Raw genomic sequence first — 57,286 nt, forward strand, 5'->3', positions numbered from 1 at the left:
CTCTCCCTGCGGACGCAGACGTATGACGATTCCTCCCGACGACCGCTCGTTCCGGCGGGAGATGGCCACCGCCTACCGCTCGGGCTGGCACTTCATCGACCTGGCGACCGCCATTCCGCACAGCGGTGATTCGCTGATGGTGACCGTCTTCGGTGAGCCGGTCGTCGTGACGCGGGACGAGGACGAGGACGTGCGGGCCTACCGGCTTCTGCGGCGGCCCCGGGGGGCGCCGCAGCCCGTGCGGTGCGCCATACGGTACGGAATGATCTTTGTGAATCTCGACCAGCGTGACCACCGGCTGTCCGAACCGGACAGTCCGGAAGTTCGGACCATTGCCACCCCCCGCAGTGCCTGACGCGATTCCCCCGTCGTAACAGATCGCTCAGGTACTTCCCCCCGCAGCGGCGTCACCGTGACCTGAACACGGTGACGCCGCTGCAGTTTGTGGGGATGCCTCCGGATATCGCTCGGAACAGACAGTGGCTGAAATCAGCCGCGCCCCAGCGCCCGGGTGAGGGCGATCTCGATCACCACCCGTGACGGGTTGGGTGACGGGACCCGCCCGTAGCGCTCCGCGTAGCGCCGCTCCGCCTCCGCGATCCGCTCCGGATCCGTCGACACCCGTGCGAGGCCCTCCAGCGTTGCCCAGCGCCGCCCGTCCACCTGGCAGACCGCGACCCGCGCCCCGTCCGGGCCCGCGGCCGACACATGCGCCACCTTCGCCCCCGACTTGTTCGTGATCACCCGGGCCAGGCGCGCCTCGGGGTCGTATGTCACTCCGACCGGGACGACGTGGGGGCTGCCGTCCGGGCGGAGGGTGGTCAGCGTGCACAGGTGCCGCTCCCGCCAGAACCTGAGGTACGGGGCGTCGGGCGCGCCCGGGTCTACGGAATACGTGGCCATGGTTCCGGAACTTAGCCGCTGTCTCTCCCGTCCGACGCCTTGAGTGGAATAGACTCAACTTTGTGCACGTTGCTCGAGTCAGAGTGCAAGGGCAATGTCTGAGCGCGGCCGACGCAAGGAGGAGAAGGCGAACGTGGACGCCGAGCTGACCAACAGGAGCCGGGACGCGATCAACGCGGCCAGCAGCAAGGCCGTGTCGGAGGGCCACCCGGACCTCACCCCCGCCCACCTGCTCCTCGCGTTGCTCGAGGGGCAGGACAACGAGAACGTCATCGACCTGCTCGCCGCCGTGGACGCCGACCAGGCCTCGATGCGGTCCGGTGCCGAGCGCGTACTCGCCGGTCTGCCGAGCGTGACCGGGTCGACCGTCGCACCGCCCCAGCCCAACCGGGAGCTGCTCGCGGTGATCGCCGATGCGACGCAGCGCGCCAAGGACCTCGGGGACGACTACCTTTCGACCGAGCATCTGCTCATCGGCATCGCCGCCAAGGGCGGTGCCGCCGGCGAGGTGCTCTCCCGCCAGGGGGCGGATGCCAAGAAGCTGCTGGACGCGTTCCAGAAGACCAGGGGAGGACGCCGGGTGACGACCCCGGATCCCGAGGGCCAGTACAAGGCGCTCGAGAAGTTCGGCACCGACTTCACCGCCGCCGCGCGCGACGGCAAGCTCGACCCGGTCATCGGCCGGGACCAGGAGATCCGCCGCGTGGTGCAGGTGCTGTCCCGCCGTACCAAGAACAATCCGGTGCTCATCGGTGAGCCCGGTGTCGGCAAGACCGCCGTCGTGGAGGGGCTCGCCCAGCGGATCGTGAAGGGCGACGTGCCCGAGTCCCTCAAGGACAAGCGGCTCGTCGCGCTCGACCTCGGTGCCATGGTCGCGGGCGCGAAGTACCGCGGTGAGTTCGAGGAGCGCCTGAAGACCGTCCTGGCGGAGATCAAGGACTCCGACGGGCAGATCATCACCTTCATCGACGAGCTGCACACCGTCGTGGGCGCGGGCGCCGGCGGCGACTCCGCCATGGACGCCGGCAACATGCTCAAGCCGATGCTGGCCCGCGGCGAGCTGCGCATGGTGGGCGCCACCACGCTCGACGAGTACCGCGAGCGGATCGAGAAGGACCCGGCGCTGGAGCGGCGCTTCCAGCAGGTGCTGGTCGCCGAGCCGACCGTCGAGGACACGATCGCGATCCTGCGCGGCCTCAAGGGCCGTTACGAGGCCCACCACAAGGTGCAGATCGCGGACAGTGCGCTGGTTGCCGCGGCCACCCTCTCCGACCGGTACATCACCTCCCGCTTCCTGCCCGACAAGGCCATCGACCTGGTCGACGAGTCGGCCTCGCGGCTGCGCATGGAGATCGACTCCTCTCCGGTCGAGATCGACGAGCTCCAGCGCGCCGTGGACCGGCTGCGCATGGAGGAACTGGCGCTGAGCAAGGAGACCGACCAGGCCTCCAAGGAGCGACTGGAGAAGCTGCGCCGCGACCTGGCCGACAAGGAGGAGGAGCTGCGGGGCCTGACCGCCCGATGGGAGAAGGAGAAGCAGTCCCTCAACCGTGTCGGCGAGCTGAAGGAGAAGCTCGACGAACTGCGCGGCCTGGCCGAACGCGCCCAGCGCGACGGCGACTTCGACACCGCGTCGAAGCTGCTGTACGGCGAGATCCCGGCCGTCGAGAAGGAGCTGGAGGCCGCCTCCGAGGCCGAGGAGGAGGCCGCCAGGGGCACGATGGTCAAGGACGAGGTCGGCCCTGACGACATCGCGGACGTCGTCGCCTCCTGGACCGGCATCCCCGCCGGCCGCCTCCTGGAGGGCGAGACGCAGAAGCTGCTGCGCATGGAGGACGAGATCGGCAGGCGGCTCATCGGCCAGGGCGAGGCCGTGCGGGCGGTGTCGGACGCCGTGCGCCGCAGCCGCGCCGGCATCGCCGACCCGGACCGCCCGACCGGCTCGTTCCTCTTCCTCGGCCCCACCGGCGTCGGCAAGACCGAACTGGCCAAGGCACTCGCCGACTTCCTCTTCGACGACGAGCGGGCGATGGTCCGCATCGACATGTCGGAGTACAGCGAGAAGCACAGCGTCGCCCGGCTGGTCGGTGCCCCGCCCGGATACGTCGGCTACGAGGAGGGCGGTCAGCTGACCGAGGCGGTCCGCCGCCGCCCGTACAGCGTCGTGCTGCTCGACGAGGTGGAGAAGGCCCATCCCGAGGTGTTCGACATCCTTCTGCAGGTGCTGGACGACGGCCGCCTCACGGACGGACAGGGCCGCACGGTCGACTTCCGTAACACGATCCTCGTGCTGACCTCGAACCTGGGCAGCCAGTTCCTGGTCGACCCGATGACGAGTGAGGCGGAGAAGCGGGAGCAGGTGCTGGAGGTGGTCCGCGCCTCGTTCAAGCCCGAGTTCCTCAACCGGCTCGACGACCTGGTGGTCTTCTCGGCGCTGACGAAGGACGAGCTGAGCCGCATCGCCCAGCTCCAGATCGATCGCCTGGCCAAGCGGCTGGCCGAGCGGCGCCTGACCCTTCAGATCACATCCGAAGCCCTGGCCTGGCTGGCGGACGAGGGCAACGACCCGGCCTACGGCGCCCGTCCGCTGCGCCGCCTGGTCCAGACCGCCATCGGCGACCGCCTGGCCAAGGAGATCCTGGCCGGGGACGTCAAGGACGGCGACACGGTCAGGGTGGACCGCTTCGCCGAGGGACTGATCGTGGGCCCGGCGTCCGGCAAGACGCTCTGATCCGGCGTCAGGTCGAGTAGGCCCGGAGGTGTACGAGGGCGGTGTCCCCGTCCTCGTACACCACGGTCAGCTCGACCTCGTCGACGCCGGACGGAAGATCGGTGCCGACGTCCAGGCACACGTCGTCCCCGCCGCCGCACCGCGTGGTCGGCGTCTCGTGCGGGTACGACTCTTTGAGCCATGGGGCGACCTCGGCCCGCGGCATCCGCCAGGTGCCGTCGTACGACTGGTCCAGCCAGCTGTACGACGTGCACTGCTCGTCGCTCGTGCGGGCCGGCGGTGCGGCGCCCGCGTAGTCGACGGCCTCGTGGCAGTCGACCTCGGTGATGGTGTTGAACGGGTCGTCGTCCGTCATGAACGAGAACACGCCCCACCCGATCCACACCAGGAACATCGCGCCACATGCGGCGCTCAGCCACCACAAGCCCCACATGATCTTGTGCATGCCCGCCCCCTTCCGGCCGCCGGTCTGCGGAGACCGGCCGAATCATGTCAGCCACTGGCGGACACACCCCGCCCGGGGTTGCCACCCCCCTCCCTGCATGGGGGAGGATGGCGGAATCCGTACGAAGGGAAGAACACGGTGAGCATCGACCCGTCCTCGATTCCGAACTTCGGGGGCCAGCCCGAGCCGCAGCCGCCGGCGGGCCCCGTGGTTCCGGATCAGGACCTCGTGAAGCAGCTCCTGGACCAGATGGAGCTCAAGCACCTCGTCGACGAAGAGGGAGACCTCGTCGCGCCGTGGGAGCAGTTCCGTACGTACTTCATGTTCCGCGGCGAGGGCGACCAGGAGGTCTTCTCGGTGCGGACGTTCTACGACCGGCCGCACAAGATCGACGAGAAGCCGCAGCTGCTGGAGTCCATCGACGACTGGAACCGGCGCACGCTGTGGCCCAAGGTGTACAGCCACACGCACGACGACGGCACCGTCCGCCTCATCGGTGAGGCGCAGATGCTGATCGGCACGGGCGTCAGCCTGGAGCACTTCGTCTCGTCGACCGTCAGCTGGGTGCGGGCCGCCATCGAGTTCGACCGGTGGCTCGTCGAGCAGCTCGGCCTCGCGGAGGACGTCGACGACGCTGAGAAGCCCGAGGAAAACGGAGAGTAGGCCCGGCTAGAGGGGCGACCGGGCCAGTACCAGGAGATACGCCCCATAGACGAACGAGAACCCGGCCAGGGCGCTCACCACCACGGAGCGTGCCAGGGCCGGGCTCTCGCGGTTCGCACCGGCGCCCGTGCCGCCACGATCAGCAGGGGAAACGCCGGCAGCAGGAAGCGTGGCTCGGACTCGAAGAAACCGCCGCCGGGGGGCGGTGACGAAGAGCCCCAGGGCGGCGCGGGCCGAGGTCCGCAGCCGCCGTCCGCCTCCGGCCGGACGGACACGGTCGCGGTCTCCCGGCTCCCCTTCGCAGGCGGCCGGGATGGTACTGGCGTGGGTCACACCCGCACCATGCTGCGACTACGACCGATCAGCGAACCTTGCGCGGCCGGGCGGGCGGGAACTCCCACGCCCAGGCGTGCCGCCGCCGGACGGCCCGGGGCCGCCGCGGGCGTCCGCCGGCCGCCTCAGCCCGCCAGTGCCTTCAGCCGCTGAACGGCCTCCTCCAGGACCTCCGCACGCTGGCAGAAGGCGAAGCGGACGAACGGTGCACCGGCCTCGCGGTGGTCGTAGAAGACCGCGTTCGGGATGGCGACGACACCCGCGCGCTCCGGCAGGGCACGGCAGAAGGCGAAGCCGTCGGCCTCGCCGAGCGGGCGGATGTCGGTGGTGATGAAGTACGTGCCGGCCGGCCGGAACACCTCGAAGCCCGCCTGCGCGAGCCCGGTGGCGAGCAGGTCCCGCTTGGCCCGCATGTCCGCGCGGAACGCCTCGAAGTAGGTGTCCGGCAGCGCGAGTGCCTCGGCGACGGCGTACTGGAACGGCCCGGACGCCACGTAGGTCAGGAACTGCTTGGCCGAGCGCACCGCCGTGACGAGACCGGGCGGCGCCGTCACCCAGCCGACCTTCCATCCCGTGAACGAGAACGTCTTTCCTGCGGAGCCGATGGTGACGGTGCGCTCCCGCATGCCCGGGAAGGTGGCCAAAGGCAGGTGTTCGGCGTCGTCGAAGACCAGGTGCTCGTACACCTCGTCCGTGACGACGAGCAGGTCGCGCTCGACGGCGAGGTCGGCGATCGCCCGCAGCTCCTCGCGGGTGAGCACGGTGCCGGTGGGGTTGTGCGGGGTGTTGATGAGCAGCAGCCGGGTGCGGTCGGTGACGGCGTCGCGCAACTCGTCGAGGTCCAGCCGGAAGCCGGCGGCGTCCTCGTGGTGTGGCCGCAGCGTGACGGGCACACGCCTGCCACCGGCCATGGCGATGCAGGCGGCGTAGGAGTCGTAGTACGGCTCGAAGGCGATCACCTCGTCGCCGGGTTCGAGGAGCGCCAGCAGGCTCGCGGCGATCGCCTCGGTGGCGCCGGCGGTGACCAGCACCTCGGTGTCGGGGTCGTAGGACAGGCCGTACCGCCGCTGCTGGTGCGCGGCGACCGCGGTGCGCAGCTCGGGGATGCCGGGGCCCGGTGGGTACTGGTTGCCGTGGCCCTCGCGCAACGCCCGCACCGCGGCCTCGCGGATCTCCTCGGGTCCGTCGGTGTCCGGAAAGCCCTGCCCGAGGTTGATGGACCCCGTACTCACCGCGAGGGCCGACATCTCGGCGAAGATCGTCGTCCCGAACTCGGCGAGCCGGCGGTTGAGGAGAGGACGTGCGCTGGAGGTCATGGCCGCCATCCTGCGCCCAAGCTCTGGACTTCCTCAACTCTGCTTTGGCGGGCGGAGCACGAGGGCATCCCCTGTGCACCCGGGAACACGGAGGGGCCCACGGGGGGCCGGTCCCGGGGGACGGAAAGGGGGACGACGCCATGCTCTTCGGCATCATCCTGGCAATCATCTGTGTCGGCTTCGTGGTGCGCCTCGTCGTGGGCGGCCGCAGGCGCGACAAGGTCCGCAGGCTGCGGACACGAGCCGGCGGGGGCGCCGGCAGCTGGTGGGTCGGCGGGGGCGAAGGCGGTTCGTCGTCGGGCGGGCACCACTCCGGCGGGCACCACTCGTGCGGCGGGGGCCACTCCTCCTGCGGCGGCCACTCGTCCTGCGGTGGGGGCGGGTGCGGCGGTGGCGGATGCGGCGGGGGCAACTGACGGGGGTCGGCCGAGTTCGCGGGGGGGGAGGTGTGTCCGGTGCGCCGATCGTCCTCCGGAGGTATTCCGGTGGGCGATCGGCAGGACACTCGAGTGGGGGGCGCGAGGGCGCACGTCATCGGCGCATTGCGTCGATCGTGCGCACACGGCTTCGCCGCCGGTGCGCGTCCGACCTGCGCATCAACGCTCCTGACGTACGCGGTGGTTGAACAATTGAGCTGCGGAGCCCCCGGTGGGATGGAAACCCTACGAACTTGGGTAAAAACGCTGTGGCGCCGCCGCAGTTCATGATTCGCTCTCAACACCGACGCAGCCCTCGGGCCCCCGTCCTGCAGGCGTTTCGCCCGGCCGGCCGACCCGGACGGCGTGCCTGACCGGCCGAGCCGGCCGAACCCCCGGTGCCGATCGGGAAGCGCCGGGACCCCTCCCCATTTGTGTGCTAGCGGAGCCGATCCATGCTCACGACCCTGAACACCTCCTACACCGACACGCGCGCGGCCGACCTCGCCTGGACGCTGGGCCGCGAACCGCTGCCCGCACTGGCCACGCTCGATCTGGAACTCGCCGGTTCACGGCTCCAGTTGAGACTGCTCGGCGCGTCCCACCAGGTGCTCCTGGAGGAGGAGCGGGGCACATGTTCGGAGACGGTGGCGTGCATCGCGGACTCCAGCACCCCTCTGCCGCTGGGTGTCGCCAAGCGGGTGGACGACTGGGAGTACGAGTTCGCGGCCCGTGTCGAGGTCCTGTCACCGGGTTCCTTCGCGGGGCGGGCCCAGGAATTGCTGGCCCTGGTGTCCGACCACCCCAACGGTCTGGCCGGTGTCTTCCCCGGCAGCCCGCACGCCTTCACGGCGATGCTGGCCCAGCGCCACGAGGGCCAGGTCCACTGGCGCACCTGGCACGCGTACCCGCAGGACGGCCAGTTGGTGGCGACGCGGACACGGGTGGGAGTGAAGGTGCCGGCGGTGGGAGCGTGAGGGCGGGGCCGTTCGGCACGGAGCGAGGGATCAGGAGTGGCAGCTCTTCGGTGCGGGGCACCACGACTTCCGGGCGCCGCCGAACCGGGCAGTTCCACACGTGTGGGTGACAGGGCCCAGCGCAAGCGTGACGTAGCGTTCCGACCGTGATCGAACCGCACGCGCCCGCGCCACCCGGCGCACCACGCTCCTGGGGCGGCGAGGGCGGCCAGAGCCAGGCGCACCTGCCCGTGCGTCCCGGCACGGGCCGGTTCCTCGTCCTCGCCGGGGTGTTCGTTTGCGCGGCCTGCGGTCTTGTGTACGAACTCGAACTCGTCGCCCTGGCCTCGTACTTGATCGGCGACTCCGTCACCCAGGCCTCGGTCGTGCTGTCGATGATGGTCTTCGCGATGGGCATCGGCTCGCTCGCCGCGAAACGGCTCCGCTGCCGCGCCGCCGCCGGATTCGGCGCGGTGGAGGCGGTACTCGCCCTCGTCGGCGGCTGCAGCGCGATGGCCCTGTACGCGGTCTTCGCCTGGACCGGCGGCTGGGGCGGTGTGTGGTCCGGTGGCCCGCGCTGCCTGCTGGTGGCCTTCTCCCTCGTGATCGGCCTGCTCATCGGCGCCGAGGTCCCGCTGCTGATGGAGCTCATCCAGCGCATCCGCCGCCAGGACGCGGGCGGCGCCGTCGCCGACCTGTTCGCGGCGGACTATGTGGGCGCGCTCGTCGGGGGGCTCGCCTTCCCGTTCCTCCTGCTCCCGCAGCTCGGGCAGCTGACGGGCGCCCTGCTCACCGGCGCGATCAACGCGGTGGCGGGCGGTGCCCTCGTCTTCGGCCTGTTCCGGCGGGACCTCTCCCGCCGGGGCCGCCGGCTGCTCGTGACCGCCAACGTCGTCGTGCTGGGCGTGCTCGCCGCCGCGGCCTTCCTGGCCGACGACTTCGAGCGGGCGGCCCGTCAGGCGCTGTACGGGGAACACGTCCGGGTCGCGCTGCACAGCGGCGCCCAGGAGGTGGTGCTGACCGGCGGAACCCACGGCCGTCCCCTCGCCCTGTTCCTCGACGGACGGCTGCGGGTGAGCGGCCGCGACGAGCGCCTCTACCACGAGGCGCTCGTGCATCCCGCGATGAGCGGCGGCCCGCATGCGCGCGTGCTCGTCCTCGGCGGCGGCGACGGCCTCGCGGCGCGCGAGGTGCTGCGGCATCCCGGCGTCGAGCGGGTCGACGTCATCGACCCCGACCCCGCGGTGGTCCGGCTCGCCCGCCGCGACCCGGTCCTGTCCGCGCTGAACGGCCACGCCTTCGCCGATCCGCGCGTGCACGTGTGCACGGCGGACGCGTTCCGTCGGCTCAGGGACACGCGGCGCACGTACGACGTGGTGATCGCGGACCTCCCCGACCCCGGGATCACGGAGAGCACGAAGCTGTACTCACAGGAGTTCTACGGCCTGGCCCGCGGGGTTCTGGCGGCGGACGGCCGGGTGGTGGTGCACGCGGGCCCGGTGATCACGCGCCCGCGGGTCTTCTGGACCGTCGAGGCGACGATACGGGCGGCCGGCCTGAGGACCGCCCCGTACCGCGTCGGTGAGCGAGCCCCCGGTTCGGCGGCAGGCCCGGACCGCCCCGCGGGCACGACCGGCGCGCCACGCGACTGGGGATTCGTGCTCGCCGCCCGCACCCGCCCCGCCCTGACCCTGGACCCGGACGCGCCGCGCCCGACCACGCTGACCAGGGCGTCGCTGCGAGCGGACGCGCGGGCGGCGGCGCGCACCCGGGTGCCCGGACTGCCACCGTCGACACTGGTGCAGCCGAGGTATGCGGACTGAGCCGCCCAGCTCTCCGGAGCTGCGAATACCGTGATGCAGGGGTGCGGTTCGGGCGCTGCTGGGTAGGCTCGGCTGGTATGGAGCATGAGGTGTTCGTTCCGGTACCCGCCGAGCGGCTGGGGGAGGCGCTGGCCGATCCCGTCCGGGTCGCCCGCGCCATCCCCGGGCTCCAGCAGGACGTGGAGACGGAGCCCGTGGCCGGCCGGCTGAAGGTGCGCGTCGCCGGCCACACGATCACCTACCGCGGCGCTCTGCGGGTCGCCGGGCAGGACGACGGCTCGTACGCGGCGGAGGGCGAGGCGACGGAGGCCCGCGGTACCGGCACGGTGAAGCTGTCCCTGTCCGTACGCCTGCTCCCGGCCGACGGTGGTACGACCGTCACCTTCACGGGAACAGCCACGGGCGACGGCCGGATCGCGGAACTGCCCGCGGACGCGGTGGCGTCGGCGGGGGTCCGGCTGCTCGGACGGTTCGCGGAAGGCCTCGGGGCGGGCGAGACGGGGGAGGCCGGAGCGGCGTCCGGGGAGGCCGCCGGTGACCATCCCTGTGAAACCCCGTCAGAAGAGGGCCGGCCCGGGGAGCCGGAGGCCACGGCGGAGCAGACGCCGACCGGGCCCACGCAGGAATCCTCCGAGGCGTCGTCCGCGGAAGCCCCCGCGACACCCTCGATCCACGACACCGACGTGCCGCCGCCGTCCCTCGACCCCCTCGCCGACGAGGACGGGTTCGACGGCGAGGAGGAGCCCGGGGACGACTTCGACGGCGAGGGGGAACTGCCGCCCGCCGAGGCGGCACACGCCCGGCGCACGATGATCGGCCGGAGCGCCGAGGAGGTCGACCACGCGCCCCCGCGCGGCCGCTACGCCCCCGTACCCGCGCCCGAGACCGTGACGGCCACCGCGACCCTGCGCTGGGCGGCCTCGGCGGCCGCTCTGATCCTGGCCTCCGCGATCGTGGCGGGCCGGTTGCTGCGCCGCCGCCACTGACCCCGTCGGACCACGGCACACTGGCGCCCTCGCCCGCCCTCTTGATCGGCCAAGTAGGGTCGGCCCCGTGAGTAACGACGAGATCACGTTGACCGCGGGAGACGCGGAGGTCGTGCTGGCGCCGGGGAACGGCGGACGCGTGCGGAGTCTGCGCGTCGGCGGGACGGAGCTGCTGCGGCAGGGCGAGCGGTTCGGGTGCTTCCCCATGGCCCCGTGGTGCGGCCGCATCAGGGACGGCATGTTCCGCGACGGGGGCATGGTCCACCGGATGCCCCTGAACTCCCCGCCGCACGCCATTCACGGCACCGCGCGGGACGGTGCCTGGCGGGTGGCCCGCGCGGACCGCGCCGAGGCGGTCCTCACCTTCGACCTGGTCGACCCCTGGCCCTATGCCGGCCGCGTCACCCATCTCGCCACGCTCACCGAGGACTCCCTGACGCTCACCATGTCCGTGGAGACATACGAATCCTCGTTCCCGGCCCAGATCGGCTGGCACCCCTGGTTCAACCGCACGCTCGACGGCGTGGACGCGCTGATCGACTTCAGCCCCGCCTGGCAGGAGGAGCGCGGCGACGACCACCTGCCCACGGGGAACCGCATCGAACCGAGGCCCGGCCCCTGGGACGACTGCTTCGGCATGCCCGACGGCGTCGACGTCACCGTCACCTGGCCGGGCCGGCTCGAGCTGAAGGTCAGCAGCCGGGAGGAGTGGGTGGTGGTGTACGACGAGCAGCGGGAGGCCGTGTGCGTGGAGCCGCAGACGGGTCCGCCCAACGGCCTCAACACCCTTCCACGCCTGGTCACGCCGATCGAGCCGCTGGAGGCCACGACGACGTGGAGCTGGCGCCGCCTGTGAGCGCCCCCCTTAAGCTGACTTGTATGAGTGACGTACGCGGCGATCTGCTGCAGCAGATCAAGGACAAGGCCGTGGTGCACGGCAAGGTGACCCTGTCGTCCGGTCTGGAGGCCGACTACTACATCGACCTGCGCCGCATCACGCTTGACGGTGAGGCCGCCCCGCTGGTCGGTCAGGTGCTGCTGGACCTGACCGCCGACCTGGACTTCGACGCGGTCGGCGGTCTGACCATGGGCGCGGACCCGGTCGCGGGCGCCATGCTGCACGCCGCCGCCGCGCGCGGGAAGAAGCTGGACGCCTTCGTCGTCCGCAAGGCCGCGAAGGCGCACGGCCTGCAGCGGCGCGTGGAGGGCCCGGAGATCAGGGGCCGCCGGGTCCTGGTCGTCGAGGACACCTCCACCACCGGCGGCTCGCCGCTCACCGCGGTGGAGGCGGTGCGCGAGGCCGGTGCCGAGGTCGTCGCGGTCGCGACGATCGTCGACCGGGCCACCGGTGCGGCCGAGAAGATCGAGGAGGGTGCCGGGGTCCCGTACCGCTTCGCGTACTCCAAGGACGAGCTGGGACTGGACTGACCGGAATCGTCATCCGAAGGCTGGACAGGGTGTCCGAAGCATCCGGTCAAGTCTGGAAAGATGGGGCCGACGATGACGTCGCACCCTAGGTCAGGGCCGTACGTACGCAGAACGCACCCGCACATACAAGGAGCGGACAGATGCCCATCGCAACCCCCGAGGTCTACAACGAGATGCTCGACCGGGCGAAGGCAGGCAAGTTCGCCTACCCGGCCATCAACGTGACCTCGTCCCAGACCCTGCACGCTGCCCTGCGCGGCTTCGCGGAGGCCGAGAGCGACGGCATCGTCCAGATCTCGACGGGCGGCGCCGAGTTCCTGGGCGGCCAGTACAACAAGGACATGGTCACCGGCGCCGCGGCCCTGGCCGAGTTCGCGCACATCGTCGCGAAGAAGTACCCGGTCAACGTCGCGCTGCACACGGACCACTGCCCGAAGGACAAACTCGACGGGTACGTGCGCCCGCTGCTCGCGATCTCAGAGGAGCGTGTGGCCCGCGGCGAGAACCCGCTCTTCCAGTCCCACATGTGGGACGGCTCGGCGGAGACCCTCTCCGACAACCTGAAGATCGCGCAGGAGCTGCTGGAGCGCACCCGCGCCGCCAAGATCATCCTCGAGGTGGAGATCACCCCTACCGGCGGTGAGGAGGACGGCGTCTCCCACGAGATCAACGACTCCCTCTACACCACCGCCGACGACGCGATCCGTACGGCCGAGGCGCTGGGCCTGGGCGACAAGGGCCGCTACCTGCTGGCCGCGTCGTTCGGCAACGTGCACGGCGTGTACAAGCCGGGCAACGTCGTTCTGCGCCCGGACCTGCTGAAGGATCTGAGCGAGGGCGTGGCCGCCAAGTTCGGCCTTCCGGCCGGCAGCAAGCCCTTCAACTTCGTCTTCCACGGCGGCTCCGGCTCCACCGAGCAGGAGATCCTGACGGCGCTGGAGAACGGCGTGGTCAAGATGAACATCGACACCGACACCCAGTACGCCTTCACGCGTCCGGTCGCCGACCACATGCTCAAGAACTACGACGGCGTCCTCAAGGTCGACGGCGAGGTCGGCTCCAAGAAGACCTACGACCCGCGCACCTGGGGCAAGCTGGCGGAGGCGTCGATGTCCAAGCGCGTCATCGAGGCCTGCGGCAACCTCCGGTCCACCGGGACGAGGATGAAGTAACACGGGTCGGCGGGGTGCCGTGCAGCGGCGGCACCCCGCCACCGCCGGGTGGCACGGCCACTCGGCGACAGGACCGGCACGGACCCGGTCTGGCCCGGCGCCGACAGACGCGGGATGATCCGAACATGGTTGTCACCGCACAGCAGGGACCTGTCATCAGGATCGGCTCCGCGCAGGGGAAGTGGATCCTCCTGACGACCGTGCTCGGCTCCAGCATGGCGCTGCTGGACTCCACCGTCGTCAACGTCGCCCTGCCCCGCATGGGTGAGGACCTCGACGCGAACCTCGCCGCCCTGCAGTGGACCGTCAACGCCTACCTGATCACGCTCGCCGGTCTGATCCTCCTCGGCGGCTCTCTCGGCGACCACTTCGGCCGCCGCAAGGTCTTCGTCATCGGCGTCATCTGGTTCGCGAGTGCCTCCCTGCTCTGCGGACTGGCCCCCAGCTCGGGCATCCTCATCGCCGCCCGCGCCTTGCAGGGCATCGGCGGCGCCCTGCTGACCCCCGGTTCGCTCGCGCTCATCCAGGCGTCGTTCCACCCGGACGACCGCTCACGGGCGGTCGGTCTGTGGTCCGGCTTCGGCGGCATCGGTGCCGCGATCGGCCCGTTCCTCGGCGGCTGGCTGGTGGACGGCCCCGGCTGGCGCTGGGTCTTCTTCCTCAACGTCCCGCTCGCCGTGCTCTGCGTGCCCATCGCCGTCAGACACGTACCGGAATCGATCGGGGGTCCCCTCCCTTCACGGGAGTCACCCGGCTCGAGCGAAGCCGGGGGCGCGGGGGGAGCCGAGAGCGGGGAAGGCCGCTTCCACGGACATTTCGACGTCCTCGGCGCCGCCCTCGGTGCCGTGGCACTCGCCCTCGTCACCTACGCCCTCATCGAGGCCGGCAGCGGTTCCTCGATCGTGGCCGTCACTGCGGTCGCGGGCCTGGCTGCGGGTGTCGCCTTCGTGTACGTCGAAAAGCGCAGCCCCGACCCGATGATGCCGCTCGACATCTTCGCCTCCCGCCAGTTCACCTCGGTCAACCTGGTGACCTTCTGCGTCTACGCGGCCTTCGGCGGGTTTTTTTTCCTCACCGCGCTCCAGCTCCAGGTCGTGGCGGGCTACTCCCCGCTCCGGGCAGGCACGGCTCTGCTGCCCACGACCGTCCTGATGCTTCTCTTCTCGTCCCGCTCGGGCGCCCTGGCCGAGCGCATCGGACCGCGCATCCCGCTCACCGTCGGCCCCCTGCTGTGTGCGGGGGGCATGCTGCTGATGCTGCGCGTCGGCAAGGGCGCCTCGTATCTCGCCGAGGTCCTGCCCGCCGTGCTGGTGATGGGGGTCGGCATGGTCACCCTGGTCGCCCCGCTGACCTCCACCGTGCTGGCCTCGGTGGACACCAACCGGGCAGGTCTGGCCAGCGGCATCAACAACGCGGCGGCCCGCGCGGCCGGGCTGATCGCCGTGGCGGCGCTGCCGGTGCTCACCGGCATGGGCCCGGAGGCGTACCGCTCGCCGGACGCGTTCGACGCGGCCTTCCGGCGGGCGATGCCCCTGTCCGCCGCTGTTCTGGTGGTCGGGGCGGTGCTCGCTTTCGCGACCGTACGCCGTCCGGCGCCGGAGTGCCGTCGGCCGCAGTGCCATACGCACAGCTGTGTGACGGCGCCGCCGCTGGAGCCGCCGCGCGGGACCGGGGCCGTCAAGCCGGATCCGGCTTCGTGATCTTCTCCCGGCCGGTGCGGGCACGCCGGCGGCATCGTCATGACCCGCACGGCCCGGGCGGCGGACCACCGGCGGAACCCCTCGTTCCCCAGGGCCCCCGCAACCGGCGACGAGCGAGGGCGATGCCTCACACTGGATCTCATGACCCTTCACGAGAACCTCCTCGGGGGCCCGCCCCCGACCCGTCTCCCGGACGACCCGGAGCCGCGTGAGCTCCTCGCGAGCGGCACGGCGCCCGCCGACGTCGCCGCCAAGCACCCCGCCTCCTCGCTCGCCTGGGCCCAGCTGGCCGACGAGGCGTTCGAGCGGGGCTCGGTCGTCGAGTCGTACGCCTACGCGCGCACCGGCTACCACCGGGGCCTGGACGCCCTGCGCCGCAACGGCTGGAAGGGCCACGGACCCATCCCCTGGGAGCACGAGCCGAACCGCGGTTTCCTGCGCGCCCTGCACGGCCTCGCGCGCGCCGCTCAGGGGATCGGCGAGCAGGAGGAGTACGAGCGCTGCTCGCAGTTCCTGAAGGACTCCTCCCCGACGGCCGCCCAGACGCTCGGCTAGCCCCCGAGAGTGGCGGGGCCCGCCTGTGACCAGGCGGGCCTTGCGAGGCTCTCGTGTCATTGCGCAGGATGCCGGTGGGGACCGGGGCCCCCGTGCCGGCATCGGCAGGGGCGGACCGCTACCCGGAGCACACAACAGGAGACAGCGATGTCCCAACAGGCTCATCAGTCCCGCGAGACTCAGGAGCCCGAGACCCCGCATCTCGACTTCCAGGGCACGACGCCGTACGAGGACTACGTGAAGGCGGACGTGCTCACCCACCTCCAGCACACCCTCTCCGACGACCCCGGAGAGATGGTCTTCCTGGTCACGACCCAGGTGATGGAACTGTGGTTCACGGTGATCGTCCACGAGTGGGAGACCGCCGCGCGGGCCCTGCGCGAGGACCGGGTGCCGATGGCGCTCGACGCACTGAAGAGGTCCGTACGGGAGCTGGAGGCGCTGAACGCGTCCTGGCGACCCCTCGCCCAGCTGACACCCGCCCAGTTCAACGCCTACCGTTCCGCCCTCGGCGAGGGCTCCGGCTTCCAGTCGGCGATGTACCGGCGCATGGAGTTCCTGCTCGGCGAGAAGTCCGCGTCCATGCTGGTTCCCCACCGGGGAGCGCCGCGTGTCCACGCCGAACTGGAGAAGGCGCTGCACGAGCCGAGCCTGTACGACGAGGTGCTGCGGCTGCTCGCGCGGCGCGGGCACGCGGTCCCGGACGCAGTGCTGCAGCGTGACGTCTCCCAGCGCTACGAGCCGTCGGCCGAGGTCGAGGCGGTGTGGACCGCTCTCTACTCCGGGGATCCGATGGACGAGCTCGCACGGCTGGGCGAGGCGTTGACCGATGTGGCCGAACTGGTGTGGCGCTGGCGCAACGATCACCTGGTGGCGACCCGGCGCGCGATGGGCGCCAAGCCCGGCACGGGCGGTTCGGCCGGTGTGGCCTGGCTGGAGAAGCGGGCGCAGAAGAACGTGTTCCCCGAACTGTGGACGGCGCGGTCGTATGTCTGAACCCACCCTGAGAGCGCAGAAGCTGGACGCGGCCGACGAACTGGCCGGGCTGCGGGCGAAGTTCGTGCTCGACGAGGCCGTCTACCTGGACGGCAACTCGCTGGGCGTGCTGCCGGCCGCCGTGCCGGCCCGGATGGAGGACGTCGTCCGCAGGCAGTGGGGATCGCTGCGGATCCGGTCCTGGGACGAGAGCGGCTGGTGGACAGCGCCGGAACGGATCGGCGACCGGATCGCGCCGCTGGTCGGGGCGGCGCCGGAGCAGATCGTGGTGGGCGACTCGACCAGCGTCAACGTCTTCAAGGCGCTCGTGGCGGCCGTACGGCTGGCCGCAGGGGGCGGGGAGGGCCGGGACGAGATCGTGGTCGACGCGACGACGTTCCCGACGGACGGGTACATCGCCGAGTCGGCGGCCCGGATGACGGGCTGCACACTGCGCCCGGTGGCCCCGGCGGAGGTGCCCGAAGTCCTCTCCGGCCGTACGGCGGCGGTGCTGCTCAACCACGTCGACTACCGCACGGGACGACTGCACGGCCTGCCCGGGCTGACCGCGGCCGTGCACGAGGCGGGCGCCGTGGCCGTCTGGGACCTGTGCCACAGCGCGGGCGCACTGCCGGTGGGTCTGGACGAGCACGACGTCGATCTGGCGGTCGGCTGCACCTACAAGTACCTCAACGGGGGTCCGGGCTCTCCGGCCTTCCTGTATGTGCGGCGCGATCTGCAGGACCGCTTCGACTCCCCGCTGCCGGGCTGGAACTCGCACGCGGAACCCTTCGGGATGCGGCCGGTCTACGAACCGGCGGCGGGCGCGGTGCGCGGTCGCGTGGGTACCCCGGACATCCTGTCCATGCTCGCTCTGGAGGCGGCACTGGAAGTGTGGGACGGCGTCTCGATCGACGCCGTGCGCGCCAAGTCCCTGGCCCTCACGGACTTCTTCCTGGAGTGCGTGGCGGCCTACGTCCCCGAGGGCGCCGTCGAGTCCCTGACGCCTGTCGCACACGCCGAGCGGGGCAGCCAGGTGGCGCTGCGCTGTCCCGGCGCCGGCGACGTGATGAAGCGGCTGATCGAGAGCGGGGTGGTGGGCGACTTCCGGCCGCCGGACGTGCTGCGCTTCGGTTTCACCCCGCTGTATGTGGGCTTCGCGGACGTGGAGCGGGCGGCCCGGATCCTGGCGCGCACACTGTCCTGACGGGGCGTTCCCTTCCCGGCCCGCGAGGGGCCGGGAGGGGTGTCCCGCGGCGGTGAGGGCCACGGTGCGACACCGCCGCCCGCTGCCGTCGGGGAGCCGGGGCGCGGGTGCTCGCCGGGTGTGCACCACGGGATCGCATCCGCCTTGTCCATGGGGAGACGGCAGAACCGCGTTGCACTTCACCGAGCGTGACATCCCCGCGGGAACATGCCTCACCCGCCTGATACCGTCCCCGCCAACGGCCGATTTCCTTCCGGCCCGCGTACGTATCCCGTTTCGCCGCTGAGAGGTTGGAGCATGTCGGACGACGCCGCCCGGGACGCCGCGGCCCGTGACGCCGCCGAGGAGGCGTCCGCCTTCTCGCATCCGCCGGTCGAGCCCGACGCCACCGCCGCGTACGGCGACCACCCCGACCAGGTGATCGACTTCTACGCCCCGCGCGAGCCGGACGACGCCGCGGGGGAGGTCCCCGCCCCCCTCGTCGTCGTTTTGCACGGGGGAGCGTGGCGCTCGCGCTACGACCGCCGGCACATCACCCCGTTCGCGGACTTCCTGGCCCGCCGGGGTTTCGCCGTCGCCAACGTCGAGTACCGCCGGGGCGCGCTCATCCCGGCCCAGACCGACGCGTCCGGTGCGGGCGGCGGTACGGGGCCGATCGCGGGCCGCTGGCCCGACACGTTCGACGACGTCGCGGCCGCGTTCGACGCGCTTCCGGCGTTGATCCGCGAGGCGCTGCCGCAGGCCGATCCGCGCCGCACGGTGATCACCGGGCACTCGGCGGGCGGTCACCTCGCGCTGTGGGCGGCGGCCCGCCATGTCCTCCCGCCGGACTCCCCGTGGCGCACGGACCGTCCGGCCCCGCTGCGCGGTGTCGTGGCGCTCGCGCCGATCGCCGACTTCCACATCGCCCAGAAGCTGGAGGTGTGCGGAGGGGCGGCGTTCCAGCTCCTGGGCGGGGAGGAACTGTTCGCGGAGCGCCGGCCGTACGCCGATCCGGCTCTCCTGCTGCCCACCGGCATCGCCACGACCCTCGTCCAGGGACGCACGGACGTCGTGGTGCCGCAGGCGGTCGCCGAGGCCTACGCGGAGGCGGCGGCGAAGGCGGGCGAGGTCGTCGGTTTCACCCTGCTCGAGGACGTCGGCCACTTCCCCCTGATCGACCCGGCCGCGGACGCCTGCGCCGTGGTGGCGGAGGAGATCGCACAGCTGGCCTGGTGACCGCCGTGGCCGCTGTGCGCAGGGCGGGTCGACGGGGTCGTCCGGGGACTGCGCCGTGCCCCGGTCATACCCGTCATACCTGAGAGCCATCTCCCAGGTGAGTTCCACGCGCACTGCGCGGCCGTCGCGAGGGCCGCAGGCAACTCGTCGAGCCGGCCACCATCACCGCCGAGGAGCGCGCCCGCCGCACGCTCCTGGAGGAGCGCAACCGCATCGCCCGCGAACTGCACGATGTGGTAGCGCGCCCCGGGCCCCGCTCAAGGAGCGCGGCGGCGACCTCACCGAGCGGGAGACGGAGGTCCTCGCCCTCATCGCCCAGGGCCTGTCGAACGCGGAGATCGCCGAGCGCCTGGTCGTGGGCGAGCAGACCGTGAAGACCCACGTGGGCCGGATCCTGGTCAAGCTCCGGCTGCGGGACCGGACCCGGGCGGCGGTGTTCGCCTACGAGCCGGGGCTGGTCCGGCCGTCGGGGCGCTGACCCGTAGTACTTGAGGAGGACCCCCGAGGACCCCCCTCACTGGTGACGACCACGCCCGCTCCCCGGCCTACCTTTTCATCGTGACCGAGACGACCCAGACGCAGACGACACCGGACGGCGCGCACAGTCCGTACACGCCGCGCAGCCCGGAGTACCGGGCTGCCGTGAACGCCCTGCGCGGGCTGCGGCAGGATCTGTTCCACGACCCCTTCGCCTACCGCCCGATGCCCCGCGCGAGTGTCGACGGCCCCATGGCCCGGCGGCTGTCCGGGCGCATGAAGGAGTACGCGGCGCGGATCCCGCACGCCGCAGTGGCGGCGGCCGGACTGCTGGCGATGCTCGTCGCCTGGGCGGCCGACGGCGGCGGCCCGGCGGCCCCGGTGGCCGGTCTGCTGGCCCTGGCCCCGGTACTGCTCACACTGGCCCGCCCGGTCGGAGCCTTCTGGTTGTCCCTCATGGCGGCCACGGCCTCGTCGGTGATCGCCGGCGACTTCGGCGACTGGCCCTGGCCGCCCGGGAGCTTCGTCGCGCACCTGACGGTGCTCACCGTGGTGGCCCTGCGCACCCGGCCACGCACGGCGGCCTGGATGTGGGTGATCACCGCGGCCTACGGTTTCGTCGTCGAGGCCGTGTTCGGCTACCACTTCAGCAACAACTCGGCGCCCATGCTGGTCCTTTCCGCCTTCGCGCTGCTGGCCGTCACCGTCTGGCACATCCGCCGGAACGCCGCGCAGGAGGTGACCGCCCAGCAGACGAAGACCGCACACGAGCGCTCCCGCCGCACCCTGCTGGAGGAGCGCACCACGATTGCCCGCGAACTGCACGACGTGGTCGCCCACCACATGTCGGTCGTCGCCATCCAGGCCGAGGCGGCGCCCTACCGCGTGGAGAACCCGCCGCCGGAGCTGGAGAAGGCCTTCGCCACGATCCGGGAGAACGCGGTGGCCGCGCTGACCGAACTCCGCCGTGTCCTCGGCGTCGTACGGGCGGAGGACTACGAGGCCCCGGACGCCCCGCAGCCCACCCTCGCCGACCTGGACGCCCTGCTGGCGAACGTGCGCGAGGCAGGACTGACCGTCGACAAGTTGGTCACCGGCGCGGTGCGGGAACTCCCGCAGGGCGTCGAACTGTCGGCGTACCGGATCGTCCAGGAGGCGCTCAGCAACACGCTGCGGCACGCTCCGGGTGCCTCGGCCCGGGTGGAGATCGGCTATGTGCTCGGCGGGCTGGGCCTGCGCATCGTCAACGGGCCGGTGCCGCAGGCCACGCCGAGGAAGTCCACGCACGGCGCGGGGCACGGCATCACGGGCATGCGCGAGCGTGTCTCGATGCTGAACGGGGAGATGACGGCGGGCAAGAGCGATGACGGAGGGTATGAAGTGACGGTGTTCCTGCCGGTGGCCACGGCGGAGGAGCCCGCGTGAGCGGCACCATCCGGGTACTGATCGCGGACGACCAGATGATGGTCCGGGAGGGCTTCTCGGTGCTCCTCGGGGCGATGCCCGACATCGAGGTCGTCGGGGAGGCCGTCAACGGGAGGCAGGCGGTCGAGCGGGTCCGGGAGCTGTCGCCGGACGTCGTGCTCATGGACATCCGCATGCCGGAGCTGAACGGGATCGAGGCGACCAGGGAGATCGTCGCCGCGGACGGGTCGGCGAAGGTGCTGGTGCTGACGACCTTCGACCTCGACGAGTACGTGTACCAGGCGCTGCGGGCCGGAGCCTCCGGCTTCCTGCTCAAGGATGCCTCGGCACGGCAGCTGGCCGACGGGGTGCGGGTGGTGGCGGCCGGCGAGGCGCTGCTGGCCCCGTCGGTGACCAAGCGACTGATCACGGAGTTCTCCAGGTTGTCCGAGGCGCCGCGCCTCGCCTCCTCGGCGCAGGCGGCGTACGGGGATCTGACCGAGCGGGAGACGGAGGTGCTGGTGCTCATCGCGCAGGGCCTGTCGAACGCGGAGATCGCCGCGCGCCTGGTCGTGGCCGAGTCGACGATCAAGACCCATGTCAGCCGGATCCTGGTGAAGCTGGGGCTGCGCGACCGCACGCAGGCGGCGGTGTTCGCGTACGAGGCGAGGCTGGTGACGCCGGGCTGAGCGACCCCGCCCGGCCGCACTCCGTGAGACGCCTCTGGTCAGACGAGGGGAGGCCGGGCTAGCGTCCGGGCATGGCAGCCCGTTCCGACCTCGCGTTCGACCCCTGGGACCCGGCGTTCGTCGCCGACCCCTACCCCGCCTACGCCGAGCTGCGCGCGCGGGGTCGGGTGCACTACTACGAGCCCACCGATCAGTGGCTGGTCGCGCACCACGCGGATGTGTCGACGCTGCTGCGTGACCGGCGGCTGGGCCGTACGTACCAGCACCGTTTCACCCACGAGGAGTTCGGCCGGACGGCACCCCCGCCGGAGCAGGAGCCGTTCCACACGCTCAACGACCACGGCATGCTCGACCTGGAGCCGCCGGACCACACCCGCATCCGGCGACTGGTGTCGAAGGCGTTCACGCCACGGACGGTGGAGCGGCTCAAGCCGTATGTGCAGGGCCTGTCCGGCGAGCTGGTGTCCCGGCTGGTGGAGACGGGCGGGGGCGATCTGCTGCGGGACGTCGCCGAGCCGCTGCCGGTCGCGGTGATCGCCGAGATGCTGGGCGTCCCAAAGCCGGACCGCGCACAACTGCGGCCCTGGTCGGCGGACATCTGCGGGATGTACGAGCTGGGCCCGTCGGAGGAGACGGCGCGGAAGGCGGTACATGCGTCGGTCGAGTTCTCGGACTACCTCCGGGAGCTCATCGCGACCCGCCGCAAGGACCCCGGCGAGGACCTGATCTCGGGTCTGATCGCGGCGTACGACGAGGGCGACCGGCTCACCGAGCAGGAGATGATCTCGACCTGCGTGCTGCTGCTGAACGCGGGGCACGAGGCGACGGTGAACGCGACGGTGAACGGCTGGTGGGCGCTGTTCCGCCACCCGGACCAGCTGGCGGCCCTCCGTGCCGACCACTCGCTCGTCCCGTCCGCCGTGGAGGAGCTGATGCGCTACGACACCCCGCTCCAGCTCTTCGAGCGCTGGGTACTGGACGAGATCGAGATCGACGGCACCACGATCCCCCGGGGTGCCGAGATCGCGATGCTGTTCGGCTCGGCGAATCGTGACCCGGCGGTCTTCGACTCCCCCGACAAGCTGGAGCTGACCCGCGAGGACAACCCGCACATCTCCTTCAGCGCAGGCATCCACTACTGCATCGGCGCGCCGCTCGCCCGCATCGAACTCGCGGCGTCGATGACGGCCCTGCTGGAGAAGGCGCCGACGCTGCGGCCGGCGGGGGAGCCGGAGCGGAAGCCGAATTTTGTGATCCGAGGGCTTCAGGGGCTGAACGTCGAAGTGGGCTGATCACCCTTGCGGATGATCATGCGGTGATCCGAGGTGCCGGCCATCGGGAGCCCGACGGGCCGGCCCCCGACCCGGAGGACGGATACGGGGCATCCAAACCGTGAAGTTCGGCGAGGAAGTCACCCTCCCGGCCCCGGTGGGCATCGACCTCGACACCGACGAGCTCACGCGTCGGGTCGACCGATGCTCCCTCAGGTCGCCAAGTCCCGCCTCCGCAACCCCATCAGCCCTCCGGCCACCAGCACCGCGGCCAGTCCGGTCAGAACGAGCACCGGCGGCCAGTTCATCTCCCCGCCCGGCAGCTTCGGCAGATGACCGAACGGCGAGATGTCCAGCACCGTCTGCGGAAGGTTCAGCGCCGGGCCCACCCAGCCGATCAGCAGCGCCGCTCCCGCCACGCCCCACGCCGCCGCCGCACCCCGCGGGAGCACGCCGTAGAGCAGGACCGCCAGTCCACCGATCACCCAGATCGCCGGGAGCTGGACCAGACAGGCGCCCAGGATCGGGCCGACCTCCTTGCCGTAGCCCGCTGCGAATCCCAGGCCCGAGAGCAGCATGATCAGTGCGGCGCCGCCGAAGGCGATCACCAGATGGCCGGTGGCCCACCGCAGCCGCCCCACCGCGTTCGCCAGCACCGGTTCCGCCCGCCCCGCCGTCTCCTCCCCGTTCAGGCGCAGCACGGCCGCCACGATGTAGAGGGCGGCGACCAGGCCCATGATGCCCACCATCGCGGCGAGGAACGCGTCCGTCAGCCCGGACTGCCCGCCCATGCGCTGGAAGATCTCGCGAGCCTTGTCGTTGTCGCCGACGAGGTTCGTCGCACCGTCCGTCATTCCGCCGTAGACGACCCCGGCGAGGAAGAAGCCCACGCTCCAGCCCAGCACACTGCCGCGCTGCAGCCGCCAGGCCAGGGCGCCCGCCGAGCCGAGGCGCCCGGTGGCGGGACCCGGCCGGGTGGGCAGGAAGCTCATGCCGATGTCACGGCGCCCAGCGAGCGCATAGGCCACCACGCCCTGGATCAGCACCGCGGCCGCGAACAGCAGCAGCACCCACCAGCGCTCACCGGCGTAGGGGCGTTCGTTCTCCAGCCAGCCGATCGGGGAGAGCCAGGTCAGCACCGACGAGCCGGCGTTCGATCCGGCATCGCCCGCCGCCCGCAGCACGAAGGCGGCGCCCAGCACCGCGCTCGTCAGCCCACGCGCCAGCCGTGCGCTCTCCGTCAGCTGTGCGACGATCGCCGCCATCGTGGCGAAGACCATGCCGACTCCGGCGATCCCCAGCCCCAGCGCGAGCGCACCCGTGACGCCCCGCCCGGAGAGACCGGCGGTGATCACCAGCGCCAGGACCGCGTTCGCGACCGCGGCTGCGAGGAGGGCCGCCGTCAGCGGGGCGCGTCGCCCCACCATCGCCGAGGAGATCAGCTCCTGTCGTCCGCTCTCCTCCTCGTCACGGGTGTGCCGTACGACGACGAGCAGGGACATCACCGCGGCCAGCAGTGCGGCGTAGACGCCGATGCGCCAGGCGGTGAGCGCGCCGAGCGACTCGCCGAAGACCGGCCCGACCATCGCGCGCAGCGAGGTGTTGGTGGCCATCTGGTCGGCCAGGTCCGCGCGTTCGGCCGCGGTGGCGTACAGGCCCTTGAGCGTGCCCGGCATCGACAGCACCATCAGGGCGTTGATCGCGACCCAGAGCGGGATCATCAACCGGTCCCGGCGCAGGGCGAACCTCAACAGCGTCCCGGTACCGGCGAGTTGCCGGGCCCCTCCGGTCCGTACGGCGAAGGCCGACGCCACGGCGGTCATCGGGCCCCCTCTTCCTGGAGCTCGTCCTGGTAGTGCCGCAGGAAGAGTTCCTCCAGGGTCGGCGGCGTCGACGTCAATGACCGCACACCCGACTCGCCGAGCGACCGCAGCACCGCGTCCAGCTTGTCGGTCTCCACCTGGAGCCTGACCCGCCGGCCCTGGATGTCGAGGTCGTGGACACCGGGCAGTCCGGCCAGTCCGTTCGGTGCCCCGGCGAGTTCGGCGGTGACGCTCGTACGGGTCAGATGGCGCAGTTCGGCGAGCGAGCCGCTCTCGACCGTCCGGCCCTTGCGGATGATGCTCACCCGGTCGCAGAGCTCCTCGACCTCGCTGAGGATGTGCGAGGAGAGCAGGATCGTCCGGCCGCGCCGGCGCTCCTCCTCGACGCACCGCTGGAAGACCTCCTCCATCAGCGGGTCGAGGCCGGAGGTCGGCTCGTCCAGGATCAGCAGGTCGACGTCCGAGGCGAAGGCGGCCACGAGGGCGACCTTCTGCCGGTTGCCCTTGGAGTAGGTCCGGCCCTTTTTGGTGGGATCCAGCTCGAAGCGCTCGATCAGCTCCGCCCGGCGTGCCTGGTCGAGACCACCGCGCAGGCGGCCGTAGAGATCGATGACCTCGCCGCCGGAGAGGTTGCGCCACAGGGTGACGTCCCCGGGGACGTACGCGACCCGGCGGTGCAGGTCCACCGCGTCCGACCATGGGTCCCGGCCGAGCACCTGGGCGGCCCCGGAGTCCGCGCGCAGCAGCCCGAGCAGGACCCGGATGGTGGTGGACTTCCCGGCGCCGTTGGGGCCCAGGAATCCGTGGACCTCGCCGGCCTCGACCTCCAGGTCGAGGCCGGCGAGTGCGTGCGTCCTGCCGAACGACTTGTGCAGTCCGGAGACGGTGATGGCCTTGGTCATAATTCAGAAGCTACGCTACTTTCAGAAACTTGTGAAGTTAAGGAAACGTATAAACGCCGGATAGACTGGCGAGGGGCGCGGAGCAGGGGAGATGATCGCGAGATGACGGAGCCGAGTGCGGAGGGACGGGACCCGGAGGCGGTCTCGAAGTTCGTGGAGAGCTTCGCGGCACAGCTCGTCGAGGCCGGCATGCAGCGGATGCCCGCCCGGGTCTTCGCGGCGCTGCTGTCCTCCGACCCGGGCTCCCTGACCTCCGCCGAACTCGGTGAGCAGCTCCAGGTCAGCCCAGCCGCCGTCTCCGGGGCGGTGCGCTACCTCGCGCAGCAGCACATGGTCTCGCGCGAGCGCGAACCGGGATCGCGGCGCGAGCGGTACCGCGTCAGCAGCAATCAGTGGTACGAGGCGCTGACGAACCGTGACGCGGTGCTCAAGCGCTGGGAGCACGCCCTGCGTGAGGGCGTCGACAGCCTCGGCGCGCGGTCTCCGGCCGGCCGGCGGCTGGCGGAGACCCTCGCCTTCTTCGAGTTCCTCGACGGCGAGATCGCCAAGGTGATGGAGCGCTGGCGTGTCCATCGGGAGCAGCAGTACGGCGCGGACGGGGTGGCGTAGCCGGGCTGAGGACCGGAGGACGGGTCAGCACATCCGTCCCGCCCGGCCGTGTGCCGTCGCCCTCATCCGGGCAGTGTCAGTCCCCACGCCGCCTCCCGCACCACCCATGTCCGCGTCCGCACGGGCCCGCCGACCACGGAGTCCGCCCGGTAGCGAAAATCGGCGCCGGACACCGTCACCCGTCGCCCCACCGCGCTGAGCGGTGCGGCCTCCGCCCCCACCGACACCGGCCTGACCTCGACCTCGGCCACTCCCGGATCGCCCGGTATCACGGACACTCCCGCCACCGGCTGGTCGAGGTTCACCAGCGTCACCCCGTCGACCTCGACCCGCAGCCGGGCGGGCCGCTCCGGCGGGGACGCGGGTTTGGGCGGACGCGGCGCCAGCGTGCGGACCAGGGTCTGCCGCATCCGCAGCCACGGCCGTCCCTGAACGACCTCCTCGCCGACCGCTGCGCCGTCGCATCGGGACGGCTCGGACGTCACGGACGGAATCCGCAGATCTCCGAGGACCACGCCGTCGCTGTCGTCCACCAGCAGGTCCAGCCGCCGCTCCGCCCCGTCCAGCACGGTCCGGGCCGCCGCCACCGCCCCCGTGGGCACCCCCAGGGACCGCGCGAGGCAGAGCGCGGCCCCGACCGGCACGAACGACAGCCTCGTCGTGCCGAGCTCGCGCCTGCGGTGCAGCAGGGTCACCGCGCGTAGCAGGGACCGGTCGTCGCCCACGACGACCGGGCGCCGGGACCCCCGTCGATCCAGCGCCCGGGCGAATTCCCGCGGACCGTCCGGGAGACACACCTTGGTCTCCGCACCTGCGCTGAGCACGTCTTTCGCGATCCGTACGGACTCACCGTCACTGTGACGGGCGACCGGGTCGATGACCACGAGGAGCTGGTCGGAAGTCGCCACCTCGGTCCTGCCTCGCTTCCTCGGGTAGCATCTTTGTGCAAGAGCCCCTTGCGCTATTGCGCCAGGGGCTTCGTCTATTCCGGGGCACCCGGTCCGACGGTTGCGGCCGATGACGGTCGCGGTGCACGCGGCGGTGGACCCTCCGCGTACGCCCCTGACCCTGGACATGCCCCGCCCGGAAGGGGTGTACGCGCGTGCCCGCACTTGTGCTGCTCGGTGCTCAGTGGGGTGACGAGGGCAAGGGAAAGGCCACCGACCTGCTCGGTGGCTCGGTGGACTATGTAGTGCGCTATCAGGGCGGCAACAACGCCGGCCACACGGTGGTCGTGGGTGACCAGAAGTACGCGCTCCACCTTCTCCCTTCCGGAATCCTGTCGCCCGGATGTACGCCCGTCATCGGCAACGGCGTCGTCGTCGACCCGTCGGTCCTGCTCTCCGAGCTGAGTGGTCTGAACGAGCGAGGCGTTGACACGTCCAAGCTGCTGATCAGCGGTAACGCGCATGTCATCACGCCGTACAACGTCACCGTCGACAAGGTGACGGAGCGCTTCCTGGGGAAGCGCAAGATCGGCACGACGGGTCGGGGCATCGGCCCGACCTATGCCGACAAGATCAACCGCGTCGGCATCCGGGTCCAGGACCTGTACGACGAGTCGATCCTCACCCAGAAGGTGGAGGCGGCCCTCGACGTCAAGAACCAGATCCTCACCAAGCTGTACAACCGGCGTGCGATCGCCGTCGACCAGGTGGTCGAGGAACTGCTGGGCTACGCCGAGAAGATCAAGCCGTACGTCGCCGACACGGTCCTGGTCCTCAACCGGGCGCTCGACGACAACAAGGTCGTCCTGTTCGAGGGCGGTCAGGGCACCCTCCTGGACATCGACCACGGGACCTACCCGTTCGTGACCTCGTCGAACCCGACCGCGGGCGGCGCGTGCACGGGCTCCGGCGTCGGCCCGACGAAGATCAGCCGTGTCATCGGCATCCTGAAGGCGTACACGACCCGTGTCGGCTCGGGCCCCTTCCCGACCGAGCTGTTCGACGAGGACGGCGAGGCCCTGCGCCGCATCGGCGGTGAGCGCGGTGTCACCACCGGCCGCGACCGCCGCTGCGGCTGGTTCGACGCGGTGATCGCCCGTTACGCGACCCGTGTGAACGGCCTGACCGACTTCTTCCTCACCAAGCTCGACGTGCTCACCGGCTGGGAGCAGATCCCGGTCTGTGTCGCGTACGAGATCGACGGCAAGCGCGTCGAGGAACTCCCGTACTCCCAGACGGACTTCCACCACGCGAAGCCGGTCTACGAGTACCTCCCGGGCTGGCAGGAGGACATCACGAAGGCCAAGACCTTCGCGGATCTGCCGAAGAACGCCCAGGGGTACGTCAAGGCCCTTGAGGAGATGTCCGGCGCCCCGGTCTCGGCGATCGGCGTGGGCCCGGGCCGCGACGAGACGATCGAGATCAACCCGTTCCTGTAGTCCGCGGATTTCTCACCGGCGTCGACCGGCCATCAGGCCGAGGCCCCGGTGCACGAGCCTCGCCGTGAGGGCGGTCGGCAGCTCATCGTCCAGGTGTGGCAGGCGCCGCCCCGGTCGTTCGCGGTCGGTGTCATCGGTGTCATCGGTGTCATCGGTGGACGGTGAGAAGGGAGGTGGCCTCCGTGAGGGCGTGGGCCCGCAGCCGCCGCCACTCGGCGATCTCGGCACGGTGCCGGGCGCGGACCTCGGCGAGCGAGCGGTGGGACTGGGCGGCCTCCGGACGGAGGTTCTGCACGACCACCGAGCTGCGGAACCACCGGACCTGGTCGCCGTACAGCCGCCGTTGGGCCGCCGCCAGACAGCCATCGGTGTGGGCGCGCACCACATAGCCCGTGGACAGGCGGAGGGACAGCTCCGCCTGTCCCGCACCGAACAGAGCGGCGGCGACCCGCTGCCGCTCGGCGGCCGACCGGATGGGACCGCCGGGCCGGGGCGGGGCGAGGCCCCGGCGGGTGAGACAGTCGTCGGTGAGTCTCCGGGTGGCCGCCTTGACCGTGTCGTGGGGGGATAGCCGGACCGGTGTGCTCACCGTCGTCGCGCAGGCGGTGAGGAACAGACCACAGGAGACGAGCGCGGCGACGGCCGCGGGGAACGAGCGCATCCGCCGTTCGGCCCGGCCGGTACCCCGTCGTGGGCTCACTGACCCCGTCGAACGTCCGCGCCCACTCCCGGCTGCCGGACCGGCCGCCGGGGCGGACCGCGCGGTACGGACTGCCGTCGGGTCGGTGGCCGACGGCGTGGACGGCCGTGGGGGCGTGCGCGTCGAAGGAGTACGCGTGCCGCCGAACCCGGGGGTCGGCCGCCTTGTACCCGGGCGGCGCGGTCGAAGAGCCGCGGCCAGGGCGGAGACGATGACGAGGGGACGCATGCGCGGGGCATGCCCGGGCGGTTGTGGTGTTATGCGTCCCCTGTGTCCGATTCACCCCTTGTGGTGGTCATGGGGCACGGTCGGCCGGGATGCGTTCGCGTGTGCGGCCGCCGTGCCGGCCTCAGCTGAAGACGATCATCGAGCCCTGGGCGAGGCTCCGGGTGACGGCCGTGTGCAGGCCCAGCCACACATGCCGTTCACGCGCGAAGGGGCTCGGGTCGTACGGGGCGGGCAGCGCCGGCTCCTCCAGCGCTGTGGGGGCGACGGGGGGTTCGGGCGCGGCGGGCGGGTTCGCCGGGTCGATGCCGATGGACGGGGCCACCAGCTTCAGCTCCCGCAGCAGCGCATGCGACGAGCCCAACGGGCCGCCGCCCGTCAGAAGTTCATCGCTCGACAGCGGCTTCGGGAAGTCCACCGGGACGTACGCGCCGGCGTGGTCGTAGTGCCACACCAGATGGGACTGCTGGGCCGTCGAATCGAACATCTCCAGCAGTTGCTCGTAGTCGCCGCCCAGTTCGTCGACCGGCGTCACGGCGAGGCCGCACACCTGGAGCAGGTACGCGCGGCGCAGGAAATGCAGCGCGTCGTAGTCGAAGCCCGCGACCGGAGCCACCTCACCGGTCAGCCCCGGCATGTACTGGTACACCGGCACCGGCGGCAGTCCTGCCTCGCCCAGCACCTTGTCGTAGAGGGCGAGTTCTTCCGCGAACGGATTGTCGGGTGTGTGGCACAACACGTCGACGAGCGGGACCAGCCACAGGTCACAGGCCAACAGTCAGCTCCTCCGGTTATCGGTGTGGTGCAGGCAGAGTAATGGGCGTCGGGGCGGATCGCCTCAATCGTGCAGGTCCCATACCCATACTCCGCCGACCCACGTACCCGGCCGCCCCACCAGCTTGTCCACGGCCTGACGCAGCTGGTCCTGGTACTGCTGCGGGGGCAGCACCAGCACCCCGGCCTTCCAGTAGGCGAAGTCGGCGCGGGCCTGCGCCTGCCAGTTCTTGCCGATCACGGGGGCCACGCCGGTGAAGCTGATGTCCCGCAGCATGCTGGAGGTGTAGCGGGGCGACGCGGTGTAGATGCCGATGCGCTCACTGCCGTAGGGGCCGTTGAAGTAACCGCCGGGCAGCTTGAACTTCAGGCCCGCCGCGGTCTGCCAGTGCAGCGCCTCCGCGTTGCCCGAGTCGGGCAGCGGGATCGGTACGAGCGTCTCGTCCTTGCCGATGTACGACGTCCACGTCCCGTCCGCGATGAAGGCCGGCACCTGGGCGCGTTCGACCGACTTCAGCGGGGCCGGGACGATCGGGATGAGGGCCGCCGCGACCGCGGTGAAGCCGATGAACTGGTTGCCGATGTTCGGGGTGCGCGCCAGCCGCTCGATCGCCACAGCCAGCAGCATGCCGAGCGCGGGCGCGCAGATCATCGCGACCCGGCCCTCGATGACGGACTCGAACAGGGGCTTGTCCGCGATCAGGGCCCAGGGTCCGGGGACCGTGCTGTTGCTGAGCGGGATCCGGAAGCGCGGGCCCAGTGAGAGGACCGCGGCCGCCACCGCCGTGAATGCCAGCGCCTTGACCAGAGTGTGCTCCCACAGCCGTATCACGATGGCGAAGGCCAGGGCCACGAGCGGCCAGCCGTAGAACGCGTTCTGCTCGGTGGGGTTCAGGGAGAGCGCGTTCGCCGTCTCGTCGTTGCCCGCCACCAGCGAGCGCCCGGCGAAGGAGACCAGGGCGAGCGGACTGTTGCCCGCGTGGTCCCCGTGCAGCACGCTCTTGTAGCTCTGCGGACCGAAGAACTGCCAGTACAGGGGGAGCGCAACCAGGGGGAGGCACACCGCCGCGCCGATCGCGAGGCCCTTCAGCAGCGGCCGCCAGGCCGCCTTCGTCACATCCCGGCGGAGGATGGCGTACGCGCCCGCGAACAGCACCATGCCGAGGGACGCGAGCAGCAGTGGCTCCTCCCCGAGGAAGATCTGGTACAGCAGCATGAGCCCGAGGACCACCCCGTCCCGGACGACCCGTTCGCCCCCGCACAGCCGCAGCGCGCGCTCGATGATCAACGGGATCATGAACAGGACGGTGAAGTTCGGGTGGGCGTTGGCGTGGCTGACCATCGGGGGTGCGAAGGCGGCGAGCGCCGCGCCGGTGAAGGCCGCGCCCCGGTGTCCCACCACCCGTTTCACGATCAGCCGGTACCAGGCGGCGGCCGTGGCGGCCAGCCCCAGCGTCATGGCGAGGGCGAGGGTGATCGCGGGCCCGAGGAGCAGGGTGACCGGCGCCAGGGGGACGGTCAGGCCCAGCATGACCGTGTTGGCCATGAGGTTCACGCCGTCGGGATAGCCCTGGAGGGTGGTGAAGAGGGGATTGCGCAGATGGGCCACATTGTCGGCCGTCACCGCGAAGAACCATTCCCACTGGTTCTGGTCCTGGAGCGATTCCGGGAGGTAGCGGTGGTTCGGGTCGGCCCAGCGCCCCGCGTACAGGCCCACCGCCATCAGCAGGAAAGCGGCGACCGCAAGGAGGTCGGCGGGACGGACGGAGCGGACCTTCAGAGCGGCCAGCTCGGCCAGGACGCGGGCGTAGTCCTGCGGGCGGACCTTGGAGCCCGGCTGGTGCGCCCAGCGCACCGGCACCTCGGCGACCGGCCAGCCCGAGCGCCGGAAGTGCTGGAGTATCTCCACGTCGATGCCCCAGCCGTGAAGCCGGGACGCGGCGAAGGCCTCGCGGGCGCGGTCGCCGTGGAAGAGCTTGAAGCCGCACTGCGTGTCGCGTATGCCGGGCACCGCTATCCGGCGTATCAGAAGGTTCCCGGCACGCCCGAGCAGTTCGCGTATGCGGCTCTGGTGCCGCTCTATGGTCGCACCAGGAGCCGAGCGGGAGCCGATCGCCGCCGAAGGCCCCTCGGCCAGCGCCTTGGCGAGCGCCTCCAACTCCTCGATCGGGGTGGCCAGATCGGCGTCCGTGACCAGGACCCGGCGGCCGCGGGAGGCGAGAACGCCGAGGCGCAGGGCGTGACCCTTGCCGTGGTTGTCGGGGCTGGTGACGAGCCGCACACGCCGGTCGCGGCCCGAGGCGGCGGTGACGACGTCCCGTGTGCCGTCGGTCGACCCGTCGTCGACGACGAGGACCTCCCACTCGCCGAAACGACCCTCGTTCGCGCCCAGATAGCCGACGATCGCGTCGAGGGTGGGGCCGAGCCGCCGTTCCTCGTTGTGGGCGGGGACGACGACGGACAGGTCGACGGGAACCACCGGCACGTCCTCCATGACGTCCGTGGCCTGAGGCGCGCTCATCCGGCGGCCAGCCGCTCGAGCAGGGCGAGGGAGTGCGCGTTGTACGCATCGACCAGGGCACGCGCCGCCGCGGGATCGCGGCGGGCGAGCGCGTCGACCAGTTCGGTGTGCCCGGCCCAGAGGTGGCCCCTCAGGTCGGTCACCTTGCGCAGGTGCTGGACCGCGCAGACCCAGGACTGCACACGCAGCCGGTGCAGGAAGTCGGCGAGGTACGGGTTGCCGAACACGGCGCTCAACTCGCGCCAGAAGCGCAGGTCGTAGCCGACGAGGACGTTCAGGTCCCCGGCCGCGGCCGCACGTTGGGCCTCCTCGCCGCGGCGGCGTACCGCCGTGAGGGCGGCCATGTGGCGGGCGTCGGACAGGACGGCCGTCCCGTCCTCGGCGGCGAGGCGGTGGAAGATCCCCTCGGTGACGAGGCTCCGGGCCTCGATCATCTCGCGGTAGTCGTCGAGGGAGTACGCGCGGACCGCGAAGCCGCGGTGCTGGACGGCGTCCAGGAGGCCCTGGGCCGACAGATCGACCAGGGCCTCGCGGACGGGGGTCGCGGAGACGCCGTACTGCTCGGCGATCTCCTTCACCGTGAACTCCTGCCCCGGCTGCAAGCGGCCGGCCAGCACCTCGTCGCGGAGCGCGTCCGCGATCTGCTGCCGCAGGGTGCTACGGGTAACGGTGCCATTGCCGGGCATCGTGGTCTGGATCCCCCATCCGCGTACGGTCTCGTGTTCCTCATCGAGCACGTCACCTTACGCGGTGGGGGTTCCCGGAGCGCCGCATCTCGTGTGGTCGTGTGCGGCGTGGCCCGCTGCGCGGGCGGGCCTGTCACTCCGTGTACTCGTCCGCCACCGACAGCGCCGCGTCGAGCGCCGCGAGGCCTTCCTTCGCCTCCGCCTCCGTGATGGTGCAGGGCGGAACGACGTGCGTGCGGTTCATGTTGACGAAGGGCCACAGGCCGTGCGCCTTCGCGGCGGCCGCGAACGCGGCCATCGGCGCGTTGGACTCACCGGCCGCGTTGTAGGGCACGAGCGGCTCCCGGGTCTCGCGGTTCTTCACCAACTCGAGGGCCCAGAACATGCCCACGCCGCGCACCTCGCCCACCGAGGGGTGCCGCTCGGCCAGTTCGCGCAGCCCAGGCTCGATGACCTGGGTGCCGATGACCGCCGCGTTGGCGACGACGCCCTCCTCGGCCATCACATCGATCGTGGCGACGGCCGCGGCACAGGCCAGCGGATGCCCGGAGTACGTCAGACCGCCCGGGTAGGGCCTCTTGCCGAAGGTCTCCGCGATCCGCCCGGAGACGGCGACGCCGCCGAGCGGCACATAGCCGGAGTTCACGCCCTTGGCGAAGGTCATCAGGTCGGGGGTCACCTCGAAGAGGTCCGCCGCGAACCATTCACCGGTCCGTCCGAACCCGGCCATCACCTCGTCGAGGACGAAGACGATCCCGTACTTGTCGCACAGGTCGCGGACGCCCGCCAGATAGCCGCGCGGCGGGACCATGATCCCGGCCGTCCCGGGGATGGTCTCCAGGATGACGGCGGCGATCGTCCCCGGCCCCTCGAAGGCGATGGTCGTCTCCAGGTGCTCCAGGGCCCGCTCGCACTCCTGCTGCTCGGTCTCGGCGTAGAACCGTGAGCGGTACAGGAACGGCGCCCAGAAGTGCACCACACCCGCCGCGGCGCCGTCGGAGGCCCAGCGGCGCGGGTCTCCGGTGATGTTCACGGCCTGCTGGGTGCCGCCGTGGTACGAGCGGTACGCGGACAGCACCTTGGGACGGCCGGTGTGGATGCGCGCCATGCGCACGGCGTGCTCCACCGCGTCGGCGCCGCCGTTGGTGAAGAAGATCTTGTCGAGGTCGCCGGGCGTGCGCTCGGCGATCAGCCGCGCGGCCTCCGACCGGGCCTCCACGGCGAAGGCAGGGGCGAACGTGGTCAGGGTGGCGGCCTGCTCCTGTATCGCGGCGACGACCTTCGGGTGCTGGTAACCGATGTTGGTGAAGACGAGTCCGCTGGTGAAGTCCAGGTAGCGGTTGCCGTCGTGGTCCCAGAAGTACGACCCCTCCGCACCGGCGACGGCGAGCGGGTCGATGAGCTCCTGCGTTGACCAGGGGTGGAAGACATGCGCACGGTCCGCGGCCTTGACGGCAGCGCCGGCCCGGGGGTCGGTCTGAGGGGTCATGCGGCGAAGCGTAGGTGCCCGGGACGCGGACGCGACATCGGCGTCCTGTCTGCGGTCGGGGCGGGAACGCGACAGTGTGTCGACATGGAGGGGCGTTCCCGGAACCAAGGAGACCGGGCTGGCCGACCAGGTGTTGGGCGGCACTATTCTCTGGCTGTCGCACAGGCAGGGGGCAGGTGACGCGGTGATGGACAAGCTGGGGGCAGGGGATCCGCAACGGATCGGGGCCTATCGACTGCTCGCGCGGCTCGGGGCCGGCGGTATGGGGAGGGTGTACCTGGCCAGGTCCGACCGGGGCCGGACCGTCGCCGTGAAACTCGTCCGGCGGGAACTGGCCGAGCAGGAGGAGTTCAGGGCCCGCTTCCGGCGGGAGGTGCAGGCGGCGCGACAGGTCGGCGGGGACTGGACCGCGCCCGTCCTCGACGCCGACACCGAGGCCGACATCCCCTGGGTCGCCACCGGGTATGTCGCGGGCCCCACCCTTCAGACCGTCGTCTCGCACGACCACGGCGCCCTGCCGGAGCGCTCCGTGCGCATCCTGGCCGCCGGGCTCGCCCACGCTCTGCAGGACATCCATGCCGCCGGGCTCATCCACCGCGACCTCAAGCCCTCCAACGTCCTGGTGACGATCGACGGGCCGCGGGTCATCGACTTCGGCATCGCCCGCGCCCTGGAGACCCTGGCCGGCGCGGGGCTCACGCGCACCGGCGCGCTCGTCGGATCGCCCGGGTTCATGGCGCCCGAGCAGGTGCGCGGCGACCGCATCACGCCCGCGTGCGATGTTTTTTGCCTCGGGTCCGTCCTCGTCTACGCCGCCACGGGCGCACTGCCCTTCGGCGCCGCGAACAGCGGGGCGCACGCGCTGATGTTCCGCATCGTGCAGGAGGATCCCGACCTCGAGGGCATGCCCGAGAGGCTCGCCGATCTCGTACGGGACTGCCTGCGCAAGGACCCGGCCGCCCGGCCCACGCTCGCCGAGATCCTGGAACGGTCCGGCGCCGAGGACACGGTCTCCGGTGGCCGGAGCCGGGACCCCTGGCTGCCCGGCGTCCTGGTCGCCCAACTCGGCCGCCACGCGGTGGGGCTGCTGGACGCGGAGGACCCGGAGGAGGGCGCGCGGGCCGCCGGCTCCGCGCCCGCGGCGGACGCGGCGGCTCCCGGGGGCGCCCAGGGTCACGCGGAGCAGGTCGCGAACCCGGAGCACGTCGCGGATCTGGAGCACGTCGCGAACCCGGAGCACTCCGGTCCCGCGGCGCCCCCGGCGGAAGGAGCCACCGTGCGGGAGGACGCCACGGGTGACGGCGACGGGGCCGCTGGGGCCCGGGTGCACCTGCCAGGAGCCGAAGCCGGCGGCCACCAGGCGGGCGGCGCCGGGGCGATCGAACACGGGGGTCCCCTGACATCCGCCGAGGGCGCACCCCAGGACCCCGTGGACGCCACCGAGCCGGTGCCGCCGGCCCCGGCCTCCGAGGCGCAGCTCGAGCACTCTTCCGCGGCCGACCCGGTGGACGGTGCCGACGGCCCGCCCGTGTCGGCGCCGGTCCGGGCCCGCGAGCTCGACCGGCTGCCCACCCAGGTCGTCCGCTCCGATCACATCCCCGCGCCCGCCGCGCACCCTGCCTACGGTCATCCGCAGCAGCGCCCCCGGCCCTCGGCGTACGGCCGCCCGCAGCACGCCGGCGGCTGGGGCGGTGCCCCGTCCCAGGGCTACGGCCCGGCCCTCGGCCCGACCCCGCCGTACGGGCCGTCCTCGTACGGGACGTCTCCCTACGGTGATCCGGGACAGCCGGAACCCTTGCGCAGAAGCGGCCGCTCCACCGCCGCGCTGATCGTCGTCGCCCTGGTCGTGGCGCTCGGCGCGGGCGGCTCGGTGTACGCGCTGCTGCGGGGCGGGGGGATCGGGACGAGTGGCACCGCAGGGCCGTCGCACACCTCCGCCGCGCCCACGACCCCGGGCCCGACCACGCCCGCGCCCTCCACCCCGGCGAGCGCGAGTCCCACCTCGCCGTCGCCCGCCGCCGGCACCGTCCCGGACGCCTACCTCGGCACCTGGAGCGGCGGCATCGACAACTCCAACGGGCACAGCACCCGCAGCCTGGTCATCCAGCGGGGCGGGGTGGGCGACACGGTGCTCTCCCTGACCGCGGACGGTCCGGTCGGCAGCGGCACGTATCACTGCGTCTTCCAGGCGAAGCTGGCCGAAAAGCCCATCGTGAACGGCCCGTTGAAGATCGGTCCGTCCACGGTCACGGTCGGCAGGCCGGCTTCGTCCTGCACCCCGGGCGCCGCGACGGAACTGACGATCCTTCCGGACGGCCGTCTCAAGCGTCTGAACACGAGCACGGGCGAGTCGCTGACGTACACGAAGGAGGACTGAACTCCCGTCATCTGCTTGTCCGTTGAACGTCATACGAACTTCGGCGGGCGCCCCCTGCCCGTTTCCGCCGACGGCCGTACCGTGACCCCACGATCGGCTCCGGGGGAGTGGCGGGGGACCCACGATGGAGTGGTTGAGCGCAGAGAACGTCGTGGCCGTGGGGACCGCCGTCCTCGGTATCGCCGCTTCCGGCGTCATGGTCTGGTACGAACGCCGGGTGCCGCGCCGCAAGCGCATCGGCTACCGCGTCCAGATGGACAACCCGATAGGTGACGACGTCCGCTCGGGCCGTGCGAACAGACGTCTGGGTCTCTTCGACGAGACCCCGGGCATGGTGGACGCGACACTCGTCCTCCTCCGTATCGAGAACGACGGCTCGCAGGGCATCGACCGCGACGACTACACCGGTCCCGAACGCCACGGACTGACCGCGGTGTTCACCGACCGGACCATCCGTGGTGTCTCGGTCACGCAGCCGACCGACACCGACCACCTCATGGACCACTTCACTCCGGAGCGCGGTTTCGGTTACGAGGGCAACCGGCTGCGCATCCCACGCGTCCCGCTCAACCGCGGCGACCACTTCAAGCTGCTCGTGCTGCTGTCGGGCGGTGACGTGGGCCGCGAGATACGGCTCAGGGGCGGTATCCGGGACGGCGAGGTACACCCCAACCGCAGCGCCACCCCGGACGACAAGCCGCCTTTGTTCAGCCGGGCCGCCCGGCTGATCAGCATCACGCTCACCGTCAGCGTCGTCACGCTCGCCGGCATCGTCATCGCCCGCGACGACGCCCCGCCCAAACCGCTCCCGATGGACTGCGCCCGCGGCTCCCTGAGAATCACCGGATCGACGGCCTTCGCGCCCGTGATAAGGGAAGTGGCCAAGGAGTTCGAGAAGAAGTGCGCGGGCTCACGTATCACCGTGGACGCGCGTGGCAGCGAGGCGGGAGTGGGTGAACTCGTCAGCCGGGGTGCCACGTCCCAGGGCTCGCCCTCCGTGATCGCGTTCTCCGACGGCCTCACGGCCGACGCGTCACGTGAACTCGTCGGGAACCGGGTCGCGGTGCTGGCCTTCACCCTGGTCGTGAACGAGGGCATCGATCTGCGGCGCGGGCTGTCTTTGGCCGACGTACGGCGCATCTACCGCGGACAGGTCGCACGCTGGAATCAGCTCGACCCCCGGCTGCCCGATCTGCCCGTGGTTCTCGTCAGCCGCAACGCCGACTCCGGCACCCGGCAGATCTTCCAGCGGCGGGTGCTGGGCAGTTGGGAGCGCGCCCCCAGCACATCCCCGGACTGTGTCCACAAGGACGACAGATCCGCCCCCGTCATGCGCTGCGAACTCAACTCCACGCAACAGGTGCTGGACAAGGTGGCCGAACTCCCCGGCGCCATCGGCTACAGCGAGCTCAACCTCGCTCTCAGCCACAAGGGCGTGCGCCGGGTGCCCCTGGACGGTGCCGAGGCCTCGGTCGAGGACATCGAGCTCGGCAGGAGCCGCTACCCGTACCGCGGGGTCGAGTACGCCTACACCTACCGCCGCCCGCCGGCCGGTTCCCTCGCCGCCGGCTTCCTCGCCTATCTCGGCCAGGGCGTCGGCGGGACAGTGATCCGGGCTCACGGCCATCTGCCGTGTTCCGCGCCGGCGGTGCTGCCGTTGTGCGCGGACGACGAAGGCTGAACCCGGCGCCCACCGGGCTGCCGCCGGCCGTCTCACCTCGGTTCCGGCGGCCGCTGCCGGGGCATGTTCGGCCGAGCCCCGTTCGGCGGCGCGAGCCTCCCCGGCGCCGTGCCCTCCGCCCGTGGCGCGGTCGCCCCCGCCGTCTGGATCCCCAGCGGCCCCGATCTCGTCCGGAACTCCACCATCCAGTCCGCCGTCTCGGCGCGCACCAGTTCGGTCACGTCCTCCGAGAACCGCCGCAGCACCGACAGGCACCGTTCCGCCGCCTCCCCCGCAGTCCCCTCCGTCGGCCCCAGCACCTCGCGCACGCTCTCCGACGCCCAGTCGAACTGCAGCGCCTGAAGCCGGCGCTGGACGGCCTGCGCGGTCGCCACGTCCCTCATCCACCCGGACGTCACCCCGAAGAACCGGTCCCCTGCCACACACGCCACCCCCAGCAGCAGCGACAGATACGCCCACGGCGCGACCCCGCCGACCACACCGGTCAGATCGAACAGGGGCAGCGCCGCCCCGCAGACGGCTCCGGCCGCCGCGCCGGCACGTAAGAAGAGCGCCCCCCGCCGCTTCCACACGCGGTTCTTGAGATACCAGGTCGCCGTCTCCAGCGCCCGGCACTCCACCCACCGGTACAACTCGTCGAGCCGCTGCGCGGGCTGTGTCCAGTCGCCGTGCGGGAACGGCCGCCCGGTGAGGTCGTCCGGCCGCAGTCCCGCCGCGCCGTCGCCCCGCCCGTCCTGGAGCGGACCCTCCGGCTGCATCTCCGGCTGACTCACCCGGCACTCCCTACGTACGGCTGTCGCGTTCCGCGATGCACACTTCGCGATACGCGCCGGTTTTTGTGCACGCTCCGCGACATATGCGTGACGCATGGTGCTGAAGCGCCTGACCCTTCCTACCGCCCAATGGGTGGCGAGGACCCGGGTTTCATTGCTTTTCCGCCCGGAAGTGGGCCTTGGTCAGGTATGGACCCGCGGTCGAAGTCACTCGAAAGGGTGCTGTCCCGGTTCCGGCCGGGGTCCGGAAGGACTACCGGAGCGAGCGTCACGGTGACCACGTAGGCTCGTGCCAGGCGGTAAAACCCCGCCCGGACAGCGGCACGAAACCCTGACAGCCGTACCGTACGAAACCAGGAGCTGATCGTGATCCCCGGTGGTGGCCAGCCCAACATGCAGCAGTTGCTTCAGCAGGCCCAGAAGATGCAGCAGGACCTCGCCAAGGCGCAGGAGGAGCTGGCGCGGACCGAGGTGGACGGTCAGGCGGGCGGTGGCCTGGTGCAGGCCACGGTCACCGGTGCCGGCGAGTTGCGTGCCCTGGTCATCGATCCCAAGGCGGTGGACCCGGAGGACACGGAGACGCTCGCCGACCTGATCGTCGCGGCCGTGCAGGCGGCCAACGAGAACGCGCAGACCCTCCAGCAGCAGAAGCTCGGCCCGCTGGCCCAGGGGCTGGGCGGCGGCATCCCCGGCCTGCCGTTCTGAGTCCATCGGCCCGTCCCTTCTAAGCGAGGCGAGGGCCAACTACCGTACGTACCAAGAGACCGAGCCCGGCTACGGTACGTACCGTCGCTCTCCAGGAAAGGCAGTCCGTTGTACGAAGGCGTGGTCCAGGACCTCATCGACGAGCTGGGGCGGCTGCCCGGCGTCGGTCCCAAGAGCGCGCAGCGGATCGCCTTCCACATCCTGCAGGCCGAGCCGACGGACGTACGCCGGCTCGCCCAGGCGCTGCTCGAGGTGAAGGCGAAGGTCCGCTTCTGTGCGACCTGTGGCAACGTCGCGCAGGAGGAGCTGTGCGGCATCTGCCGTGACGCGCGCCGCGACGGCTCGGTGATCTGCGTGGTGGAGGAGCCGAAGGACGTCGTCGCGATCGAGCGGACCCGCGAGTTCCGGGGCCGGTATCACGTTCTGGGCGGCGCGATCAGCCCGATCGAGGGCGTGGGCCCGGACGACCTGCGCATCCGGGAACTGCTCGCGCGGCTGGCCGACGGCACGGTCACCGAGCTGATCCTGGCGACGGACCCGAACCTGGAGGGCGAGGCCACGGCCACGTATCTCGCCCGGATGATCAAACCCATGGGCCTCAAGGTCACCCGCCTGGCCAGCGGCCTCCCGGTGGGTGGCGACCTGGAATACGCGGACGAGGTCACCCTCGGCCGCGCCTTCGAGGGGAGACGACTCCTAGATGTCTGACGCCACGCTGCACTCCACGACGATGGACCCCGACGACTTCGCGGTGCAGATCGCAGACCAGATCGAGAGTTTCCTGGTCGCCGTCACGGAGGTCGCCAAGGGTGACGAGCCGGATTCGGCCATTCCGTTCCTCCTGCTGGAGGTCTCCCAGCTGCTGCTCGCGGGCGGTCGCCTCGGCGCGCACGAGGACATCGTGCCGGACGAACGCTACGAGCCGGACTCGGGCCCGGACGCGGACGCGGACGACCTGCGCGAACGCCTCGCCGTCATGCTGGACCCGGTCGACGTCTACTCGGAGGTCTTCGACCCCTACGAGCCGCGCAAGGCGCCCGTGCCGGCCCGTATCTCGGACGACCTGGCGGATGTCATCACCGACCTGCGCCACGGCATGGCCCACTACCGGGCCGGCCGCACCACCGAGGCACTGTGGTGGTGGCAGTTCTCGTACTTCTCCAACTGGGGCTCCACGGCGTCCGCGACGCTCCGCGCGCTGCAGTCCCTGGTCGCGCATGTGCGGCTGAACCAGCCGCTGGAGGAGCTCGACGGTCTCGACACCGACCAGGGCCTCGGCGACGAGACCCTCGCCGAGGAGGCGGGCAGGGTCATGGCCCGGGAGATCGCGGGGCCGCTGGGGCTGCGGCCGGTCAAGTAACCCCGGCGACCCCCTTTCCGAGCGCGCTCAGGCCTCCGGCCAGCGCGAGCAGGAGCACGAGGGCGCGGGCCCGTCTCTCGGGTAGGCGTCCCGTAAGGGCCCGGCCGGCCAGGGCGCCCGCAGCCAGGGCGGCGACGGCCAGGACCCAGACCGGCGCGGTGAGGCGGGGCAGGCCGTTCGACGCCACGGACACCGCATTGACGATGACGCCGTAGAACTGCGCGTTCGGCACGAACTCGCGCACCGTCCACTCGGCGTTCAGTGCGTAGAGGGAGACCGGCGGCCCTCCGACCCCGGCGGCGGAGTTCATGAACCCGCCGAGACCCCCGGCGACGACGGCTCCCCGGCCGCCGCGCAGGGCGGCGACCCGCAGGCCGCGCATCACCAGTACCACAGCGACGGTGACGAGCGCGCCCATGCAGACCATCAGCGCGGGTTCCGGCAGCCGCCGGGCCAGCCAGGTCCCGGCCGGCACGGTGACCACGGCGGCGAGGCACAACGGCACCATGACGGTGAGCCGCACCCTGCGCCACCCGTCGGCGATTCCGACGGCACTGATGACCCCGGCGGCGCAGTTGGCGAGCGCGACCCCCTGGGCGGGCCCGAGCAGGAGCACCAGCCCGGGCACGGCGACCAGCGCGAACCCCATCCCCGTGAGCCACTGCACACAGCCGCCGAGCAGCACGATCCCGGCCAGCAGCACATCCGGCGCCCACCCACCCGTCATGGGTCGGCATCCTCCCGCCGCCGGTCCGGCGGGATCAACGACAGGGCGCGGATGCGTCACCTTCGTGCACGGCGTCGGCCCCGTGTTTGAAGGCCGGTCGACGGGTCTCGTGTGACGCGTGGCACTTTCCGAGTACGGGGCCAACGCCGGGGCAGATGCGCTGCTGGAGCGGCCGGAGTCGCGCGGTGCAGATCTGCGGTGAAAACCGCCGCAGGCCCGTCGTACGTCCGGAGAAGAACCGGGGTGATCCGGGGGTGAGCGAGACATCTCACCATGCGGTATCCCGGAAGGGGAATTCGGCCGCTCGATAGACTGAGCCGACCGCACCGGCAATGCGCAGGTGCGGAAAGAGACGGATTGAGCGAGGAGCGCACGTGGGCCTTGTCGTGCAGAAGTACGGAGGCTCCTCCGTAGCCGATGCCGAGGGCATCAAGCGCGTCGCCAAGCGGATTGTGGAAGCCAAGAAGAACGGCAACGATGTGGTTGTCGTGGTTTCCGCGATGGGCGACACGACGGACGAGCTGATCGATCTCGCCGAGCAGGTTTCCCCGATGCCTGCCGGGCGTGAGCTCGACATGCTGCTGACCGCCGGAGAGCGGATCTCCATGGCGCTGCTGGCCATGGCGATCAAGAACCTGGGTCGCAAGGCGCAGTCGTTCACCGGCAGCCAGGCAGGTGTCATCACCGACTCGGTCCACAACAAAGCCCGGATCATCGACGTTACGCCGGGCCGCATCCGTACCGCGCTGGACGAGGGCAACATCGCCATCGTTGCCGGTTTCCAGGGCGTCAGCCAGGACAAGAAGGACATCACGACCCTGGGTCGCGGTGGTTCCGACACAACCGCGGTTGCGCTGGCCGCCGCCCTCGACGCCGAGGTGTGCGAGATCTACACCGACGTCGACGGCGTGTTCACCGCGGACCCGCGTGTGGTGAAGAAGGCCCGGAAGATCGACTGGATCTCCTTCGAGGACATGCTGGAACTGGCCGCGTCCGGGTCCAAGGTGCTGCTCCACCGCTGTGTGGAGTACGCACGCCGTTACAACATCCCGATCCACGTCCGCTCCTCCTTCAGCGGGCTGCAGGGCACGTGGGTCAGCAGTGAGCCGATTCAGCAAGGGGACAAGAAGGTGGAGCAGGCCATCATCTCCGGTGTCGCGCACGACACCTCCGAGGCCAAGATCACGGTCGTCGGCGTGCCGGACAAGCCGGGCGAGGCCGCCTCGATCTTCCGCGCCATCGCCGACGCCGAGATCAACATCGACATGGTCGTGCAGAACGTGTCCGCGGCGGCGACCGGTCTCACGGACATCTCCTTCACCCTTCCGAAGACCGAGGGGCGCAAGGCGATCGGCGCCCTGGAGAAGGGCAAGACCGCGATCGGCTTCGACTCGCTGCGTTATGACGACCAGATCGGCAAGATCTCCCTCGTCGGCGCGGGCATGAAGACGAACCCGGGCGTCACGGCCTCCTTCTTCGAGGCGCTCAGCGACGCGGGCGTGAACATCGAACTGATCTCGACCTCCGAGATCCGCATCTCGGTCGTCACGCGCGCGGACGACGTCGCGGAGGCCGTCCGCGCGGTGCACACCGCGTTCGGTCTGGACTCCGAGAGCGACGAGGCCGTCGTCTACGGAGGCACCGGGCGATGACCGGCCTCCCCTGCGGGGGCGCGGAACGTACGGAGCCGTCAGGTCTTCCCGGCGGCGGGCCGTCGGCCGGTCCTCTTCGCGCCGGCCCGGGCCGGACGGACCGCCGATGACGGCGCGGACCGGGAAGCCGACACTCGCAGTCGTGGGAGCGACCGGTGCCGTCGGCATGGTCATGCTTCAGATCCTGTCCCAGCACGCGGACATCTGGGGTGAGATCCGTCTGATCGCCTCGCCGCGTTCGGCCGGCCGCAAGCTGGCCGTGCGCGGGGAAGAGGTCGAGGTGGTGGCGCTCAGTGAGGAGGCACTGTCCGGCGTCGACGTGGCGATGTTCGACGTGCCGGACGAGATCGCCGAGCGGTGGGCGCCGATCGCCGCGGCCCAGGGTGCGGTCGTGGTGGACAACTCGGGTGCCTTCCGGATGGACCCCGAGGTCCCCCTGGTCGTGCCCGAGGTCAATCCGCATGCCGCCCGGGTGCGTCCGCGCGGCATCATCGCCAACCCCAACTGCACGACCCTCTCGATGATCGTGGCCCTCGGCGCGCTGCATGCCGAGTTCGGGCTGCGCGAGCTGGTCGTCTCCTCGTACCAGGCCGTGAGTGGGGCGGGGCGTGCGGGCATCGACACGCTACGGCAGCAGTTGTCGCTGGTCGCGGGCACGGAACTGGGGACCAGCCCCGGTGACCTGCGGCGCGCGGTGGGCGACCACACGGGTCCTTTCCCGGAACCGGTCGCGCTGAACGTGGTTCCGTGGGCCGGGTCGCTGCGCGAGGACGGCTGGTCCTCGGAGGAGATGAAGGTCCGCGACGAGTCCCGCAAGATCCTCGGACTGCCGGAGCTGCGCGTGGCCGTCACCTGCGTGCGCGTGCCGGTGGTCACGGTCCACTCGTTGACGGTCCACGCCCGCTTCGAGGGCGAGGTCACGGTCGACCGGGCCCGCGAGATCCTCGACACCGCGCCCGGCGTGGTCCTCTGCGACAACCCGGCGGCGGGCGAGTTCCCCACACCCGCGGACGTGGTGGGCACGGACCCGACCTGGGTGGGCCGGGTGCGCCGCGCCCTGGACGATCCGACAGCCCTGGAACTGTTCGTGTGCGGCGACAATCTGCGCAAGGGCGCGGCCCTGAACACGGCGCAGATCGCGGAACTGGTGGCCACGGAGCTGGGGGCGTCGTAGGGGACTCGGGACGCCGTCCGCGCCGGGTTCGGATGCGGGGTGCGGCGTCCCGTTCGCGATGGCTACGGCGGGCCCCGGAGCCGGGTGGCCGACGCCTCGTTTCGCATCGCCTCTTGGTGTGGTTTGCCCGATGAATGACGCCCTCGGCGGGTGCCGTGTGACGCACGTGATACGGGCGTACGGCGGCAACGCCTGTCTGCAGGGCGGAAACCCCGTGGTCAAAGGCGGAATCGTTTGTAGGATCTATGTCGGTTCCGTGGTCCGGTCCTATGGTCCGGACCACTTGAATCCAAGTCTCCCGGCGTTCGAAGATTTCCCTCCCCGCCCCCGCAACCGCACACAGGGCGGGGAGCGTCTTTGCGGTCGCCCTTCGGGGGCCGAGCACCACCACACATGGGGCATAGGGGAAGAGCTGGTACGCATGGCACTTGACGCACGGTCCGGTGCGCTGGGGGGCAGACGCGAGAACACGCAGACGGGCGGGACGCCCGACGCAAACGTGATGTCTCTCGCGTACAACCCTGGCGGGGCGAGACGTGTCCAACAAGCGTGGCAGAGGTACTCGAATTCACCGTGGTACGGGCGAGGGGCACGGCCCTGCGTCCGCCCCGCCGCCCCCGCATGCCCGGTGCGCCCGGCGGCATGCCGGTGATCGCCCCCATGCCCGCAGCGCGGCCCACCCGCATTCCGAACCAGCGCGAGGGCGCTGACGAGACGACGGTCGTCGGCACCACGGTCGACCATCTGACCGAGACGTACCGCGCCCACTATCGCTCCCTCCTCGGCCTCGCGGCGCTTCTCCTCGACGACACCGCGTCCTGCGAGGACGTCGTCCAGGAGGCGTTCATTCGGGTCCACTCGGCACGCATGCGCGTCCGCGACCCGGAGAAGACGCTCGCGTACCTCCGCCAGACCGTTGTGAATCTTTCGCGCTCGGCGTTGCGCCGCCGCATCCTCGGGCTCAAGCTGCTGTCCAAGCCCATGCCCGACATGGCGAGCGCCGAGGAGGGCGCATACGACCAGCTGGAGCGCGATTCGCTGATCCGGGCGATGAAGGGACTCCAGCGCCGTCAGCGCGAGGTCTTGGTGCTGCGCTATTTCGCGGACATGACCGAAGCCCAGGTCGCGGAGACGCTGGGTATCTCGCTCGGGTCGGTGAAGGCGTACGGTTCGCGTGGGATAGCCGCGCTCCGTACCGCCATGGGGGCATCGGCATGAGCAAGTACGACGAGCGGCGCGGCGCCTCCGGGGGGTGTGACGCCCACGACCGCCACGAGCCCTATGAGTGGCATCAGCCGACCGACCGGACCGAGCCCCATGACGACGACCATGAACAGCATGCTGGGAACGGAACTGTGAACCACCGCCCCGAGGACCAGGACCGGCGCGAGGCCGGACCGGACCGCGCCGCTGTCGACGTGACCGCGGGCGATCGCTCCGCGTCCGGGCACGGTGGCGTCGACGGCGGGGATGACACGGGCGCCGCACGCCTTGGTGCGGAGCCCGAAAACTACGGTGCGGATGACGACGGCTTCGGTGCGGGGCGGGACCGGCTCATGGCGGCGCTCGACGGCCTTGGCCGCGATGACCTCGCAGCCCGCGGCTCCGCAAGCGCCCGGCTCGGTCCGGACGGCGCAGGAGCCGGGACCGGCCCCGAGGGGCCCGAGGCGGCGCCGGAGGGACTCGGTCCGGACGAACGGGCGCTGCGCCGGATGCTGCATCAGGCGGTGGGCGATATCGAGCCGCGCGACGGCGCGCTGGCGCATCTTCGGCGTGCGGTGCCCGCCCGGCGGGCCCGGAAGCGGCAGGCCGTGGTCGGAATGGCGGCCGCCGCACTGTTCATCGGCACGGCGATCCCCGCTCTCGCCCACGTCTCGGACGCCACCGGCTCCAACGCCGACCCCTCCATCGCCGGCCAGGCCTCGCAGGCCCAGGGCGGCACCTCTCAGGACAAGGGCCCGGACGGCGGTTCCAGTGGCGCCGCCGGGACCTCGGGCACCTCGAAGGACAAGGGCGGGAACGGTCAGAAGAACGAGGAGGACAAGGGCAAGGGCGTGGGCAGCGGGGCGACCGGTCACGTCGACCCGTCGTCCTCCGCGGAGAATGCGCCCGCATGCGCCGTGGAGCAGCTGGGCGACGCGACCGCCACCACGGCTGACCCGGACGCCACCGGCACGATCTACGGCACGTTCCGCGTCACCAACACCTCCACCACGAGCTGCACCGTCTCGGGCGCGGGCACCGTGACCACCGCCGCCGAGGGTTCCGCCGACCCGGCCAAGATCAGCGTGGTCGACCACGTCACCGGCGACGCGGCCACGGCTTTGCCCGACCCGACCCAGGAAGTCACCTCGGTGGTGCTCAAGCCCGGGACGGCGTACGACGTCAAGTTCGCCTGGGTCCCCTCGCAGACCTGCTCCACCACGGGCGGCGGCACCGGCGATCCGACCCCGGACCCGAGCCCCTCGGACACCGCAAGCACGGGCGGCGGCGGGGCCACCGTCGGCACGTCACCGCAACTGATGGCGGAGGACGGCGTGGCCGACGGCAGCGTAGCGGTCACCAACACCCCGGTGACCGGCTCCGGGACCTCCACGGCGACCATCCCGAACGCGTGTGCCGGTACGGTCTACCGCACGGGAATCCTGCTGCCGACCTCCTGAACCGGCGCGTCGGCCGACCGATCGTGACGGTGGGGACCGGTCGTGGCGATGCAGTCCGGTCGTGGTGGCCGGGCCGTCCGTCGGGTGGGCATTCATGCGGCGCACGGACGGGCTCGACCCAGGTCGAGTCTCACCCCTTGGCGGCGCGGGCCCTGCTCTCGCCGTCGGCTTCCCGGCTCACGGCCCCGTCGGTCACGGACTCCTCTGCCGAGGCCTCCTCCGCCGGGCCCTCGGCCGAACCGCCGTCCCCGGAGGCGGCCGCCCCGGAGTCCGGTCCTTCCGTTCCGTTCGTCACGAGCCCCAGCGCCGCGTCCCGCGCGTACTCGGCCTCGCGTCGCAGCAGCCGAAACCACATGAACACCGTGAATCCCCCGAAGACGAACCACTCGCCGGTGTAGCCCAGGTTCTGGAACGCCTTCAGATCCAGCCCGGTCCCCGCCGGCGCCGTCGCCGGTACCGTCTTCATCCCGTCGTCGGCCTTGTCGAGAGTGACCCAGGCGTCGTACACGTCGTACGGCACCAGGTTCACCAGCGACGCGGCGCTGATCGCGGCGGTCTGGCCGGCGGGCAGCCCACCGCCCGTGCCCACCCCGTTCGCCCCGGGGCTCTCCGACGCCTGCAGGGCCCCTGTGACGGTGACCTCGCCGGACGGTGCGGCCGGCGCCTTCGCGGCGTCTGCGTGACCCGGCAGCCAGCCCCGCACCACTGGCAGCGCCTCGCCGGAATCGGTCCGCAGCATGGCGAGCACGTAGAAGCCCTGCCTGCCGTCCAGCTCCCGGTCCGGCACCAGCAACTGCTTTCCGTACCGCCCGGTGGCCGTGGCCCGCATCCCGGATGTCTTCTTGTCCACGGGCAGCAGTTCGGCCAGCGGCCGGGGCGCCGCCTTCATGCCCGCCGCCACCTGCTCGGTCTGCGTCCGGTGGTCCTGGACCCGGGCATCGAACCGGCTCAACTGCCACGACCCCATGAAGATGCAGAAGGGGACGGCCAGCAGCACGAAGGCGTTGATCCCCCACCAGCGGGGCGTCAGCAGAAACCGGTACACGCCCTCAACGGTACGGTGCCACCCCCGCGGACCCGCCCGTGGGGCCCTCGGGAGCTGCCTGCCGCACCCGGGGAGCGGCCTTCGGCTCCCGGCGTACGGGGCACACGCGCATGCCCCGTAGGTCCGACCCGGCCTCGCACCTGCGGGTGCGCCGCCGGCCCGATGCACCGGCCCCCGTGACCGCGCAGCTCACCCCCGGGCCCGTGCCCCGGTCGTCGCGTCCTCGCCTTTCCTTACGCCGTCCCCAGATGCCGCGCCGCGAAGTCCAGCTCCAGCCGCACCTGCTTGATCCGCTCGTCGACCACCAGCGAGCCGTGTCCCGCGTCGTACCGGTACATCTCGTGCACCGCGTCCCGCGCGACGAGCCGGTCCACGTAGTTCTCGACCTGACGGATCGGGCACCGCGGGTCGTTCACCCCCGCCGAGATGTACACCGGTGCCTTCACCGCGTCGACATACGTGAGCGGCGACGAGGCCTCGAAGCGCTCCGGAACCTCCTCGGGCGTGCCCCCGAGCAGCGTCCGGTCCATCGCCTTCAGCGCCTCCATCTCGTCGTGGTACGCCGTGACGTAGTCGGCGACGGGGACCGCCGCGATGCCGATGGTCCACGCGTCCGGCTGCGTGCCGAGCCCGAGCAGCGTCAGGTAACCGCCCCACGAGCCGCCCGTCAGGACGAGCCGTTCGGGATCGGCGAGCCCGGACGACACCGCCCACTCCCGGACCGCTGCGATGTCCTCCAGTTCGATCAGCCCGACCCGGTGCTTGAGCGCATCCGTCCAATCACGCCCGTATCCCGTCGAACCCCGGTAGTTGACCCGCACCACCGCGTATCCGTGGTCCACCCAGGCCGCCGGGCCCGCCGCGAACGAGTCGCTGTCGTGCCAGGTCGGGCCGCCGTGGATGTCGAACACCGTCGGCAGCGGCCCGCTCGCCCCTGCGGGTTTCTGGACCAGGGCGTGGACGCGGCCACCGGGACCCTTCACCCAGACGTCCTCCACCGGCACCGACCCCGGCGACCTCATGCCGGGGGGATCCAGCACGACCCTGCCCGACGTCGAGCGCACCACCGGCGGCTCCGCCGCCGACGACCACAGGTACTCCACCGTCCCGTCGGGACGGGCCGTGGCCCCGGACACCGTGCCCGGAGGCGTCGGCACCCGCGCCAGCTCCCGCGTCGCCGGGTCGTAGCGGAACAGCTCGCTGCGCGCCTCGAAACTGTGCACGATCAGCAGCGCCGAACCGTCGGGATACCACTCGGCGGCCACGTCACCCGGCAGGTCCAGGCCCAGGTCCGTCTCCTCGCCCGAGGCGACGTCCCACACCATCGGCTCCCACCGGCCGCGCCGCTGGTGCCCGATCAGCAGGCGCGTGTCCCCGTCGACCGGTGCGAAGCCCAGCACCTCCAAGCCCAGCTCGACCGTGCCGCCCTTGGTGTCGTCCAGCTCCGCCAGGGTCGAACCGTCCTGCCGCAGCACGCGCAGCGCGGAATGCATCGCGTCGCCGTGCTCGGTGTGCTCGATGGCGATCAGCGCGCCGTCGTGCGAAAGGTCGCCCACCCCGGCCGATTCACGGTGCCGGTAGATCTCCGCCGGGTCCTGGCCGGCCCGTACGAGGTGGATGGTCGACCCGTCCTGGTCGGTCGAACGGCCCACGACCGCGGTGCGCCCGTCCCGCCCGATCGCCAGCCCGGCCGGGTACGAGGGCTCGAGCCCGGGAGCCGCCGGCACGTGGGCCCTGGAGCTCTCGCCGGCGCCGGAGTCCTCACCGGAGGCGCCGGGCGCGAACCGCTGGCGTCTCCAGATGCCGAACTCGTCCCCGTCCGTGTCGTCGAACCACCAGATCCACTCGCCGTCCGGCGAGAGCACGCCGTCCGTCGTTCCGTTCGCCCGGTCCGTGACCTGGCGCTGCTCGCCCGTGATCCGGTCCCACGCGTACAGCTCGTACGTCCCCGTCGCATTGGAGACGAACAGGGAACGCTGCGGTGCGTCCTCCGCCCAGTCGGGCAGCGACACCCGTGGCGCCCGGAAGCGCTTCTCCCAGTCCGGCATGTCCTCGCCGTGCACCGGCGAGCTGGACCCGTTGCTCTCAGTCATGGCCCCCATAGTGCCTGGCTCGGCGGACTTTGCGCGGGTGAGGTCCCCAGCCTGTGGAAAACTCGCCGGAAAAGCTTGTGACCAGCATGATCCGGACCTGCCGGTCGTGCCCCACAGCCGGCTCCGCTGCCGATCACGGGGCTTCGGGCCCGGCCGCGCGCCGTCCGTCGCCGCGGGCGCGGACGACGTGGCGCCCGCGTGCGAGGCGGGGGAGCAGGACCCGACGGGGTGCAGTGCAGGGACACGGCGGTGGACGACCTGACCGGCGCCTTGATCGTCCATGTCTGCCCCGCGCACGAGGCAGGGTCGATTGTCAGTGGCGGGATGCACACTCGCGACATGACTTCGATGACCGATCTGCGTAAGACCGTGGAGAGTTTCTGGGCCGCGGCGGAGGCCCGTGACTGGGACGCGTTCGCGGACACCCTGGCCGACGACGTCGTCTACACCCTGCCGCAGACGCGCGAACGCATCCGTGGGCGGGAAAGGTACGTCCGTTTCAACCGCGAGTACCCGGGCGACTGGCACCTGCGCGTCGAGCGCATTGTCGTCGAGCGCGAACAGGCCGCCACCTGGCTCCACTTCACGGTGGGCCTGGAGGCGATGCACGCCCTCACGTTCTTCACGGCCGACCAGGAGGGACACATAGCGACGGTGACGGACTTCTGGCCCGAGCCCTACGAGCCGCCGGCGGGTCGCGACCACCTGGTCGAGCGCTACTGACGGCTCCGTGCAGTCCGGGGGGCCTCTTCGCCGTCCTGCAGATCAGAGGAGGGCTCGCACACCCGTGCGTGAGCCGTCCCCGAAGCTCCGGGCGTCCCCTATCCTCCGGTCGTCTCGCGGCGCCTGCGGCCCAGGAGTTCGGCCAGGCCACGCCGCGTCGCCGCCAGGACCACCCGGTCCTCGGGGCGCAGGACGTAGGTGGGCGACAGGTCCCAGACCAGTCCTGGGGTGCGGGCCTGGGTGTCCGTCTCCGGGCCGGGCGGGCGGTCGCGCTCGCCGGGCGCCGAGGCGTCCCGGGCGAGCACACGCCACGCCCCCGCCCGGAACGCCTCGGCGACCGTCCGTCCCTCCAACTGCGGATGTCCCGCCACGCCCACTGTGGCGAACAGCAGTACCCGTCGCTCGACCGGGATCGCGCCCAGGATCTGCCGCCCCAGCATGGCTCCGGCGAATGCGGGCGCGGCCAGGTGCGACACGCTGCGGCTGCGGGTCAGGGCGTGCGGGTGAGCGGCCCGCAGCGTGCGGTAGACAGCGGTCGCGAAGTCGTCGTCGTACAGGCGCAGGACGACCCGCAGATCGGGCCGTACGGAGCGGGCGTACAGGACCGCCTCGAGGTTCGTGGTGTCGGCGCTGGTCAGCGCGAGCAGTGCGTGCGCCCGCTGGATCTTGGCGGCTTCGAGGACGCCTTCCTGCGTCACATCACCGAGCACGACGGGTACCCGCAGCCTGCGCGCCGTGGCCAGCCCGCGTGCGTCGGGATCGCCCTCGACGCACACCACGGGGATCTTCAGCTCGCGCAGCCGGATCATGACCCGTGTGCCGATCTTCCCGAGGCCGAGCAGCACCACGTGCCCCGACAACCCGCGCGGCGGCTTGCGCAGCGCGGACCCGTTGCGGAAGGTGCCGAGCGCCTCCAGCACGGCCGCCAGCAGCACGGGCAGCAGCAGCAATCCCACCAGCCCGGACAGCAGTTGCAGGATCTGCCGTCCGGTGGGCTGACCGATGGCCGGGTTGTTGATGGCGAAGAGGTCGAGGAGCGTCAAGTACGTGGCGCGCAGCGGGGGTTCGCCGGTGACGGCCATCGACGTGACCGCGAGCGCGACGACGCAGCCCACGAGCCCGGCGAACGACCAGCGCAGCCGCCGCGACAGCAGCGAGCCGAGTGGCACGGGGCCGCGCCCGGTGGACAGGGAGGGACCCGTGTACGAGACGGTCTCCAGGACGACGGTGCCACGCCCCGTGGCCTCCGCGACGGCCCTTTCGTCGGGCAGGAGCCGGGGTCCCTGCTCGCCGCTTTCCTCCGAACCGTCCGCTCCCGCAGGATCGTTGGTCGTCGCGGACAGCAGGGCCAGCGTGCAGAGCCCGGGGTCGGCGACCTGCCCGGGCCCGGGTGGTGGGCGCTCGACGGCCCGCAGCATCAGCCCGTCGGTCTGTACGACCTTGGTGGTGCCGGCGACCGCAGTCGCGGCCAGCGCGGGCGCGGCCGTGTCGGCGTCGGACAGGACGGTCGTGGACGCGTCGAACTCCTCCTCGCCGCCCGGTCCGCCCGAGGCCAGCGCCGCGGCCTGGTCGAGCAGCGCCTCGATGTGCTGCCCCAGCCGCCGGTTGTACAGCCGCAGCACGAGCCGCAGACGCGGGTTGATACGGCGGGCGGTGAGCGCGGCCCGGATGTTGGTCTCGTCGTCGTCGTAGACGAGCGCCAGAGCCGCGGCCCGGTCCACTCCGGCCTCGGCCAGGACGGCCTCGGAGACCTCGACGGCCTCCAACAGCCTTATGGAGCCCGGGGTTTCCGTCGTACGGCCGCCCATGGCGGTAGCGCGGGCGACCATACCGCTTCCATGACCGTTGCCGGTTCCCGCCGCGCGTGTGACGGCGGCCGAGACCCGGTCGAGCAGCCCCGAAGCCCGGGCGCGCCCCACGACCGGCTGACGGGCGACTCGTTCGGAGGGCGAAACGACGAGCGTCACCTGTTCGGCGTACACACCGCGCAACTCGGCGGCCAACCGGTGCGCGAGCCCGTCGTCGCCGCAGACCACCATGTGCGCGACGGGGTCACCCGACCCGTTCTGTTGCGGAACGCCTGCCACGGTGAGAAAGACTGCCCTGGCGATGGTGTTGGTTCCACACCGGTTCGGGATGCGACGCACAGTCTCGAGGGGCGGCGCGCCCAGTCCGGAAGGACACCAGGTGATCACTCGTGCTGTGTCACGCTTTCCGTGAGGAAAGCCGTGCCATGCGATCGAGCGACGACTCGATCACCGCTTGGGCGCTTGCCGCCCGCTGCGCCGACGCCGACGCCTGTCCCGGGCGGAGGCCGCTGTACTGAGCGGCTGCCCCGTCGGCACGGTCCGCTCCCGTGTGGCCCGTACCCGCGCCACACTCCTCGACCTGCTCATCGAGACGGACCCCGCACCGGCGGCCTGAAGCGCTTGACAAGGAGGGTGCCTGCGGCGGCCGCACTCGGTGGTGGTCCCCGCGGGCCGAGCGTGTGACGGCGTCGTCGGCCGGGCCTTTGGCTGCGGGGCGCGTGGCAGGAGGGAACCGCCCGACCCACTTGTGCGCCGTCCCGTGGAAGGCGCTGATCGGTGATGAGCGAGGCAGCAGCCCATGCGTCATACTCGTGTGTGTGCCTCGACCGTGATCACGGATGGGAGCGTGCGTTCGAAATCGGTCGCACATCGCCGCCCAGGGCCGGAGGAAGGCGGCGGCCGCAGGGGCTCGCGGGAGTGCGTGAGCCGCCCGTGCCCCGTTACAGCCGGTGCGGAATGTCCACTCGCACATCATTCGTCCCACCAAGTCCGGACGAGCCATGCCCCGGCAAGGGAGCGAGGCAGTCCGTAGCGGCGGGGGGCGCTCGGCGGCCGGAGGAGCCGTCACCGGCCGGACCCGTCCCTGAGGGGGCCATCATGGCTGTGGAAATTCCGCCGCTGATCCGACCCTCCCGGCTCAGGCGCCGAGGGGGTCTGCTCGGCGAGTGCCTCGCAGAATTCCTGGGGACGTTCGTCCTCATCTCCTTCGGGTGCGGAGTAGGGGCCGTGGCCGTAGCCGCGCTGCCGGGATCGGGGCGTACGGCGGGACCCACCACCATCTTCGTCGGCGCCGGTGACTGGCTGCTGATCACATGGGGCTGGGCCATGGCTGTGACCTTCGGCGTCTATGTGGCCGGAGGCGTCAGCGGCGCACACATCAATCCGGCGGTCACGCTGGCCTTCGCGGTGCGTCGCCGGTTCCCCTGGCCCAAGGTCGTGCCCTACATGTTCGCGCAGCTGGTCGGCGCGTTCGCCGGGGCTGCACTGGTGTACGGCGTCTACCACGACGCGATCCACGCCTTCGACAGTGCCATGGAAGGGCCGAAGACCGACGGACACACCCTCGCGACCTTCTCGATCTTCGGAACGTTCCCGGCGCCGTACTTCCACGGAGGCGTCTGGGGGCCGCTGGTGGACCAGATCGTCGGCACCGCGTTTCTGGTCATGTTCATCGTGGCGGTCGTCGACCTGCGGAACACGGCGGTGAAGGCCAACCTCGGCCCCCTGGTGATCGGCCTCGTGGTCGCCGCCGTCGGCATGTCGTACGGCGCGAACGCCGGCTATGCCGTCAACCCTGCAAGGGACTTCGGGCCGCGCCTGTTCACCTGGGTGGCGGGTTGGCAGGAGCTCGCTCTCCCCGGCACCTTGTCCGGCTCCTTCAGCGACTACTTCTGGATTCCCATCGTCGGGCCTCTCGTCGGAGGTGTGATCGGAGTTCTCGTCTATGACCTGTTCATCGGCGATGTCCTGCACATCCGGTCGCAGTCGGCCGAACCTCCGCAGGCCGGTCTGACCCGTTCGGTGACGAGCACGGACGACGGGGAGTGACGGGCGAGGGGGGCGGATGGCCGACGGCGCAGTGCATCGCGCGTCGGCCACTCCGTCCTGTTCGGAGATCCGGCCCGGCGGGACGATACGGGCCCGTGACGATCGGTGCCTGGATCGGTGGAACCGGACTCCGGCCGGCGTCGACCCTGGCCGAGTTGGCCGTGGGGTTCTCCAGGGGGCACATGGTGTGGTCACCGCTGAGCCCCAGGTGGGCGAGGCCCAAGCTTCCTCCCGCCCGACCCCTGCAACCTTCCGTCTCGGCGCGTCGTCCAATTCGTGTCCGGTACTGATCACTGTGCCGGGGTCTCTTCTGTCCCATCTGGGGGATGTCATGAGTTCTGTCTCCGTCGGGCGTGTGCTGCGTCGCGGGGCCTGTGCCGGAGCCGTGGGGGCGTTGGTCGTAGCCGGTCTGGGGAGCGGGGTCGTCTTCGCCGACGACCAGCCGCAGAGCGATCAGCTGTGGATCCAGGCGCCGTACGAGCAGTCGATCATCGTCGCTCCGGACGGCGGTGCGGCGCAGTACCGGTCGCTGGCGCTCGGTCTTTACCACGACAACGACAACTTCACCGTGACCGACGGTCGCCTGACCGTCGACATCTCCGGGCTCGCCGGGGTCGCCGAGGTGGCCTGGCCCGACAACTGCACGCCGAACGACGCCGGCACCGTCGCCGTGTGCGACACCGGCGACGTGCCGACCCGCTACAGCGCGCAGGTGCAGCTGAAGGTGCGGGCCACCGCCGGCGCCCCCGTGGGAGCGCAGGGTGCGATCGAGTACTCCGCCGAGGCCACCGGCGGACCCGACGGCACGCTCGTGGCCCCGGAGGGCTCCGCGGAGACCTTCGTCACCGTCGGCTCCGGCCCGGACCTCGGCATCAGCGCCCCGCAGGATGTCACCGACGTCGCGCCCGGCACCAGCCTCACCGTGCCGTTCTCCGTCACCAACACCGGCAACGAGACCGCCCATGGCTTCAGCGTGAGGATGTGGGCGACGTACGGCCTCGACGTCGTCACCCGCTACCCGCAGTGCACCTACACCGGGCCGGACGACGGCGGTGAGTACACACCCATGACGTACGCGACCTGCTCCTTCGACACCGACGTCGCGCCCGGCGCGACCGTTGAGCTGCCGGAGCCGCTGCGGCTCGCCGTCACCGACCACGCGCTGTACGACCGGTTCGACTACGAGGTCCAGCCCGGCGGCGACGCCACCGACCTCGACGGCTCGGACAACGGCCGCTCCTGGCACATCGACACCGACAACACCGCCGACTTCGCCGTGCGCGGCACCGAGGTGAGCGGCGCGGCCGGCGACACCGTCACCGCCGCCTTCCGCTTCGTCAACCGCGGTCCGGCCTGGGTCGGCAACGTCAGCTCCGGCGACCCGGCCGCCGTGATCGACTTCTACCTCCCGGAGGGCACCACTGCCACGTCCGTGCCCGACACCTGCCGCAACGCCTGGACGTCCGGCGATGACCCGGCCATCGGCCACTACGCGTGCACACTGCCGATGTGGGCCAAGCCGGACCTGAAGGTCAGCTTCCCGTTCCAGCTGCGCATCGACCGCGTCGTCCCCGATGCGACGGGCCGCGTCGTCGCCCGGCCCTACTACGGCACGTCCTTCGCCTTCGACCCGAACAGCAAGAACAACTCGGCCAAGGTGGTCGTCAACCCGT

Annotated in this window: 49 protein-coding genes and 3 pseudogenes (1 of these 52 cut by a window edge); 35 read left to right on the top strand and 17 right to left on the bottom strand. The window is 71.4% G+C overall.

Annotated elements, in window-relative coordinates; genetic code table 11:
• The first annotated feature begins 22 nt into the window (after positions 1-22).
• Entirely contained in the window at positions 23-355 is a 333-nt protein-coding gene (locus VXC91_RS11660) for a hypothetical protein (RefSeq protein WP_329507102.1), read from the top strand.
• Between the two features lie 134 nt (positions 356-489).
• Here VXC91_RS11660 and VXC91_RS11665 read toward each other — a convergent pair whose 3' ends face one another.
• Positions 490-903 (bottom strand): pyridoxamine 5'-phosphate oxidase family protein, encoded by a 414-nt coding sequence (locus VXC91_RS11665; RefSeq protein WP_329507053.1) that lies wholly within the window; start codon positions 901-903, stop codon positions 490-492.
• A 133-nt stretch (positions 904-1,036) separates the two neighbouring features.
• Between VXC91_RS11665 and clpB the strand changes: the two genes are divergently transcribed.
• Positions 1,037-3,634: an ATP-dependent chaperone ClpB gene (clpB, locus tag VXC91_RS11670; RefSeq protein ID WP_329507103.1), complete on the top strand. Its 2,598-nt coding sequence runs from the start codon at positions 1,037-1,039 to the stop codon at positions 3,632-3,634.
• Positions 3,635-3,641: 7 nt separating this feature from the next.
• On the opposite strand, the gene VXC91_RS11675 is transcribed toward clpB, so the two are convergent.
• Complete coding sequence (locus tag VXC91_RS11675) at positions 3,642-4,079, bottom strand: hypothetical protein (RefSeq protein WP_329507054.1); 438 nt, start codon at positions 4,077-4,079, stop codon at positions 3,642-3,644.
• A gap of 138 nt (positions 4,080-4,217) precedes the next feature.
• Here VXC91_RS11675 and VXC91_RS11680 point away from each other — a divergent pair, with 138 nt between their 5' ends.
• Positions 4,218-4,742: a YbjN domain-containing protein gene (locus VXC91_RS11680; protein WP_329507055.1), complete on the top strand. Its 525-nt coding sequence runs from the start codon at positions 4,218-4,220 to the stop codon at positions 4,740-4,742.
• Between the two features lie 6 nt (positions 4,743-4,748).
• On the opposite strand, the gene VXC91_RS11685 is transcribed toward VXC91_RS11680, so the two are convergent.
• Both VXC91_RS11685 and VXC91_RS11690 read right to left on the bottom strand, forming a co-directional pair.
• On the bottom strand, positions 4,749-5,075 hold the full coding sequence (locus VXC91_RS11685; protein WP_329507056.1) for a hypothetical protein: 327 nt from the start codon (positions 5,073-5,075) through the stop codon (positions 4,749-4,751).
• 125 nt (positions 5,076-5,200) lie between these two features.
• Positions 5,201-6,400 carry a pyridoxal phosphate-dependent aminotransferase gene (locus VXC91_RS11690; RefSeq protein WP_329507057.1) on the bottom strand — a complete coding sequence of 400 codons (1,200 nt, stop codon included), beginning with the start codon at positions 6,398-6,400 and terminating at the stop codon, positions 5,201-5,203.
• A 131-nt stretch (positions 6,401-6,531) separates the two neighbouring features.
• Here VXC91_RS11690 and VXC91_RS11695 point away from each other — a divergent pair, with 131 nt between their 5' ends.
• The 17 genes and pseudogenes from VXC91_RS11695 (at position 6,532) to VXC91_RS11775 (ending at position 22,689) form a co-directional block, all read left to right on the top strand.
• A complete protein-coding gene (locus VXC91_RS11695) occupies positions 6,532-6,807 on the top strand; it encodes a hypothetical protein (RefSeq protein WP_329507058.1) in 276 nt (91 codons plus the stop codon).
• A gap of 455 nt (positions 6,808-7,262) precedes the next feature.
• Positions 7,263-7,784 (top strand): DUF2617 family protein, encoded by a 522-nt coding sequence (locus VXC91_RS11700; protein WP_329507059.1) that lies wholly within the window; start codon positions 7,263-7,265, stop codon positions 7,782-7,784.
• A gap of 146 nt (positions 7,785-7,930) precedes the next feature.
• The gene (locus tag VXC91_RS11705; RefSeq protein ID WP_329507060.1) at positions 7,931-9,586 is read left to right on the top strand and encodes a polyamine aminopropyltransferase; all 1,656 of its coding nucleotides are present in this window, start codon (positions 7,931-7,933) and stop codon (positions 9,584-9,586) included.
• Positions 9,587-9,663: 77 nt separating this feature from the next.
• Entirely contained in the window at positions 9,664-10,572 is a 909-nt protein-coding gene (locus VXC91_RS11710; protein ID WP_329507061.1) for an SRPBCC family protein, read from the top strand.
• A gap of 67 nt (positions 10,573-10,639) precedes the next feature.
• Positions 10,640-11,428 carry an aldose epimerase family protein gene (locus VXC91_RS11715; protein ID WP_329507062.1) on the top strand — a complete coding sequence of 263 codons (789 nt, stop codon included), beginning with the start codon at positions 10,640-10,642 and terminating at the stop codon, positions 11,426-11,428.
• 23 nt (positions 11,429-11,451) lie between these two features.
• Entirely contained in the window at positions 11,452-12,000 is a 549-nt protein-coding gene (gene pyrE / locus VXC91_RS11720; RefSeq protein WP_329507063.1) for an orotate phosphoribosyltransferase, read from the top strand.
• Positions 12,001-12,140: 140 nt separating this feature from the next.
• Positions 12,141-13,172, top strand: coding sequence for a class II fructose-bisphosphate aldolase (gene fbaA, locus VXC91_RS11725; RefSeq protein WP_329507064.1), 1,032 nt, complete (start codon positions 12,141-12,143; stop codon positions 13,170-13,172).
• 125 nt (positions 13,173-13,297) lie between these two features.
• Positions 13,298-14,872: an MFS transporter gene (locus VXC91_RS11730; RefSeq protein ID WP_329507065.1), complete on the top strand. Its 1,575-nt coding sequence runs from the start codon at positions 13,298-13,300 to the stop codon at positions 14,870-14,872.
• A gap of 141 nt (positions 14,873-15,013) precedes the next feature.
• On the top strand, positions 15,014-15,427 hold the full coding sequence (locus tag VXC91_RS11735) for a DUF3151 domain-containing protein (protein ID WP_329507066.1): 414 nt from the start codon (positions 15,014-15,016) through the stop codon (positions 15,425-15,427).
• A 147-nt stretch (positions 15,428-15,574) separates the two neighbouring features.
• Positions 15,575-16,423, top strand: a complete 849-nt coding sequence (locus tag VXC91_RS11740; protein ID WP_329507067.1) for a tryptophan 2,3-dioxygenase family protein — start codon at positions 15,575-15,577, stop codon at positions 16,421-16,423.
• Positions 16,416-17,609: a kynureninase gene (gene kynU / locus VXC91_RS11745; RefSeq protein ID WP_329507068.1), complete on the top strand. Its 1,194-nt coding sequence runs from the start codon at positions 16,416-16,418 to the stop codon at positions 17,607-17,609. The genes VXC91_RS11740 and kynU overlap by 8 nt, the downstream gene beginning before the upstream one ends.
• Positions 17,610-17,906: 297 nt before the next feature.
• A complete protein-coding gene (locus VXC91_RS11750; RefSeq protein WP_329507069.1) occupies positions 17,907-18,827 on the top strand; it encodes an alpha/beta hydrolase in 921 nt (306 codons plus the stop codon).
• Positions 18,828-18,937: 110 nt separating this feature from the next.
• A pseudogene (locus tag VXC91_RS11755) lies at positions 18,938-19,069 on the top strand (histidine kinase); the annotation flags it as partial.
• Positions 19,066-19,305: pseudogene (locus tag VXC91_RS11760) on the top strand (response regulator transcription factor); the annotation flags it as partial. The pseudogenes VXC91_RS11755 and VXC91_RS11760, both read left to right, overlap by 4 nt.
• An 80-nt stretch (positions 19,306-19,385) precedes the next feature.
• Positions 19,386-20,729, top strand: coding sequence for a sensor histidine kinase (locus VXC91_RS11765; RefSeq protein ID WP_329507070.1), 1,344 nt, complete (start codon positions 19,386-19,388; stop codon positions 20,727-20,729).
• Positions 20,726-21,397, top strand: coding sequence for a response regulator transcription factor (locus tag VXC91_RS11770; RefSeq protein WP_329507071.1), 672 nt, complete (start codon positions 20,726-20,728; stop codon positions 21,395-21,397). Before VXC91_RS11765 ends, VXC91_RS11770 begins: the two co-directional genes overlap by 4 nt.
• Positions 21,398-21,468: 71 nt before the next feature.
• Positions 21,469-22,689, top strand: a complete 1,221-nt coding sequence (locus VXC91_RS11775; RefSeq protein WP_329507072.1) for a cytochrome P450 — start codon at positions 21,469-21,471, stop codon at positions 22,687-22,689.
• A 191-nt stretch (positions 22,690-22,880) separates the two neighbouring features.
• On the opposite strand, the gene VXC91_RS11780 is transcribed toward VXC91_RS11775, so the two are convergent.
• Both VXC91_RS11780 and VXC91_RS11785 read right to left on the bottom strand, forming a co-directional pair.
• Complete coding sequence (locus tag VXC91_RS11780; protein ID WP_329507073.1) at positions 22,881-24,491, bottom strand: ABC transporter permease; 1,611 nt, start codon at positions 24,489-24,491, stop codon at positions 22,881-22,883.
• On the bottom strand, positions 24,488-25,393 hold the full coding sequence (locus tag VXC91_RS11785; RefSeq protein WP_329507074.1) for an ABC transporter ATP-binding protein: 906 nt from the start codon (positions 25,391-25,393) through the stop codon (positions 24,488-24,490). The genes VXC91_RS11780 and VXC91_RS11785 overlap by 4 nt, the downstream gene beginning before the upstream one ends.
• 102 nt (positions 25,394-25,495) lie before the next feature.
• On the opposite strand from VXC91_RS11785, the gene VXC91_RS11790 reads away from it, so the two are divergent.
• On the top strand, positions 25,496-26,002 hold the full coding sequence (locus VXC91_RS11790; RefSeq protein ID WP_329507075.1) for a GbsR/MarR family transcriptional regulator: 507 nt from the start codon (positions 25,496-25,498) through the stop codon (positions 26,000-26,002).
• A gap of 62 nt (positions 26,003-26,064) precedes the next feature.
• On the opposite strand, the gene VXC91_RS11795 is transcribed toward VXC91_RS11790, so the two are convergent.
• On the bottom strand, positions 26,065-26,910 hold the full coding sequence (locus tag VXC91_RS11795) for a diacylglycerol kinase catalytic domain-containing protein (protein WP_329507076.1): 846 nt from the start codon (positions 26,908-26,910) through the stop codon (positions 26,065-26,067).
• A 194-nt stretch (positions 26,911-27,104) separates the two neighbouring features.
• On the opposite strand from VXC91_RS11795, the gene VXC91_RS11800 reads away from it, so the two are divergent.
• Positions 27,105-28,388: an adenylosuccinate synthase gene (locus VXC91_RS11800; RefSeq protein ID WP_329507077.1), complete on the top strand. Its 1,284-nt coding sequence runs from the start codon at positions 27,105-27,107 to the stop codon at positions 28,386-28,388.
• 148 nt (positions 28,389-28,536) lie between these two features.
• Here the strand turns inward: VXC91_RS11800 and VXC91_RS11805 are convergent, their stop codons facing one another.
• The 5 genes from VXC91_RS11805 to VXC91_RS11825 form a co-directional block, all read right to left on the bottom strand.
• On the bottom strand, positions 28,537-29,088 hold the full coding sequence (locus VXC91_RS11805; RefSeq protein ID WP_329507078.1) for a hypothetical protein: 552 nt from the start codon (positions 29,086-29,088) through the stop codon (positions 28,537-28,539).
• A 349-nt stretch (positions 29,089-29,437) separates the two neighbouring features.
• Positions 29,438-30,088 (bottom strand): hypothetical protein, encoded by a 651-nt coding sequence (locus tag VXC91_RS11810; RefSeq protein ID WP_329507079.1) that lies wholly within the window; start codon positions 30,086-30,088, stop codon positions 29,438-29,440.
• Between the two features lie 63 nt (positions 30,089-30,151).
• Positions 30,152-32,608, bottom strand: a complete 2,457-nt coding sequence (locus VXC91_RS11815) for a dolichyl-phosphate beta-glucosyltransferase (RefSeq protein WP_329507080.1) — start codon at positions 32,606-32,608, stop codon at positions 30,152-30,154.
• Positions 32,605-33,294, bottom strand: a complete 690-nt coding sequence (locus tag VXC91_RS11820; protein ID WP_329507104.1) for a GntR family transcriptional regulator — start codon at positions 33,292-33,294, stop codon at positions 32,605-32,607. The genes VXC91_RS11815 and VXC91_RS11820 overlap by 4 nt, the downstream gene beginning before the upstream one ends.
• 133 nt (positions 33,295-33,427) lie before the next feature.
• Complete coding sequence (locus tag VXC91_RS11825) at positions 33,428-34,783, bottom strand: aspartate aminotransferase family protein (protein WP_329507081.1); 1,356 nt, start codon at positions 34,781-34,783, stop codon at positions 33,428-33,430.
• Positions 34,784-34,970: 187 nt separating this feature from the next.
• Here VXC91_RS11825 and VXC91_RS11830 point away from each other — a divergent pair, with 187 nt between their 5' ends.
• Positions 34,971-37,160, top strand: a complete 2,190-nt coding sequence (locus VXC91_RS11830) for a serine/threonine-protein kinase (protein WP_329507082.1) — start codon at positions 34,971-34,973, stop codon at positions 37,158-37,160.
• A gap of 124 nt (positions 37,161-37,284) precedes the next feature.
• Positions 37,285-38,841 (top strand): PstS family phosphate ABC transporter substrate-binding protein, encoded by a 1,557-nt coding sequence (locus tag VXC91_RS11835; protein WP_329507083.1) that lies wholly within the window; start codon positions 37,285-37,287, stop codon positions 38,839-38,841.
• A gap of 32 nt (positions 38,842-38,873) precedes the next feature.
• On the opposite strand, the gene VXC91_RS11840 is transcribed toward VXC91_RS11835, so the two are convergent.
• Positions 38,874-39,614, bottom strand: coding sequence for an SLATT domain-containing protein (locus tag VXC91_RS11840; RefSeq protein WP_329507084.1), 741 nt, complete (start codon positions 39,612-39,614; stop codon positions 38,874-38,876).
• A 366-nt stretch (positions 39,615-39,980) separates the two neighbouring features.
• Between VXC91_RS11840 and VXC91_RS11845 the strand changes: the two genes are divergently transcribed.
• The 3 genes from VXC91_RS11845 (at position 39,981) to VXC91_RS11855 (ending at position 41,679) form a co-directional block, all read left to right on the top strand.
• Positions 39,981-40,319 (top strand): YbaB/EbfC family nucleoid-associated protein, encoded by a 339-nt coding sequence (locus tag VXC91_RS11845; RefSeq protein ID WP_329507085.1) that lies wholly within the window; start codon positions 39,981-39,983, stop codon positions 40,317-40,319.
• Positions 40,320-40,427: 108 nt separating this feature from the next.
• Positions 40,428-41,027, top strand: a complete 600-nt coding sequence (recR, locus tag VXC91_RS11850) for a recombination mediator RecR (RefSeq protein WP_329507086.1) — start codon at positions 40,428-40,430, stop codon at positions 41,025-41,027.
• Positions 41,020-41,679: a DUF5063 domain-containing protein gene (locus tag VXC91_RS11855; RefSeq protein ID WP_329507087.1), complete on the top strand. Its 660-nt coding sequence runs from the start codon at positions 41,020-41,022 to the stop codon at positions 41,677-41,679. The genes recR and VXC91_RS11855 overlap by 8 nt, the downstream gene beginning before the upstream one ends.
• Here the strand turns inward: VXC91_RS11855 and VXC91_RS11860 are convergent.
• Complete coding sequence (locus VXC91_RS11860; RefSeq protein ID WP_329507088.1) at positions 41,672-42,406, bottom strand: sulfite exporter TauE/SafE family protein; 735 nt, start codon at positions 42,404-42,406, stop codon at positions 41,672-41,674. The two genes, VXC91_RS11855 and VXC91_RS11860, sit on opposite strands and share 8 nt — an antisense overlap.
• A gap of 374 nt (positions 42,407-42,780) precedes the next feature.
• Between VXC91_RS11860 and VXC91_RS11865 the strand changes: the two genes are divergently transcribed.
• From VXC91_RS11865 to VXC91_RS11880, 4 genes are all read left to right on the top strand, one after another.
• Positions 42,781-44,058, top strand: a complete 1,278-nt coding sequence (locus tag VXC91_RS11865; protein ID WP_329507089.1) for an aspartate kinase — start codon at positions 42,781-42,783, stop codon at positions 44,056-44,058.
• 106 nt (positions 44,059-44,164) lie between these two features.
• Entirely contained in the window at positions 44,165-45,232 is a 1,068-nt protein-coding gene (locus VXC91_RS11870; protein WP_329507090.1) for an aspartate-semialdehyde dehydrogenase, read from the top strand.
• Between the two features lie 549 nt (positions 45,233-45,781).
• Complete coding sequence (locus VXC91_RS11875) at positions 45,782-46,450, top strand: SigE family RNA polymerase sigma factor (protein WP_408057370.1); 669 nt, start codon at positions 45,782-45,784, stop codon at positions 46,448-46,450.
• Entirely contained in the window at positions 46,447-47,895 is a 1,449-nt protein-coding gene (locus VXC91_RS11880; protein ID WP_329507091.1) for a hypothetical protein, read from the top strand. The genes VXC91_RS11875 and VXC91_RS11880 overlap by 4 nt, the downstream gene beginning before the upstream one ends.
• Before the next feature lie 130 nt (positions 47,896-48,025).
• Here VXC91_RS11880 and VXC91_RS11885 read toward each other — a convergent pair whose 3' ends face one another.
• Positions 48,026-48,940 (bottom strand): SURF1 family protein, encoded by a 915-nt coding sequence (locus tag VXC91_RS11885; protein ID WP_329507092.1) that lies wholly within the window; start codon positions 48,938-48,940, stop codon positions 48,026-48,028.
• Positions 48,941-49,173: 233 nt separating this feature from the next.
• Positions 49,174-51,033 (bottom strand): S9 family peptidase, encoded by a 1,860-nt coding sequence (locus VXC91_RS11890; RefSeq protein WP_329507093.1) that lies wholly within the window; start codon positions 51,031-51,033, stop codon positions 49,174-49,176.
• 348 nt (positions 51,034-51,381) lie between these two features.
• Between VXC91_RS11890 and VXC91_RS11895 the strand changes: the two genes are divergently transcribed.
• Positions 51,382-51,756, top strand: coding sequence for a nuclear transport factor 2 family protein (locus VXC91_RS11895; RefSeq protein ID WP_329507106.1), 375 nt, complete (start codon positions 51,382-51,384; stop codon positions 51,754-51,756).
• A 98-nt stretch (positions 51,757-51,854) separates the two neighbouring features.
• On the opposite strand, the gene VXC91_RS11900 is transcribed toward VXC91_RS11895, so the two are convergent.
• Entirely contained in the window at positions 51,855-53,795 is a 1,941-nt protein-coding gene (locus VXC91_RS11900) for an NAD-binding protein (RefSeq protein WP_329507107.1), read from the bottom strand.
• Between the two features lie 259 nt (positions 53,796-54,054).
• On the opposite strand from VXC91_RS11900, the pseudogene VXC91_RS11905 reads away from it, so the two are divergent.
• The 3 genes and pseudogenes from VXC91_RS11905 to VXC91_RS11915 all read left to right on the top strand — a co-directional run.
• Positions 54,055-54,180, top strand: a pseudogene (locus VXC91_RS11905) (sigma-70 family RNA polymerase sigma factor); the annotation flags it as partial.
• Positions 54,181-54,662: 482 nt separating this feature from the next.
• Positions 54,663-55,613: an MIP/aquaporin family protein gene (locus VXC91_RS11910; protein WP_329507094.1), complete on the top strand. Its 951-nt coding sequence runs from the start codon at positions 54,663-54,665 to the stop codon at positions 55,611-55,613.
• A gap of 331 nt (positions 55,614-55,944) precedes the next feature.
• Positions 55,945-57,286, top strand: partial view of a COG1361 family protein gene (locus VXC91_RS11915; RefSeq protein WP_329507095.1) — the 5' portion only. The gene runs 8 nt beyond the window's last position; 1,342 of the gene's 1,350 nt are visible here — the first part of the coding sequence; the start codon lies at positions 55,945-55,947; the stop codon falls past the right edge of the window.

The sequence above is a fragment of the Streptomyces chiangmaiensis genome, assembly GCF_036281785.1.
Taxonomy (GTDB): Bacteria; Actinomycetota; Actinomycetes; order Streptomycetales; family Streptomycetaceae; genus Streptomyces; species Streptomyces chiangmaiensis.

Excerpts from the sequence above, each read along its gene's own strand:
- VXC91_RS11660 (WP_329507102.1), top strand. The coding sequence starts at position 23 with ATGACGATTCCTCCCGACGACCGCTCGTTCCGGCGGGAGATGGCCACC.
- VXC91_RS11665 (WP_329507053.1), bottom strand. The coding sequence starts at position 903 with ATGGCCACGTATTCCGTAGACCCGGGCGCGCCCGACGCCCCGTACCTC.
- VXC91_RS11675 (WP_329507054.1), bottom strand. The coding sequence starts at position 4,079 with ATGCACAAGATCATGTGGGGCTTGTGGTGGCTGAGCGCCGCATGTGGC.
- VXC91_RS11690 (WP_329507057.1), bottom strand. The coding sequence starts at position 6,400 with ATGGCGGCCATGACCTCCAGCGCACGTCCTCTCCTCAACCGCCGGCTC.
- VXC91_RS11695 (WP_329507058.1), top strand. The coding sequence starts at position 6,532 with ATGCTCTTCGGCATCATCCTGGCAATCATCTGTGTCGGCTTCGTGGTG.
- VXC91_RS11700 (WP_329507059.1), top strand. The coding sequence starts at position 7,263 with ATGCTCACGACCCTGAACACCTCCTACACCGACACGCGCGCGGCCGAC.
- VXC91_RS11710 (WP_329507061.1), top strand. The coding sequence starts at position 9,664 with ATGGAGCATGAGGTGTTCGTTCCGGTACCCGCCGAGCGGCTGGGGGAG.
- pyrE (WP_329507063.1), top strand. The coding sequence starts at position 11,452 with ATGAGTGACGTACGCGGCGATCTGCTGCAGCAGATCAAGGACAAGGCC.
- fbaA (WP_329507064.1), top strand. The coding sequence starts at position 12,141 with ATGCCCATCGCAACCCCCGAGGTCTACAACGAGATGCTCGACCGGGCG.
- VXC91_RS11730 (WP_329507065.1), top strand. The coding sequence starts at position 13,298 with ATGGTTGTCACCGCACAGCAGGGACCTGTCATCAGGATCGGCTCCGCG.
- VXC91_RS11735 (WP_329507066.1), top strand. The coding sequence starts at position 15,014 with ATGACCCTTCACGAGAACCTCCTCGGGGGCCCGCCCCCGACCCGTCTC.
- VXC91_RS11740 (WP_329507067.1), top strand. The coding sequence starts at position 15,575 with ATGTCCCAACAGGCTCATCAGTCCCGCGAGACTCAGGAGCCCGAGACC.
- kynU (WP_329507068.1), top strand. The coding sequence starts at position 16,416 with ATGTCTGAACCCACCCTGAGAGCGCAGAAGCTGGACGCGGCCGACGAA.
- VXC91_RS11750 (WP_329507069.1), top strand. The coding sequence starts at position 17,907 with ATGTCGGACGACGCCGCCCGGGACGCCGCGGCCCGTGACGCCGCCGAG.
- VXC91_RS11775 (WP_329507072.1), top strand. The coding sequence starts at position 21,469 with ATGGCAGCCCGTTCCGACCTCGCGTTCGACCCCTGGGACCCGGCGTTC.
- VXC91_RS11780 (WP_329507073.1), bottom strand. The coding sequence starts at position 24,491 with ATGACCGCCGTGGCGTCGGCCTTCGCCGTACGGACCGGAGGGGCCCGG.
- VXC91_RS11785 (WP_329507074.1), bottom strand. The coding sequence starts at position 25,393 with ATGACCAAGGCCATCACCGTCTCCGGACTGCACAAGTCGTTCGGCAGG.
- VXC91_RS11790 (WP_329507075.1), top strand. The coding sequence starts at position 25,496 with ATGACGGAGCCGAGTGCGGAGGGACGGGACCCGGAGGCGGTCTCGAAG.
- VXC91_RS11815 (WP_329507080.1), bottom strand. The coding sequence starts at position 32,608 with ATGAGCGCGCCTCAGGCCACGGACGTCATGGAGGACGTGCCGGTGGTT.
- VXC91_RS11820 (WP_329507104.1), bottom strand. The coding sequence starts at position 33,294 with ATGCCCGGCAATGGCACCGTTACCCGTAGCACCCTGCGGCAGCAGATC.
- VXC91_RS11825 (WP_329507081.1), bottom strand. The coding sequence starts at position 34,783 with ATGACCCCTCAGACCGACCCCCGGGCCGGCGCTGCCGTCAAGGCCGCG.
- VXC91_RS11830 (WP_329507082.1), top strand. The coding sequence starts at position 34,971 with ATGGACAAGCTGGGGGCAGGGGATCCGCAACGGATCGGGGCCTATCGA.
- VXC91_RS11835 (WP_329507083.1), top strand. The coding sequence starts at position 37,285 with ATGGAGTGGTTGAGCGCAGAGAACGTCGTGGCCGTGGGGACCGCCGTC.
- VXC91_RS11855 (WP_329507087.1), top strand. The coding sequence starts at position 41,020 with ATGTCTGACGCCACGCTGCACTCCACGACGATGGACCCCGACGACTTC.
- VXC91_RS11860 (WP_329507088.1), bottom strand. The coding sequence starts at position 42,406 with ATGACGGGTGGGTGGGCGCCGGATGTGCTGCTGGCCGGGATCGTGCTG.
- VXC91_RS11870 (WP_329507090.1), top strand. The coding sequence starts at position 44,165 with ATGACGGCGCGGACCGGGAAGCCGACACTCGCAGTCGTGGGAGCGACC.
- VXC91_RS11880 (WP_329507091.1), top strand. The coding sequence starts at position 46,447 with ATGAGCAAGTACGACGAGCGGCGCGGCGCCTCCGGGGGGTGTGACGCC.
- VXC91_RS11890 (WP_329507093.1), bottom strand. The coding sequence starts at position 51,033 with ATGACTGAGAGCAACGGGTCCAGCTCGCCGGTGCACGGCGAGGACATG.
- VXC91_RS11895 (WP_329507106.1), top strand. The coding sequence starts at position 51,382 with ATGACCGATCTGCGTAAGACCGTGGAGAGTTTCTGGGCCGCGGCGGAG.
- VXC91_RS11900 (WP_329507107.1), bottom strand. The coding sequence starts at position 53,795 with ATGGTGGTCTGCGGCGACGACGGGCTCGCGCACCGGTTGGCCGCCGAG.
- VXC91_RS11910 (WP_329507094.1), top strand. The coding sequence starts at position 54,663 with ATGGCTGTGGAAATTCCGCCGCTGATCCGACCCTCCCGGCTCAGGCGC.